52 protein-coding genes and 1 pseudogene (1 of these 53 only partly in view) are annotated in these 55862 nt (G+C 69.8%); 21 read left to right on the top strand and 32 right to left on the bottom strand.

Annotation, left to right across the window (positions count from 1 at the left end; all coding sequences use genetic code 11):
- On the bottom strand, positions 1–1911 hold the 5' portion of the coding sequence (locus tag AB0H88_RS05995; protein ID WP_357641735.1) for a heparinase II/III family protein. 30 nt of this gene lie to the left of the window's left edge; the window shows 1911 of its 1941 coding nt (coding positions 1–1911); the start codon lies at positions 1909–1911; its stop codon lies beyond the left edge, outside the window.
- 105 nt (positions 1912–2016) lie between these two features.
- On the bottom strand, positions 2017–2658 hold the full coding sequence (locus AB0H88_RS05990; protein WP_357641733.1) for a helix-turn-helix domain-containing protein: 642 nt from the start codon (positions 2656–2658) through the stop codon (positions 2017–2019).
- Positions 2659–2730: 72 nt separating this feature from the next.
- On the opposite strand from AB0H88_RS05990, the gene AB0H88_RS05985 reads away from it, so the two are divergent.
- Complete coding sequence (locus AB0H88_RS05985) at positions 2731–3726, top strand: MBL fold metallo-hydrolase (protein ID WP_357641731.1); 996 nt, start codon at positions 2731–2733, stop codon at positions 3724–3726.
- Here the strand turns inward: AB0H88_RS05985 and AB0H88_RS05980 are convergent.
- Positions 3723–3911 carry a hypothetical protein gene (locus AB0H88_RS05980; protein ID WP_357641729.1) on the bottom strand — a complete coding sequence of 63 codons (189 nt, stop codon included), beginning with the start codon at positions 3909–3911 and terminating at the stop codon, positions 3723–3725. The two genes, AB0H88_RS05985 and AB0H88_RS05980, sit on opposite strands and share 4 nt — an antisense overlap.
- Before the next feature lie 112 nt (positions 3912–4023).
- Positions 4024–5301, bottom strand: coding sequence for a Glu/Leu/Phe/Val dehydrogenase (locus AB0H88_RS05975; protein ID WP_357641727.1), 1278 nt, complete (start codon positions 5299–5301; stop codon positions 4024–4026).
- 244 nt (positions 5302–5545) lie between these two features.
- Here AB0H88_RS05975 and AB0H88_RS05970 point away from each other — a divergent pair, with 244 nt between their 5' ends.
- The 4 genes from AB0H88_RS05970 to AB0H88_RS05955 all read left to right on the top strand — a co-directional run bounded on the left by AB0H88_RS05970 (position 5546) and on the right by AB0H88_RS05955 (position 9774).
- A complete protein-coding gene (locus AB0H88_RS05970; protein ID WP_357641725.1) occupies positions 5546–7093 on the top strand; it encodes an alkaline phosphatase D family protein in 1548 nt (515 codons plus the stop codon).
- A gap of 21 nt (positions 7094–7114) precedes the next feature.
- Entirely contained in the window at positions 7115–7843 is a 729-nt protein-coding gene (locus AB0H88_RS05965) for a class I SAM-dependent methyltransferase (RefSeq protein WP_357641723.1), read from the top strand.
- 82 nt (positions 7844–7925) lie between these two features.
- Complete coding sequence (locus tag AB0H88_RS05960; protein WP_357641722.1) at positions 7926–8537, top strand: RNA polymerase sigma factor; 612 nt, start codon at positions 7926–7928, stop codon at positions 8535–8537.
- Positions 8530–9774 carry a CU044_5270 family protein gene (locus tag AB0H88_RS05955; protein WP_357641720.1) on the top strand — a complete coding sequence of 415 codons (1245 nt, stop codon included), beginning with the start codon at positions 8530–8532 and terminating at the stop codon, positions 9772–9774. The genes AB0H88_RS05960 and AB0H88_RS05955 overlap by 8 nt, the downstream gene beginning before the upstream one ends.
- Positions 9775–9835: 61 nt before the next feature.
- On the opposite strand, the gene rocD is transcribed toward AB0H88_RS05955, so the two are convergent.
- The 3 genes and pseudogenes from rocD to AB0H88_RS05940 all read right to left on the bottom strand — a co-directional run.
- The gene (gene rocD / locus AB0H88_RS05950) at positions 9836–11050 is read right to left on the bottom strand and encodes an ornithine--oxo-acid transaminase (protein ID WP_357641718.1); all 1215 of its coding nucleotides are present in this window, start codon (positions 11048–11050) and stop codon (positions 9836–9838) included.
- Between the two features lies 1 nt (position 11051).
- Positions 11052–11849 (bottom strand): dimethylargininase, encoded by a 798-nt coding sequence (gene ddaH / locus AB0H88_RS05945; protein WP_225290805.1) that lies wholly within the window; start codon positions 11847–11849, stop codon positions 11052–11054.
- 228 nt (positions 11850–12077) lie between these two features.
- A pseudogene (locus AB0H88_RS05940) lies at positions 12078–12512 on the bottom strand (Lrp/AsnC family transcriptional regulator); the annotation flags it as partial.
- Between the two features lie 91 nt (positions 12513–12603).
- On the opposite strand from AB0H88_RS05940, the gene AB0H88_RS05935 reads away from it, so the two are divergent.
- Positions 12604–14940, top strand: coding sequence for a GH1 family beta-glucosidase (locus AB0H88_RS05935; RefSeq protein WP_357641716.1), 2337 nt, complete (start codon positions 12604–12606; stop codon positions 14938–14940).
- 114 nt (positions 14941–15054) lie between these two features.
- On the opposite strand, the gene AB0H88_RS05930 is transcribed toward AB0H88_RS05935, so the two are convergent.
- Together AB0H88_RS05930 and AB0H88_RS05925 are read right to left on the bottom strand one after the other, a co-directional pair.
- Complete coding sequence (locus AB0H88_RS05930; RefSeq protein WP_357641714.1) at positions 15055–15414, bottom strand: peptidase inhibitor family I36 protein; 360 nt, start codon at positions 15412–15414, stop codon at positions 15055–15057.
- Between the two features lie 180 nt (positions 15415–15594).
- Positions 15595–16563: a 2-oxoglutarate and iron-dependent oxygenase domain-containing protein gene (locus AB0H88_RS05925; protein ID WP_357641712.1), complete on the bottom strand. Its 969-nt coding sequence runs from the start codon at positions 16561–16563 to the stop codon at positions 15595–15597.
- A gap of 146 nt (positions 16564–16709) precedes the next feature.
- On the opposite strand from AB0H88_RS05925, the gene AB0H88_RS05920 reads away from it, so the two are divergent.
- Entirely contained in the window at positions 16710–16889 is a 180-nt protein-coding gene (locus AB0H88_RS05920) for a hypothetical protein (protein ID WP_357641710.1), read from the top strand.
- Here AB0H88_RS05920 and AB0H88_RS05915 read toward each other — a convergent pair whose 3' ends face one another.
- The 3 genes from AB0H88_RS05915 to AB0H88_RS05905 all read right to left on the bottom strand — a co-directional run bounded on the left by AB0H88_RS05915 (position 16890) and on the right by AB0H88_RS05905 (position 19054).
- Entirely contained in the window at positions 16890–17267 is a 378-nt protein-coding gene (locus tag AB0H88_RS05915) for a VOC family protein (RefSeq protein ID WP_357641708.1), read from the bottom strand.
- Positions 17268–17327: 60 nt separating this feature from the next.
- Positions 17328–18713 carry a glycoside hydrolase family 16 protein gene (locus tag AB0H88_RS05910; RefSeq protein WP_357641706.1) on the bottom strand — a complete coding sequence of 462 codons (1386 nt, stop codon included), beginning with the start codon at positions 18711–18713 and terminating at the stop codon, positions 17328–17330.
- A 194-nt stretch (positions 18714–18907) separates the two neighbouring features.
- Positions 18908–19054 (bottom strand): hypothetical protein, encoded by a 147-nt coding sequence (locus AB0H88_RS05905; protein WP_357641704.1) that lies wholly within the window; start codon positions 19052–19054, stop codon positions 18908–18910.
- Between the two features lie 174 nt (positions 19055–19228).
- Between AB0H88_RS05905 and AB0H88_RS05900 the strand changes: the two genes are divergently transcribed.
- On the top strand, positions 19229–19384 hold the full coding sequence (locus AB0H88_RS05900; RefSeq protein ID WP_357641701.1) for a hypothetical protein: 156 nt from the start codon (positions 19229–19231) through the stop codon (positions 19382–19384).
- Between the two features lie 69 nt (positions 19385–19453).
- A complete protein-coding gene (locus AB0H88_RS05895; RefSeq protein ID WP_357641699.1) occupies positions 19454–20158 on the top strand; it encodes a DUF4097 family beta strand repeat-containing protein in 705 nt (234 codons plus the stop codon).
- Between the two features lie 147 nt (positions 20159–20305).
- On the opposite strand, the gene AB0H88_RS05890 is transcribed toward AB0H88_RS05895, so the two are convergent.
- The 3 genes from AB0H88_RS05890 to AB0H88_RS05880 all read right to left on the bottom strand — a co-directional run bounded on the left by AB0H88_RS05890 (position 20306) and on the right by AB0H88_RS05880 (position 23079).
- Complete coding sequence (locus AB0H88_RS05890; RefSeq protein WP_357641697.1) at positions 20306–20662, bottom strand: hypothetical protein; 357 nt, start codon at positions 20660–20662, stop codon at positions 20306–20308.
- 192 nt (positions 20663–20854) lie between these two features.
- A complete protein-coding gene (locus tag AB0H88_RS05885) occupies positions 20855–21574 on the bottom strand; it encodes a DUF5941 domain-containing protein (RefSeq protein WP_357641695.1) in 720 nt (239 codons plus the stop codon).
- Complete coding sequence (locus AB0H88_RS05880) at positions 21571–23079, bottom strand: CDP-alcohol phosphatidyltransferase family protein (RefSeq protein WP_357641693.1); 1509 nt, start codon at positions 23077–23079, stop codon at positions 21571–21573. The genes AB0H88_RS05885 and AB0H88_RS05880 overlap by 4 nt, the downstream gene beginning before the upstream one ends.
- A 296-nt stretch (positions 23080–23375) precedes the next feature.
- Here AB0H88_RS05880 and recO point away from each other — a divergent pair, with 296 nt between their 5' ends.
- From recO to AB0H88_RS05865, 3 genes are all read left to right on the top strand, one after another.
- Positions 23376–24110 (top strand): DNA repair protein RecO, encoded by a 735-nt coding sequence (gene recO / locus AB0H88_RS05875; protein WP_357641691.1) that lies wholly within the window; start codon positions 23376–23378, stop codon positions 24108–24110.
- A complete protein-coding gene (locus AB0H88_RS05870) occupies positions 24107–24883 on the top strand; it encodes an isoprenyl transferase (protein ID WP_357641689.1) in 777 nt (258 codons plus the stop codon). The genes recO and AB0H88_RS05870 overlap by 4 nt, the downstream gene beginning before the upstream one ends.
- A 142-nt stretch (positions 24884–25025) precedes the next feature.
- Positions 25026–28526 carry a S8 family serine peptidase gene (locus AB0H88_RS05865; protein ID WP_357641687.1) on the top strand — a complete coding sequence of 1167 codons (3501 nt, stop codon included), beginning with the start codon at positions 25026–25028 and terminating at the stop codon, positions 28524–28526.
- Positions 28527–28932: 406 nt separating this feature from the next.
- Here the strand turns inward: AB0H88_RS05865 and AB0H88_RS05860 are convergent, their stop codons facing one another.
- The 3 genes from AB0H88_RS05860 to AB0H88_RS05850 form a co-directional block, all read right to left on the bottom strand.
- Positions 28933–29772, bottom strand: a complete 840-nt coding sequence (locus AB0H88_RS05860; protein ID WP_357641685.1) for an alpha/beta hydrolase — start codon at positions 29770–29772, stop codon at positions 28933–28935.
- A 137-nt stretch (positions 29773–29909) separates the two neighbouring features.
- Positions 29910–30803, bottom strand: a complete 894-nt coding sequence (locus AB0H88_RS05855; RefSeq protein WP_357641683.1) for a halocarboxylic acid dehydrogenase DehI family protein — start codon at positions 30801–30803, stop codon at positions 29910–29912.
- Positions 30804–30939: 136 nt separating this feature from the next.
- On the bottom strand, positions 30940–31788 hold the full coding sequence (locus AB0H88_RS05850; protein WP_357641682.1) for a methyltransferase: 849 nt from the start codon (positions 31786–31788) through the stop codon (positions 30940–30942).
- 47 nt (positions 31789–31835) lie between these two features.
- On the opposite strand from AB0H88_RS05850, the gene AB0H88_RS05845 reads away from it, so the two are divergent.
- On the top strand, positions 31836–32411 hold the full coding sequence (locus tag AB0H88_RS05845) for an XRE family transcriptional regulator (RefSeq protein WP_357641680.1): 576 nt from the start codon (positions 31836–31838) through the stop codon (positions 32409–32411).
- A gap of 15 nt (positions 32412–32426) precedes the next feature.
- Here AB0H88_RS05845 and AB0H88_RS05840 read toward each other — a convergent pair whose 3' ends face one another.
- Entirely contained in the window at positions 32427–33161 is a 735-nt protein-coding gene (locus tag AB0H88_RS05840) for a GntR family transcriptional regulator (protein WP_357641679.1), read from the bottom strand.
- Positions 33162–33400: 239 nt separating this feature from the next.
- Between AB0H88_RS05840 and AB0H88_RS05835 the strand changes: the two genes are divergently transcribed.
- Together AB0H88_RS05835 and AB0H88_RS05830 are read left to right on the top strand one after the other, a co-directional pair.
- On the top strand, positions 33401–33994 hold the full coding sequence (locus AB0H88_RS05835) for a matrixin family metalloprotease (protein ID WP_357641677.1): 594 nt from the start codon (positions 33401–33403) through the stop codon (positions 33992–33994).
- Positions 33995–34004: 10 nt separating this feature from the next.
- The gene (locus AB0H88_RS05830; protein WP_357641675.1) at positions 34005–34799 is read left to right on the top strand and encodes a hypothetical protein; all 795 of its coding nucleotides are present in this window, start codon (positions 34005–34007) and stop codon (positions 34797–34799) included.
- Positions 34800–34861: 62 nt separating this feature from the next.
- Here AB0H88_RS05830 and AB0H88_RS05825 read toward each other — a convergent pair whose 3' ends face one another.
- From AB0H88_RS05825 to AB0H88_RS05805, 5 genes are all read right to left on the bottom strand, one after another.
- Positions 34862–36034: an FAD-dependent monooxygenase gene (locus AB0H88_RS05825; RefSeq protein ID WP_357641674.1), complete on the bottom strand. Its 1173-nt coding sequence runs from the start codon at positions 36032–36034 to the stop codon at positions 34862–34864.
- 61 nt (positions 36035–36095) lie between these two features.
- The gene (locus AB0H88_RS05820) at positions 36096–39254 is read right to left on the bottom strand and encodes a BTAD domain-containing putative transcriptional regulator (RefSeq protein ID WP_357641672.1); all 3159 of its coding nucleotides are present in this window, start codon (positions 39252–39254) and stop codon (positions 36096–36098) included.
- 135 nt (positions 39255–39389) lie between these two features.
- On the bottom strand, positions 39390–41120 hold the full coding sequence (locus tag AB0H88_RS05815; protein WP_357641670.1) for a hypothetical protein: 1731 nt from the start codon (positions 41118–41120) through the stop codon (positions 39390–39392).
- Positions 41105–41866, bottom strand: coding sequence for an ABC transporter ATP-binding protein (locus tag AB0H88_RS05810; RefSeq protein WP_357641668.1), 762 nt, complete (start codon positions 41864–41866; stop codon positions 41105–41107). The genes AB0H88_RS05815 and AB0H88_RS05810 overlap by 16 nt, the downstream gene beginning before the upstream one ends.
- Positions 41863–42468, bottom strand: coding sequence for a TetR/AcrR family transcriptional regulator (locus AB0H88_RS05805; protein WP_357641666.1), 606 nt, complete (start codon positions 42466–42468; stop codon positions 41863–41865). Before AB0H88_RS05805 ends, AB0H88_RS05810 begins: the two co-directional genes overlap by 4 nt.
- 208 nt (positions 42469–42676) lie before the next feature.
- Between AB0H88_RS05805 and AB0H88_RS05800 the strand changes: the two genes are divergently transcribed.
- Positions 42677–43243 carry a Uma2 family endonuclease gene (locus AB0H88_RS05800; protein WP_357641664.1) on the top strand — a complete coding sequence of 189 codons (567 nt, stop codon included), beginning with the start codon at positions 42677–42679 and terminating at the stop codon, positions 43241–43243.
- A gap of 122 nt (positions 43244–43365) precedes the next feature.
- Complete coding sequence (locus tag AB0H88_RS05795) at positions 43366–43668, top strand: hypothetical protein (protein ID WP_357641662.1); 303 nt, start codon at positions 43366–43368, stop codon at positions 43666–43668.
- A gap of 354 nt (positions 43669–44022) precedes the next feature.
- On the opposite strand, the gene AB0H88_RS05790 is transcribed toward AB0H88_RS05795, so the two are convergent.
- Positions 44023–44904 carry a GNAT family N-acetyltransferase gene (locus AB0H88_RS05790; RefSeq protein WP_357641660.1) on the bottom strand — a complete coding sequence of 294 codons (882 nt, stop codon included), beginning with the start codon at positions 44902–44904 and terminating at the stop codon, positions 44023–44025.
- A 362-nt stretch (positions 44905–45266) separates the two neighbouring features.
- Positions 45267–45815, bottom strand: a complete 549-nt coding sequence (locus AB0H88_RS05785) for a CGNR zinc finger domain-containing protein (RefSeq protein WP_357641658.1) — start codon at positions 45813–45815, stop codon at positions 45267–45269.
- A gap of 92 nt (positions 45816–45907) precedes the next feature.
- On the opposite strand from AB0H88_RS05785, the gene AB0H88_RS05780 reads away from it, so the two are divergent.
- Positions 45908–46804, top strand: coding sequence for a DMT family transporter (locus AB0H88_RS05780; RefSeq protein WP_357641656.1), 897 nt, complete (start codon positions 45908–45910; stop codon positions 46802–46804).
- Here the strand turns inward: AB0H88_RS05780 and AB0H88_RS05775 are convergent.
- Genes AB0H88_RS05775 through AB0H88_RS05755 form a run of 5 tightly spaced genes read right to left on the bottom strand, consistent with a single transcriptional unit; the run spans position 46744 to position 50111 of the window.
- On the bottom strand, positions 46744–47133 hold the full coding sequence (locus tag AB0H88_RS05775) for a transcriptional repressor (RefSeq protein ID WP_225291019.1): 390 nt from the start codon (positions 47131–47133) through the stop codon (positions 46744–46746). The genes AB0H88_RS05780 and AB0H88_RS05775 overlap by 61 nt on opposite strands.
- Positions 47133–48005: a metal ABC transporter permease gene (locus AB0H88_RS05770; protein WP_357641654.1), complete on the bottom strand. Its 873-nt coding sequence runs from the start codon at positions 48003–48005 to the stop codon at positions 47133–47135. The genes AB0H88_RS05775 and AB0H88_RS05770 overlap by 1 nt, the downstream gene beginning before the upstream one ends.
- The gene (locus AB0H88_RS05765) at positions 48002–48787 is read right to left on the bottom strand and encodes a metal ABC transporter ATP-binding protein (RefSeq protein WP_357641652.1); all 786 of its coding nucleotides are present in this window, start codon (positions 48785–48787) and stop codon (positions 48002–48004) included. The genes AB0H88_RS05770 and AB0H88_RS05765 overlap by 4 nt, the downstream gene beginning before the upstream one ends.
- Before the next feature lie 22 nt (positions 48788–48809).
- Positions 48810–49700 carry a metal ABC transporter substrate-binding protein gene (locus AB0H88_RS05760; protein WP_357642012.1) on the bottom strand — a complete coding sequence of 297 codons (891 nt, stop codon included), beginning with the start codon at positions 49698–49700 and terminating at the stop codon, positions 48810–48812.
- Between the two features lie 48 nt (positions 49701–49748).
- A complete protein-coding gene (locus AB0H88_RS05755; protein WP_357641650.1) occupies positions 49749–50111 on the bottom strand; it encodes a DUF6703 family protein in 363 nt (120 codons plus the stop codon).
- Between the two features lie 132 nt (positions 50112–50243).
- Here AB0H88_RS05755 and AB0H88_RS05750 point away from each other — a divergent pair, with 132 nt between their 5' ends.
- On the top strand, positions 50244–50531 hold the full coding sequence (locus AB0H88_RS05750) for an antibiotic biosynthesis monooxygenase family protein (protein ID WP_214638288.1): 288 nt from the start codon (positions 50244–50246) through the stop codon (positions 50529–50531).
- A gap of 94 nt (positions 50532–50625) precedes the next feature.
- Positions 50626–52011, top strand: a complete 1386-nt coding sequence (locus AB0H88_RS05745; RefSeq protein WP_357641647.1) for a glycine--tRNA ligase — start codon at positions 50626–50628, stop codon at positions 52009–52011.
- A 215-nt stretch (positions 52012–52226) separates the two neighbouring features.
- On the opposite strand, the gene AB0H88_RS05740 is transcribed toward AB0H88_RS05745, so the two are convergent.
- Complete coding sequence (locus AB0H88_RS05740; RefSeq protein ID WP_357641645.1) at positions 52227–52868, bottom strand: hypothetical protein; 642 nt, start codon at positions 52866–52868, stop codon at positions 52227–52229.
- Positions 52869–53098: 230 nt separating this feature from the next.
- Between AB0H88_RS05740 and ppdK the strand changes: the two genes are divergently transcribed.
- On the top strand, positions 53099–55732 hold the full coding sequence (ppdK, locus tag AB0H88_RS05735) for a pyruvate, phosphate dikinase (protein ID WP_357641643.1): 2634 nt from the start codon (positions 53099–53101) through the stop codon (positions 55730–55732).
- Positions 55733–55862: the final 130 nt, after the last annotated feature.

Below are 55862 nucleotides of genomic sequence, written 5' to 3'. Positions count from 1 at the left end.
AGCACCCCGCGCCGTACCGGGCAGAGGCAGCTCCAGCCTGGTCAGGCGGTCGCCCCACACTGCGGAGAGCATGGGGTCCGCCAGCGTGCGGACGGTGAAAGCGGCCATGGCGAGCCCGGGGTCCCACGCGAGGAGCACGGCCCGCGCGCCGCCCAGTGGCCGGATGACGGCCTGCCCGGCGGACGGCTGCTCCACCTGCCCGTTCAGCAGGAAGTGCAGCACACTCGGGTCGCCGTCGCCGGTGAAGCTCCAGGCCTCCCCGATCGTCACGCTTGAATCGCGCCGGTCGAGCGCCGCCGTCCGCCACCATCGCTCCAGCTCGGGCACGGGATAGGCGGCGGCCAGGTCCAGCCGCGCCTCGAAGCGGCCGGGCTCGTCCACCACCTCGACGTCACGGGCGCGGAACCGGCGCCCCTGCCCCTGCGGCGCACCCCGTATCTCGGGGACGTTGTGCCAGCTGCTCTGCATCGTCCAGATCGCATAGCGGTCCGGCCCGAACGTCTGCGCCGTGTACGTCGGCCGCCCCGCGTCGACCAGTACGGGAACCCCGTCCACGGCGACGACGACGGACCCGACGTCGTTGTGGTTGTGATGCTCCCCGTTGTGCCCGCCCTTGATCGCGAGCGTGAGACCGCGCGCCGTCCCGCCGGCCGCCCGCGCGAGGCCGATCTGCGTCCCCGGCAACCAGACCCCGGCGACCAGGGGCGGCTTGCCGGGCCCGGCGCTCTGCCACTCCACGTCGACCAGCTCGCAGAGCGCCCGCCCGAGTTCGGCGTCGGTGGGAATCGCGGCCGCACGCTGCGACCGCGCGTGCCGGCGGGCGTCGGACACGCTGAGCCGGCGAGCCCAGCGGTACAACACCTGCCACGGATGGTCGGCCGGCGGCCGAGCCCGCGCGTCGGCGAGATTGAGATACCACGGCCCGCCCAGATGCATGCGGTGGGGGAACCTGACCGTCTCCCGCACGACCCGGATCTCCGATGCGTCGAGCCGTCCCGACGTGGCATGCTGCAGAAGGTCGAGCGCCTCGAGCGCGCGGCATGCCCCGTTCCACCAGTATTCATAGCCCTCGTCGACGGAGCCGTCATCCGGCAGTGCCGCCAGGTAATGATCGATGCCCGCCACGGCCAGGGCGACCTGGCGCGCCCGCTCCTGCCCCGGCTCGGCCAGGCGCAGCGCGGCGACGAGCACGTTGCCGCAGATCCACGGGCACCAGTTGCTCGGATCGCCGTCCAGCCCCAGCCAGTGCCAGTCGCGCCGCTGGAGGAACGGGTCGAGCACCCGCGCGCGCACCTCCGCCCGCACGCGTTGCGGCAACCCCGGGAAGCGTTCGGCCAGCCGGTCCCCGAGCACCTGGTCGGCCCAGGCCAGCTGGGCGGCGACATCGGCGGCGCCGAGGTCGAGGCAGGGCGTGGCCACATCGGGCAGGACCGTCCCGCGGGGCCGGCACGTGTCCTCGTGCGCCGGCCAGCACCACGAACTCTGCTCGCACAGCTGGACGATCCCGTCGGCGGCCTCGTCCAGCCACTCGTCCGCGCCGCTCGCCAGTGCCATGAGCACCGTCCGGGTCAGGCGGTCCTGGCGTTCGAACACCTGGCTCTCGTAGCCCGTGCGGTTGCCGTCCCGGAAGTAGCGCGCGTACTGCGATGCCAGCGGCTGCGGCCAGGGCGTGCCCAGCTCCGCCTCCGCCCGCTCACGGACGGCGAGCAGGGCGCCGGACTCCGCGCTCCGATCCCAGACACCGTCCCCGGCGGCCGGGATCGGCAGCGCCTTTTCGGGTGGTAGCAGGCCGCCGACCAGGGCATCCGGCGACATGGCGGCCCCCCAAACGGTGCGCAGGGGACCGGTCGTCAGGCCCATCGGGCCATTCTCCGTCCGTCCGCCCGCAGGCCCGGTCGCAGCGTTCGTCATGATCCTCCTCGCCGACACCCCTCATAGTAGCGATCGAAAGTGATCGAAGTTGAATCAAATGGGCATTCGTCGAGGAACTGATCGAAAGCACGGCTCTGACCTGGGCTAGCGCGTGATCGCGCGGGCGAACAGGGCGGCGTGCGCCGTCATCCGCCGCCGCGCCAGCTCGCGCTGCTCCGGCGTGGCCCCGTCGTGCAGCCACAGCACGCGGGCGTGCGCTATCGGACCCAGCAGCGAGTACGCGAGATCGTCCGGCGATCCCAGATCGTCGCGTACCCGCCCCTCGGCCAGCCAGCGGGCGAACACCCCCGCCAGGCCCGCCAGCGCCCGCTCGATGCCCAGGCCCAGCATCTCGTCGTGGATCAGCCCGTCGCGGGTGACCAGGCTGATGCTCTGCCTGGCCTGAGGCGTGTCCCAGGCGGCCAGCACGCGCTCGGCGAACGCGCGGACGAACTCCGCCGGGTCGTCGCGGGAGCCCTGGTCGCCCTCGCCGCCCAGGGCGAGCAGCGCCACCTGCGGCCCGGCCAGGGACATCGCCGCTTCGTAGATCGCCTGCTTGCCGGGAAAGTGCGCGTACAGGACGCTCTCGCTCAGCCCTACCTCGCGGGCGATCGCCCTGATCGAGGTGCCCGCGTAGCCGTGCCGCGCGAACAGCCGCAACGCGGCGTCGAGCAGCGCCGTCTTGGTGTCTCCCGCCTCGGCCTTGGGCGGGCGGCCCGGGCCGCGCCGGCCTGTCGTCGTGTCCACAAGAGCCATCCAATCACTTGCAAAATAATCGAGTGTTCTATTATTTTAGCAAGCAGGCGAGAGGAGCAGAGGATGTCCAAGTCCAGAATCCCGGCACGTGAGATCGCCGAGCGGCCCGAGGGATACGGCGGGCCCAACCTGTCGCCGGTCGGCCTGGAGCTGGCCCCGCACGCCTTCGCCGACGGTGTGTACGCGCTGATGGCCGGCATCCCGCCCAAGGACAACAACGGCCTCATCGCCGGCCGCGACGCCGCGCTGGTGGTCGACGCGGGCATCACGCCCGAGATCTCCCACCAGATCCAGCGCCTCGCCGCCGAGCTGACATACAGGCCCGTGCGCTACCTGGTCAACACGACCTATCACGGCGACCACACGTTCGGGAACGCGGCGTTCCCCGCCGAGGTGGTCATCGTCTCGTCGCGGCGGAACAAGAGCGAGATGTCCGACCTCGCGTACGAGAAGGAGGTCAGGTCCGCCAACATGTACGGCGACGGCGGGCTCCTCGACGAGGTGAGCCGGTGGCGCACCCCGGATGTGGTGTTCGACTCCTATGCGGAGATCGACCTGGGCGGTCGGCTGGTCCAGCTCCACCACTTCGGCCCGGGCAACGGCCCCGGCGACACCGTCGTGTACGTCCCCGACACCCGTACCGCGTGGACCGGCAACTTCCTCTGCCACGCGGGCACCGCGCACATGCTGTTGCAGGGCGGACCCGAGCCCTACCTGGCCTCGCTGCGCCGGATGCGCGAGGCGCTGCCCGAGCTGGACACGATCGTGCCGGGTCATGGGCCCATGGGTGACGGGCACGCGGCCATCGACGCGCTCGTCGGTTACCTGGAGGTGCTCCATGATGAGGTCGCCGCGAGCGTGGCGGCCGGGCGGAGCCTGGAGGAGACGTTCGCCACCTGCTCGAATCCATGGGCGGAGCGGCTGGACCCGACGCTGTCGGCGGCGCTCACGACCTACGCGGTGCCAGGGGGACCGGCTCAGGCCGGGATGCTCCAGCTCTGCCGCGACCTGCACCGGCTGAACATCCTGGCCACCTACCGCCTCTATGAGGGTCGCTAGGTCTTCTCGCGGCCCTGGTCGCTCCAGATGAGCAGGGCGACGCCGGCTGCCGCGATCGCGAGGTAGAGGGGCGTCGGGATGTCGAACCACCTGCGCAGCAGGCCCCATTCGGTGTCGAAGAAGACCCGCGCCACGAATCCGCCCAACCCCTGGATGACCGCGACCACTCCCAGAAAACCCCTCATGCCTCCACCATGGCGAGTCGGTGGAGGCACGGGCATCGAACCTAGGGATACCTCAGGGCCTACTAAAGTTCAGGCCGTCTCAGGGATCAAGACCGTCTCAGGGATCAAGCTGTCACGGGTAGAGGCCGCGCATCTGGTGCGCCTCAGCCACCCGGCCGACGCCGATGACGTGCGCCGCCTGCCGCAGGGTGAGGTCGCGGGCCGTGGCCAGCGAGCGTACCTCGGCGTAGGCGCCCTCCATCAGGTCGCGCAGCTTCAGTTCCACCTCGCCGCCGCTCCAGGAGTAGGCCTGCATGTTCTGCACCCACTCCAGGTACGACACGATCACGCCGCCCGCGTTGGCCAGGATGTCGGGCACCACGATCGTGCCGCCCGCGGCCAGGATCTCGTCCGCCTCCGGCGTGGTGGGCCCGTTGGCGCCCTCCACGATCAGGCGGGCGCGGACCCGCGGCGCGTTCTCGGCGGTGATCGCCCCCTCCAGGGCCGCGGGCACCAGCACGTCCACGTCCAGCTCGAACAGCTCGGCGTGGTCCAGGGCGTCCGCGTGGCGGTAGCCGGACACGCCGCCCGACTCGGCGGCCCAGGCGCGCAGGCCGGCGATGTCGAGCCCGCCGGGGGCGTACACCGCGCCCGTCGCGTCGGACACGGCGACCACCGTGCAGCCGGCGTCGGAGAGGTACTGCGCGGCCGGGGCGCCCACCTTGCCGAAGCCCTGTACGGCCACCGTCACGCCTTCGGGCGAGCGGCCGAGCGCGCACATGGCGGCGATCTGGACGCCGCGCGAGGTCGAGCCGGACCGGCCGAGTGAGCCGCCCAGCGCCAGCGGCTTGCCGGTGACCACGCCGGGCACCGAGTAGCCGGTGTTGACACTGTAGGTGTCCATGATCCAGGCCATGGTCTGCTCGTCGGTGCCGACGTCGGGGGCCGGGATGTCCTTCTCCGGGCCGATCATCGGCAGGATCTCGTTGACGTAGCGGCGGGTCACGCGCTCCAGCTCGCGCTGGGTGAGCTCGGTCGGGTCCACGGCCACGCCGCCCTTGGCGCCGCCGTACGGGATGCCGACCAGCGCGCACTTCCACGTCATCCACATCGCCAGCGCGGTGACCTCGTGGATGTCGGTGCTCGGGTGGAAGCGGAGGCCGCCCTTGGCGGGCCCGCGTGAGACGTTGTGCTGGACCCGGAAGCCCTGGACGACCTCCATGTGGCCGTCCTCGCGGCGCACGGGGACCGATACGGTCAGCGAGCGGCGCGGCGTGGCGAGCATCGTGCGGAGCCCGGCGTCGAGCCGGAGATGTTCGGCGGCTTGGTCCAGCTGGTGGAGAGCCGAGTCGAGAGCCTGGCGGCCAGGTGTGATCAGGGCCGGCGTCCTTGACGGCACCATGACGGTCATGGAAGGGAGTCCTCCTGTTGTCTACGCCCGGTACGTTGGGCAGGCGCCATTGCCTGCCTTGTTTGGGCGTTCGTGTCACGATCATCCTAGAGCGCGGCGTTTATCGCTGCCTACGGTTTTCGGATTGCCGTATCTAGGCCGATCTGCTGTCATCAATTACATGCGCTGAGCGGGATGCTGCAAACGCGCCACTCTGGCAGGCTTGCCCCGGCAAGTGTGCCGAACTGTCGAATCTGGGGGACTGATGCCCGCACTGGTCGTCGGGCCCATGCTGCGTTACGTCGATTCAGCCAGCGCCTCCATCTGGGTGGAGATCGGCGAACCCGGCGTGGTCACCGTGGAGGCCGCGGGCCGGGCCTTCACCTCGTCCACGTTCACCGTCCACGGACACCACTACGCGATCGTCGATCTGCTCGGCCTGACCGAGAGCGTCGACTCGTACGTGGTCAAGATAGGGGAAGAGCAGGTGTGGCCGCTGGAAGGCTGGCCACCCAGCCGGATCAGGTTGTTCCCGGCGCAGGGGCCGAGCAGGGTGACCTTCGGCTCCTGCCGTACGAGCGTGCCTCATGAGGGCACGTACGTGCTGACCCACGGCGAGGACGTGCTGCGCTCCTACGGCGCGCACCTCAAGGACGCCGACACCGAGGAGTGGCCGGACCTGCTGCTGCTCCTCGGCGACCAGGTCTACGCCGACAGCCCGTCGCCCGAGATGCTGGAGTTCATCGCCGCGCGCAGGGACAGCGAGCCGAAGAAGGAGATCGCCGACTTCGAGGAGTACGCCGAGCTCTATCGCCGGGCGTGGACCGAGCCGGAGATCCGGTGGGTGCTCTCCACCGTGCCCACCGCGATGATCTTCGATGACCACGACCTGCGCGACGACTGGAACACCTCCCAGACGTGGCGCGAGCAGATGGCCGCGACCTCCTGGTGGAAGCGCCGGGTGATCGCCGGGCTCGGCGCCTACTGGGTCTACCAGCACCTCGGCAACCTGTCGCCGGCCGAGCGGGCGGACGACGCGCTGCTGGCCGGCCTGCTGAAGGGCGAGGGCGGCGACGCGCTCGACGCCTTCGCCGAGCGGGCCGACGCCGACCCGAGCAGCAACCGGTGGAGCTACTCCCGCGAACTCGGCGACACCCGCCTGATCATGGTCGACACCCGGTGCGCCAGGCAGCTCACCCCGGGCGACCGGCGGATGCTCGACCCGGTCGAGTGGGCCTGGTTGCAGGAGGAGGTCGCCAAGCCGGCCGAGCGGCTGGTCATCGGCTCGTCGATCCCGTTCCTGCTGCCCGAGGGCGTGCACTTCGTCCAGAACTGGAACGAGGCGCTCTGCGACGGCAAATGGGGCCGCTTAGTCGCGCGGCTCTCAGAGCGGTTCCGGCAGGCGATCGACCTGGAGCACTGGGCGGCCTTCCGCCGCTCGTTCGAGGACCTGGCCCGGCTGCTGGTCGAGGTCGACAAGCCGGTGCTGGTCCTGTCCGGGGACGTGCACTACTCCTACCTGGCCAAGGTCAACGGCCGGCCGATCTACCAGGTCGTCTGCTCGCCGATCCGCAACCCGCTCAGCCCCGTGCTGCGCTGGGCCAACGTGTTCAGCCAGTTCGGCCTGGCCACGCTGGTCGGCGGGCTGCTGGCGCGGCTGGCCCGCATCCCGCGTCCGCCGTTCCGCTGGGAGGTCGTCGCCGGGCCGTGGTTCCAGAACGCCGTGGCCACGCTGACCCTGCCCGGCGAACTGGACTGGTACGAATCATCCGGTGACACGGTCAAGCACATCGATTCTGTACGGATTCCATGAAAACGGTTATCGTTGGCTTTTGTGTACCATGACCAGTACTCAGTCGCCGTGCCGTTCTACGACCTGTGGCACGAGGATGGGCACGTCCCGGAGATACGCCGGCTCCTTCCGCCGCTGATCAGTGGCCTCGGTCGGAGCATCATGGAGATCGGGGCCGGCACCGGCCTGATCACCGAGCTGATCGCGTGGGAGACGCCGGCGGAGATCTATGCCGTCGAACCGTCGCTCGGCATGCGCTCGGTCCTGCTCTCCCGCCTGGCCGAGCGCGCCGACCTGCTGTCCCGCGTGACCGTCCTGCCGTGCGGCGCGCTCGACGTGGAAGTCGACGAGCCGGTCGAGGCCATCGTGATGATCTCGGTACTGCACGGCTTCGACGCCGCCGAGCGGGAGCGGCTCTGGGAGGTCCTGGCCAGGCAGCTCGAACCCGGCGGGCTGCTGGTGTTCAACCACCGCGAACCACCTCCTTCCGTCCCGGGGGAGCTCGAGCGCATGGGGTCGTACCAGGTCGGCAGGCACACCTACGAGATCTGGGGACAGGTGCTGGAGGCGGCGGGCGAGACCGTCAGGTGGCGCTTCCTCTACCAGATCAGGCAGCGTGGGGTGCTGATCAGCGAGGAAGAGGTGGTGAGTGTCAGCCACCGGCCCGGCAGAGGGCGGCTCGACGCCGAGCTTGAGGCGGCGGGCTTCACTGCCCAGCGGGCTTCGGAGGGCCTGCTGGCGTGGCGGCTCAGTGGCGGCTCATCGAAATAGCGTGACAGAAATAGCGTGAAAAGAAATAGCGTGAAATAGGTGGAACCGAGGTCCCGCGTGCGGTCAACAACAGGGTGACCGCATGAGAGAGGACCGGCACGTGGTGGGTGTTCAGGAGAAACCTGAAACGCTGGACGACTCGGCGCTGATCGCGCAGTCGGTGATTGACCCGGAACGTTTCGCGGTGCAGTTCGACCGGCATGCCGACGAGATCCACCGGTACGCGGCCAGGCGGCTCGGTCCCGAGCCGGCCGAAGACGTGACGGGCGAGGTGTTCCTGGTCGCCTTCCGCGTCCGGGCGCGCTATGACCGCACGTGGCCGGACGCCAGGCCCTGGCTGTACGGCATCGCCACCAAGGTCGTCGCCCAGCATCGCAGGGCGGAGCGGCGGCGCATTCACGCGATGTCGAAGGTGAGCGCGGAGCGGCCGGGCTCCTTCGACGACCGCAGCGCGGACCGGGTCACCGCCGAGCAGCTCCAGCCCCGGCTGGCGCGGGCGCTGACCAGGCTCAGCGCGGCCGAGCGCGACCTGCTGCTGCTGGTGGCGTGGGCGGACCTGACGTACGAGGACGCGGCGCTCGCGCTGGGCGTGCCGGTGGGCACGGTCCGGTCCAGGCTGCACCGGCTCCGCGTCAAGGTACGCAGAGCTCTCGGCGGCATCGACCCCTTCGCAGAGGAGCCCCAGCATGGATGACGAGATCCGGACGTTCGCGGACGGGCGGCCGGCCGCTCCGCCGTACCCGGAGGAGGCCCGCGCGAAGGCGCGTGAACGGTTGCTGCGCGAGGCCCGCGAGGGGCGCGGGTTTCGCTTTCCGAAGCTGGGCTGGCAGGCCGCGGCCGCGTTCGGGGTGACGGTCGCTCTCGTCGGGGGCGTGGCCGTGGCCCTGTCGGCGCAGCAGCCGAAGCTGGGGGTGGCCACGTCGGCCGGCACCCAGTCGGCGGCCGTCTCGGAGGGTGAGCTCCAGCCCAGACCGGGCCAGTTCATCATGGTCGCGTCCGACACGATGTACAGCTCGTTCACGCAGCAGACCGGCGGCAAGATGACCCGCTATCTCTACCGGACGCACCGCGAGATCTGGCAGTCGGCTGATGCCAGCGCGGACGGCGCGCTGCTCATCGCGGGGCTCTCGCCCAAGCCGTGGCCGGGCGAGCCACTGCCCGTGGAGGCGAAGAAGTGGAAGGGGGAGAGCTGGATGCAACTCGCCTCCTGCCCGGACCGGCTCGCGGCCTTCCGTACCGACTACGCCTACCTGAGCACGCTGCCGGACGACCCGGCGGCGATGCGGGCATACCTCTACAAGCGGCAGCCCGGCGAGTCCGGTGATAAGGGGGAGGCCGACCGGGAGGCGTTCGTCTCAGTGGGCGACCTGGTCAGGGAGTCCTACCCGCCCAGGGCGCAGCGTGACGCGCTGTTCGAGGCGGCCAAGGCGATCCCGGGGGTGCAGGTGGCCGAGGGGGTCGAGGACTCCGCCGGGCGCCAGGGGGTGGCACTGGGCAGGGAGTCGCGGGGGGTCCTGGAGCAGCTGATCTTCGATCGGGACACGCACGTGCTGCTGGGGGAGCGGCACACGGTCGTGGACGCCAAGGCCGCCGGCGCGCCGGTGGACAGCGTGCTCGCCCTGACGGCCCAGCTGAAGGTGAGTGTCGTGGACCGGCTGCCGGAGCAAGCGAGTAAGGCGGAGAAGGACTCCTCCTGCATGCCTCAACCCGGCGCGACGGCGGATTCCACCGGACAGCCGACCGCCCCGCCCACTGCCGAGGTGACCGTGACCGTCACCGCTAAGCCTCCTGCCGAGACGACCGACTCGGCCACCGCTGAGACGACCGACTCGGCCACCGCTGAGCCGTCGAACGACTCGGCGACCGTTGAGCCGTCGAACGACTCGGCGAGCGTTGAGACGACGGTCCCTGTCCCTACGAAGACCGGCTGAACCAGTAGGGCCCGCGCCCCGGAGTGGATGCGCGGGCCGTACCTGTTTCCAGATGTGGTCTCTAGCTCTGGCGGAAGGAAGCCAGGGCGTCGGCGAGCTGGTCGACCGCCCAGACGAGGTCCTCCTCCGAGATCACGATCGGCGGCGCCAGCCGGATCGTGGAGCCGTGCGTGTCCTTGGCCAGCACGCCGCGCGCCATCAGCGCCTTGGACAGCTCGCGCCCACTGGCCAGCGACGGGTCGATGTCGACGCCCGCCCACAGCCCGCGCCCGCGCACCGTCACCACGCCATTGCCGATCAGCTCGCGCAGCCGCGCGTGCAGCACCTCGCCGAGCTCGGCCGCCCTGGTCTGGAACTCGCCGGTGTTCAGGATCTCGATCACCGCGTTGCCGACCGCGCAGGCCAGCGGGTTGCCGCCGAAGGTGGAGCCGTGCTGGCCCGGCTTGATCACGCCGAGGATGTCCTGGTTCGCGGCGATCGCCGAGACCGGTACGACGCCGCCGCCGAGGGCCTTGCCCAGGACGTACATGTCGGGCACGACGCCCTCGTGGTCACAGGCGAACGTCTTGCCGGTGCGGCCGAGACCCGACTGGATCTCGTCGGCGATCATCAGGATGCCCTCGGTGGTGCACAGCTCCCGCACCTGTGTGAGGTAGCCGTCCGGCGGCACCAGCACCCCGGCCTCGCCCTGGATGGGCTCCAGCAGCACCGCCACCGTGTCGGCGTCGATGGCCTCCCTGATCGCCTCGACCGAGCCGTACTTCACGATCCGGAAGCCCGGGGTGTAGGGACCGAAATTGTCGCGGGCGCCGGGGTCGGTGGAGAAGCTGACGATCGTGGTCGTCCGGCCGTGGAAGTTGTCCTCCATCACGATGATGTTGGCCTGCTCCGGCCGGACGCCCTTGACCTCGTAGCCCCACTTGCGGGCGACCTTGACGGCGGTCTCGACGGCCTCGGCGCCGGTGTTCATCGGCAGGATCATGTCCTTGCCGGTGAGGTCGCCGAGCCCGGCACAGAACGTGGCGAACTGGTCGTGGTAGAACGCGCGGCTGGTCAGCGTCAGGTTCTTCAGCTGCTCCTGGGCCGCCTGGATGATCTTCGGGTTGCTGTGCCCGAAGTTGAGCGAGGAGTAGCCGGACAGGCAGTCCAGATAGCGCTTGCCCTCGACGTCGGTCACCCACGCGCCGTGCGCCTCGTGGATGACCACGGGCAGCGGGTGGTAGTTGTGCGCGCTACGGCGCTCGCTTACGTCGATCAGCTCTTGGGTGGTGCTCATCTCAGTTCTCCCCCCGGATCTCGAGTGTGCAGCACTTGGGACCGCCGCCTGCCTTGCGCAGCTCCGACAGGTCGACGGGGATCGGCTCGTAGCCGCGCCGCTTGAGCTCCAACTGGAGGTCGCCCGCCTCGGCGTTGATCACCACGTGGGTGCCGTCGCTGACCGCGTTCAGCCCGAGGACCTCGGCGTCGGTGTCGGTCGCGAGCACCGCGTCCGGGAACAGCCGGGCCAGCACCGCGCGGCTGCCCTCGGAGAAGGCGGCGGGGTAGTAGGCGACGTTGCGGCCGTCGATCGGGAACAGCGCCGTGTCGAGGTGGTAGAAACGCGGGTCCACCAGCGTCAGCGAGATCACCGGACGGCCGGTGAACTCCTGCGCCTCCTGGTGCGCCGCCAGGTTCGTACGGAAGCCGGTGCCGGCCAGGATGACGTCGTCGAGCGTGAGGAAGTCGCCCTCACCCTCGTTGACGTGGACCGGCTCCTTGACCGGGAAACCGTTCTCGGCGAACCAGCGCAGGTAGGCCGGACCCTCGGCGGCCCGCTCCGGGAAGGCGAACCTGGCGCCGTAGACGCGCCCGCCGACGACCAGGGCGCCGTTCGCGGCGAACACCATGTCGGGCAGCCCCTCGACGGGATCGATGAGGCTGACCTGGTGCCCGAGGCTCTCGTAAGCCGATTTGAGGCCCTCCCACTGCCGGATCGCGAGATCGCGGTCGGTGTCGGCCTCGGGATGCATCCACGGGTTGATCGCGTACTCGACCGTGAAGTATTCCGGGCGGCACATGAGGAAGTGCTTGGGCATGCAGGTCTCCGTCGGGGTCGTCGGGAAGTGTCCCCGGAGGGGACGAAGACAGCCTAGAAATTTATGTTTGCGCAGGCCAAGGGGTTGACATTGCGTGTACGCGCGGGTCTGTTGCGAGTCTCAACCACCGACCTGCGTTCTGTTGCGCTCATCCGGTGCGGCACCCCCGAACGCGTCCGATTCCGGCAGAGCACCGCTGGTCGGAGGCACCTCGGGGATGGCCCCCGGAGGCAGGTCGACGAGCCGCGACAGCACGATCGAGCTCTTGGTCCGCACCACGAACGCCTCGGCGGCCAGCCGCTCGATCACCCGCTCCACGTGCCGCACGTCCGTGGCCCGGATGTGCACCAGGGCGTCGGCCTCCCCGGTGATCGTGGCCGCCGCGACGACCTCCGGGCACTTGGCCACGGCCAGCGCGATGTCGGACGGCTTGGTCTTGCCCTGGCAGAACAGCTCGACGTACGCCTCGGTGGTCCAGCCGAGCGCCTGCGGCGCCACCCTGGCGCTGAACCCGGTGATCGCCCCGGCATCGCGCAGCCGGTCGACCCGGCGCTTCACGGCCGACGCGCTCAGGGCGACCCGCTGCCCGATCTCCGCATAGGTCTGGCGGGCGTCGTCGACGAGCGCCGCGATGATGTCACGATCCAGCCGGTCCAGTTCCACGCGCCCTGTATACAGCCTGGCCCGGCTGGCGCGCGACGAGCGCGCCGGGGGAGACTGGGCGCTCGATCTTTCACCGGAGGATGCTGGACAAGTGAGCAGAGCGGCTTTTCCCGAGAATTTCGTCTGGGGCGTCTCGACGTCCGCCTATCAAATTGAGGGCGCCAATGTCGCCGATGGCCGGGGCCCGTCCATCTGGGACACCTTTTCCGATTCGCAGGCCGCCTGCGACCATTACCACAGATATGTCGAGGACATTGGCCTGCTGAAAGACCTGGGCGTGACCGCCTACCGCTTCTCGGTGAGCTGGCCGCGGGTGGTCCCCGGTGGGTCGGGGCGGACCAACGCCGCCGGGTTGGATTTCTACGAGAAAGTGGTCGACGAATTGCTCGGCGCGGGCATAACGCCGTACGCGACGCTCTACCACTGGGATCTGCCGCAGGCGTTGGAGGACGAAGGCGGCTGGGCCGTTCGCGACACGGCCGCTCATTTCGCCGACTACGCGCGAGTCGTGCACGACCGGCTGGGCGACCGTGTCGACACCTGGTTCACGCTCAACGAACCGTGGGTGGCGGCCTTTCTCGGGTACGGCTCCGGCATTCACGCGCCGGGCCGTACCTCGGCGGGCGACGCCTTCAGGAGCGCGCACCACATGCTGCTGGCGCACGGGCTCGCGACCCAGGCGCTGCGCCCGTCCAAGGTGGGGCTGGCACTGAACTTCGGCCCCGTCATGACGCCGGGCCAGGTCGGTGACCTGGCCATGGAGCTGCCGGAGGAGGACGCGGAGGCGGTGGCCAGGATCGACACGCTGCTGCACCGGCAGTTCCTGGAGCCGGTGCTGCGCGGCGCCTATCCCGCCGAGCTGCTGCCGGTCATCGAGCGGGCCGCAGGCCTCGACCACATCCAGGACGGCGACCTGGCCGTCATCTCCCAGCCGATCGACCTGCTCGGCGTCAATTACTACGCGCCGACCGTCGTACAGGCCCAGCCGAGCCAGCCCGCCGACCCCGCCTATCCGGGAAGCGCGGGAATTCTCTTCTGCACGGTGCCCACGGCGGTGACCGCGATGGGCTGGCCGATCATCCCGAACGCACTCCAGCTGCTGCTCCGCCGCCTTTCCCGGGAATATCCCGACACCCAGTTGATGGTCACCGAGAATGGCGCCGATTTCGTGGACGTGATATCGGGCGACGGCATCCACGACGTCGACAGGATCAATTTCGTCGAGGAGCATCTGCGGGCACTCCGGGTGTCGATCGAGGAGGGCGCGCGGGTCAGCGGATATCTGCTCTGGTCGTTGCTGGACTGCCTGGAATGGGCCGACGGGTACCAGCGCAAGTTCGGCGTCTACCATGTCGACTTCGCCACCCAGCGGCGGCGGCCGAAGGACAGCGCCCACTGGTACCGCGACGTCATCAAGCGCAACGGCCTGGGCGAGAGCCGTCCGAGACGGCCCACGCTGGAGACCGTCGCCGCCCGCGCCTCGGTCTCCAGGGCCACGGCGTCACGCGTCATGAACGGCGAGGTGTCGGTCAGCTCCGAGGCCCGCGCCAGCGTGCTGCGCGCCGTACAGGAGCTGGGCTACGTCCCCAACGCCGCGGCCCGCAGCCTGGTCACGCGCCGCACCGACTCGATCGCGCTGGTCCTGTCCGCGCCCAGGCCCGGCGGCGAGGCGCTGACCGCGGCCGTCGCCCAGTACGTCACGAGCATCCTGGAAGGGGCGGGCAAGCGGATCACGCTCATGCTCGCCGACACGGCGGAGAGCCATCGGCGCATCGTGCAGCACGTCGAGGCCCGGCTGGTGGACGGTGTCGTCCTCGCCATGCCGGACCGGACCGGCCCGCTGACCGAGCGCCTGACCCGCACGGGCCTGCCGCTGGTGCTGCTCGGCAAGCCTCCGGTCGCCTCCCTGGTCCCTTACGTGGACGTGGACAACATCGGCGGCGCGGCGGCGGCGACGAACCACCTCCTGGCCGCCGGCCGCCGCCAGCTGGGCATCATCTGCGGCCCTCTGGATCTCGTCTCGGTCCAGGACCGCCTGAGCGGCCATCGGAACGCGCTCGAACGGGTCGGCGCGCACCCCTTGATCGCCACCGCCGACCCCACCCTGGAGTCGGGCGCGGAGGCGGCGCGGCGCCTGCTCGCGGACAATCCCCGGCTGGACGCCGTCTTCGCCACCTCCGACCACCTGGCGATCGGCGCGCTGCGCGCGGCCCGGCAGGCGGGCCGCCGGGTGCCCGACGACCTGGCGATCGCGGGCTTCGACGACATAGACGCGGCCTCCTGCACCACGCCGTCCCTCACCACGGTCCAGGCCCCGGTCGCGGAGCAGGCCATGGCGCTGGCCAGGCTCCTGCTGTCGAGACTGGAAGGCAGGCACACCACGTCGGTCATCGTCCCGACCCGCCTCGTGGTACGGGAATCCACTTAATGGGTGTGCCGCCGGACCCTTTTCCGATGGGCCCGGCGGCGGGCCCTCATGCGACGGAGACGCTACCGTCCGCGATGCCCGCCTACCGAAGTGGCGGCCGGGCCGACGGGACTACTACCCCCACTGGCAGGGACCCCGCCTGGCGGAGAGTGCGTCGAAGCCGAAGTCCGCCACGGTCTCGTTGCGCGCGACCTCCCGGCGCTCGTCGCCGTGGTAGCCCGGCGCGTTGTAGAAACACCAGGGTTCCGGGGTCTGATTCTGTGCACTGCGCACGGGCGGGACGATGTAGGGCGTATCGTCCCACAGCAGCCTTAGATCGCCCTGGCCGCCCGGCTCGGTCCAGACGCAGACCCCTACGACCCGGGGACACGGGTAGGACCCGGCCGCGTGCGCGGTGGTGGTCGGTAGCGCGAGCCCGGTGGCGGCCGCCAGGGCGGCCACGACCACTGCCGCGTGGCGGGAGAGGTGCTTCATGACTACTCCTTGCTCTCGAGGAGTCTGCGGATGGCAGACACTCAGTAGCTAACAGTGAGTAGTCGATTTGTGACAGAGAGTAAACAAGCTTGTAGCTTCCCAGACACTGCGCATTCCTGAACGCTCCTCCCGCTGACCGGACACGCGAAAACCTGGCCACCGCGCCGGGGTTTTCGCGTATTACTTCGCAAGCGCCTCGGCGAGATGGGGAAAGACCTTGGACACTTTCGCGAGGAGATAGTCCCCATAAGTGCCGCTGAACGCCCGCAAATCCTGCCCGTCCCAGCGCGCGCGGCCGCCAGGTGTGTACGGAAGCGGCGGCACCTCGCAGTCCCACCCGGGATCGAAGAAGAACGGATAGCTGAGGCGCTCGTTGCCGCTCAGGTTGCGCACCCGGTGCGGTGTGGATCGATAGAGACCCCCGGTCAGCTTGTCCAGCATGTCGCCGATGTTGCACACGAACGTGCCCGGCAGCGGCGGCGCGTCGATCCAGCCGCGTGTCGTGTGGACCTGGAGGCCGCCGTTGTCGTCCTGGAGGAGGAGGGTGAGCAGGCCGTAGTCGGTGTGCTCCCCGACGCCCCACGCGTCGGTCTCGTCCGGCTCCGCGGGCGGGTAGTGAAATATCCGGAAAAGAATGGTCGGATCGGCGGTGTAGCCGGCGCGGAAATAGTCCTCGCGCAAACCCAGACTGAGGGCTATCCCCGACATCACCGCCTGGGCGACGCCGGTCATCGTGCCGAGATACTCCAGTACGGCCGCGCGCAGCTCCAGCACCTGCTCGGGGAACAGGTTCGGGCCGCGCAGTGGGAGGTCGCCCTGCGGCTCCTCGGCGCCGATGTAGACGCCTTCCTTCTGGTCCGGCCGGCCCGAGGTCAGCTCGCCGCCGACCGGGAAAAAGCCGCGCCAGGCCCGGCCGCCGCGCTCCATCGAGATCTCGTTCTTCACCTCGACCGGCAGCTCGAAGAACCTCCTGGCCGCCGCGTCGAGGCGGGCGACGAGATCGGGGGAGACTCCGTGGCCCGAGACGTAGAAGAAACCGCTGTCCCGGCAGGCGGCGCCGATCCGCTCCGCCACGGCGTCCCTCTCCCGAAAGTCCGCATTCCCGGTGGAGAGGAGCGGTGAGATGTCGATCACCGGCAATTCGCTCACGACGCCATTGTTCCGCATTCCCGGCGATTAGTATCGAAAGACAGGACCGCGTTGGAGGCCGCATGCGCTTCACTCGCCGGAACGAGCAAGAGCACGGGGACGAATCCGATGAGCCACGACAAGTCGCCCGCATCGCCCCCCCTACGATGGAGACCTCTACCACCTGCCCGACTGGGCGCAGCGCCACCGCGCTGATCGCCGCCGACCTGGGGCGCAGGATGCACAACCCCAACGACCGCCGCCTGCGCGAGCTACGCGCCAAACGCGAGCGCATCGTGGTCAGACGCCGCAGCGCCAACACCCCAGGAGCGTCGCCCGGCCTTTGATCAGCCGGCGCGCTCGGCCTCGCCGCGCTCGACGCAGAACTCGTTGCCCTCAGGGTCGTGCAGCGTCACCCAGCCGCGCCCGTCAGCGGTCCGGTGGTCCTCGTACACCTTCGCCCCAAGGGAGATGATGCGCTCCACCTCCTCGTCGCGGGTCCGGTGGCCGGTCGGTATCCAGTCGAAGTGGATCCGGTTCTTCACCGTCTTGCCCTCCGGCACCCGGATGAACAGCAGGCCGGGCACGGGCGAGGGCGCCACGACGAGCACCTCGGGGTCGCCCGGCTCGTCCTCGTCGGACACCGGCCACCCGGTCACCTGGCTCCAGAAGGTCCCCAGCTCGTACGGTTCGGCACAGTCGATCGTCACATGGCGAAGAATCATGGCGTCAACCCTAGCCAGGTGATCAGAGCGGTCCCGCCTTATCCTCCGAGAGGCGGTCCGTCAGGTGGTGGAGAAGGTGAACCAATTGACGTTGACGAAGTCGGCCGGCTGCCCGCTGCTGAATGTCAGGTAGACCGTGTGCGTACCGGTCACTCCCGAGATGTTCGCCGGTACCGTCCGCCAGTTTTGCCAGCCGCCCGTGTTGGCCAGCGCGAAGTCGCCGATCGGCGTGGCCGTGGGGCTGTCGAGCCGTACCTGCACGAGCCCGCTCACACCCGCCGCCGCCCCCGACGCCACCCTGGCCTTGAACTGCCCGGCGGCCGTGGAGCCGAAGTTCACCCCGTCGAAGCGGAGCCAGTCACCGTTGGCGATGGCGCCGACGTTCTGGCCGCCGCCCGTGTCCGTGGTGGCCTCGACGATGGTGCCCGACTGGGCCTGGTAGCTCTCGGCCTGGATGGTCGATCGGGCGTCCACCCCGCCTGGCGGGTTGGTCGGCCCGGAGCTGCCGCTCTGCCATACCGCCACGTAGTCGACGACCATCGGCCGCCCCGGCACGGTGGCCGCAACCGGCGTCCCGCTGCCGGCCAGCGCGTTCGGGAACGCCCCGCCCATGGCCACGTTGAGCAGCAGGAAGTAGCCGGCGTGACCGGTCATGTCGGCCCAGCTCGTGGCGTCCATCTGCGACTGGCTCACGCTGTGGAACTGCTGGCCGTCCACGTACCAGCGCAACTGATTGGGACTCACGCTGCGGTCCCACTCGAAGCGGTAGGTGTGGAAGGCCTCCTGGCACGTCGAGCCGGGGCAGGCGCGGTTGGCGCCCAGGCCGGTGGTCTCGTTGCACGGCCCGCCGGGGCTCACGCCGCAGTGCAGGACGCCCCAGACGGAGTTGATGCCGTTGACGTTCTCCATGATGTCGAACTCGCCGATGCCCGGCCAGTTCCAGTAGTTACCCCGGTACGGCGATCCGAGCGCCCAGAACGCCGGCCAGTAGCCGAGGGCGGCCTGACCGGTCACGTTCGGCATCTGGATGCGGCCCTCGATACGCAGCACCCGCCCGTCGGCCGGCTTGAAGTCGGCCCGCGTCGTCTCGATGCGCGCCGACGTCCATTCGCCGGAGCTACTGCGCTGGGGCGTTATGCGCAGGTTCCCGGCGCCGTCGAGGCCGAGGTTCGAGGAGGAGCCGGTGTAGTTCTGGATCTCGCCGGTGCCCCAGTTGCCCGGTCCGCCCGGGTACGCGTGCCCGGTGTCCACGATCCAGTTGGCCGACGAGGGCGGCGCGCCCGCAGTGCCGTTGAAGTCGTCCGACCAGACCAGCGACCAGCCGGAAGGGGTCGGGGGCACGGCCGCGGACGCGCTCACGGCCACGTGCACGAGGAGGGCGGCGAGCGCCGCCAGCGCCACGGCCACCGACGCCAAGCGCCTGCGGCTCGGTGATTGTGCTGCCATTCCTTGCTCCTGGGGGGATGCGGAGGCTTGAGCAGAGGTTGGTTGCTAGAGAGCGCTCTCTCACGAGACGTAAACACAGGCGTAAAGCCGTGTCAACACAGCCTTGACGACTCGGAGAAAGACCAGTCGCCGCCTACAGAGAGCGCTCTCGAACACCCTCCGCTACAAGGGGCGGGTCGACAGAACTCTCTCCGCTACAGCAGGTCGACCGGGCTCGCTCCCGCCGCCTCGAACGTCTCCTTCCAGAAGTCCTCCAGCAGCGGAAAGCGGTCAGGGCTCGCCGTCTTCTCCCGCAGGAATCCATGCACGACCACCCCGTAACCCGCCAGATCAGGCGTCAACTGCGACTCCCGCAACTGCTTGGCTTTCTGCTTTCTGGCGGCCTCGCTGAGACAATGCGGAGTTCCTGGACAAGGTGCGCACGCCGACCGGCAAGCTCAAGCAGCTGATGACCGCGCTCGACTCCACCTGCGCCTGGAAGCTGGACGTCCCGCTACGCCTCCACCACGCCAAGGGTGACTCCGACCGTCGCGTACGACAACGCCCTGTACTGCCAGAGCGACCTGCGCTCCCGTGGCGCGACGCAGACCCTCACCGACGCGGGCGACGTGGACCACAACCAGACCGTTCGCAAGGCGCTGTCCTTGGTGATCGCCGGTTTCACTCAGTGATGTTGTCAGGGGGATTTCAGGGATCACCTGGAGGCCAGGTACGGGGCGCGTCCCGCAGAATTGAGCACCATGAAGATGGAGAGAACGGCGGTGATCGCGGGCCTGCTCGGGCTCGCGGCGGTGTTGACCGGATGCGGCGCCGGTATTACGTCCGAGGCGGACACCAGGTCGTACGACCTCACCGACAAGGTGGCAGCGCTGCACATCGAAGCCGACGCCGGCACTGTGGACGTGGTCGAGTCGGATCGGCAGGGCATCCGTGTGGTCGAGCGCCTCAACTGGCGCAAGAACAAGCCGACGACCCGCCGCGAGGTACGGGGTGACACGCTGGAGTTGGCGTTCGATTGTCCGACCTCTTGGGGGTTGGGCGCCTGGGGCGTGACCTGCGACGTGAGCTACCAGGTCGAGGTGCCCAAGGGCCTGCGCGTCAAGGTCCGCTCCGACTCGGGGGACCTGACGCTGAAGGGGCTGTCGGGCGCGCTGGAGGCCACGAGCGACTCCGGGGCCGTCGAGGCCAGCGGCCTGACGGGCAAGTACGTCGTCGCGAAGACCGACTCGGGGGACATGACCCTGACCTTCACCGGGCCGCCGGACAAGGTCACGACCGTCACCGACTCGGGCAAGACCGTGATCCACGTGCCGCAGAGGCCGTACCGGATCGACGCCAGAACCGACTCCGGGAACAAGGTCATCAGGACCGCCAGTGACACCTCGGCCCAGCGTTCGATCGCGCTGTCCAGCGACTCCGGGGACATGGAGGTCGCGACTCCTTGAAGCCCTCCAGGCGAGCCGTCACTGGGGTGGCGTGGCGAGAAATTCAGCCGTGGCGCATGGCTGGTGGCGCTCGACCGCAACGCCATGGTCCTGAGCGGCGACCGGCACGACGCAGAGGACTTGGTGCTATCTAGTGCCTAGAGGCTCCTAATCTCGCCGGGCTCCTTCGGGCCAGATCACTCGGACGGACATCTCCCGCCGCCGGGCCTCGGCCACCACGTCAGCGGTGCCGCCATAGCCTCGGGCGGGCTGTCCGTCCCAGACGGCGAACAACACATCGGCGTCGTCAAGCATGCGTGCGCTGGCCGTCATGTGTGACTCCGAGGTGGACTCCACGAAGTCCAGCCGCTGGGCCCGGACCGCCCGGCCCAGCAACTCGTCGTAGGCCGCATGGCACTCGCCCGGCAGCCCGTCTCGGTACTCCGTGGCCGGAATCACCGCCTCCAGTACTCCACCAAGGTCGAGCACTCCGCGAGCGAAGACCTGATCGGCTCCATCCGCCAAGCAGGACAACCGTACTGCTCGGCCAGGCCTTCGCTGAACCTGTCGATGCGGGAGAAGACGTCCCGGAGTTCGGTGAGGGGCATCGAGTTTCGCGGCGCAGAGAGTGTGCGAGCGGGAGCTGCTAGCTCGTATAGAAAAGAAAACACCACCCCCGCATGACACACGGGGGTGGTGCAAGGAGAGGGAGGGACGTCAGCCCTTCTCGGCCTCTCCCGTGGCCTGTTCCATGGCGTCCTCCGGAGATGCCTCCAGGTCCTGTTCGGCGTCGGCGCCGGCCTGGGCGGACGCCTTGTCGAGGCGGACCCAGCTGGTCACGCTCTCCACCGCGAACAGTACGAACAGGTACGCCGTCAGCACCGCCAGCACCGCAGGCAGCACGCCCAACGCTGCGGCGACGCCGATGATCAGCAGGCGCAGTTCCCAGCCGAGCCCCGCGTGGAAGACCCAGGCGGGCGGCCAGATGCTCTGCCGTGTCCGGTAGACGGTGTCATACGTGTGATAGCCCACGACGTACACGAGCACGAACAGCAGCCACTTCGGTACGTCGGCCGCCAGCCCCACCGCGATGATCGTGAGGAACTCGGCGCCGCGCAGCAGCGGCGGGGTGAGCCAGTCGAGGCGGCCCAGGTGGTTGCGGGGCGCGGTCGGGAGCACCAGCAGGAGCACGATCAGCGGCGGCAGGAGCAGGATCGGGCCCGACTTCAGTACGCCGGTGACCGTCACGGCCACCACCGCCAGCAGGGCGACGAGCGTGGCCGGGACCGGCGGGATGCCCTTGCCGATGCGACCCGCCAGCGCGTGTACGAGAGGGCCGTCGTCGCGGTAGGCGAGGAGGCGGGCGGTCTGGATGCGGCGGCGTTCCTCGTCGGGATCCGGCGTGGGAGTAGCTGCGGCCAGTGGTGCGGTGATCATGCGAGCGACCTCATGAGGCGTCCGGTGAGGGTGTAGGCGGCGGCGACGGAGCCCCAGATCACCAGTGTGAGGAAGGTGATGCGGGCGTCGAAGAGGGCGGCGGTGATCGCGATGGCCGCGAACCGCTCGCCGATGGGGAACACGATCATCTTGCGGGCCCAGTGCACGGCGCGGAAGCGGCCGGCGCGGGTCCACATCTTGAGCACGCCGCGGATGCCCTGACTGCGCTCCACCTTACGACGCTCCAGCGCCTTGCGCAGGGCGCGGTCGTCGGGGGCGTCCAGGGGCAGCGTGGGCAGCTGGGCGGGCGGTTTGCGGCGGTTGGAGACGCCGAAGGAGAAGTCGAGCAGGTGGCGGGTGGACTGCAGGCCCAGCGCAGCCAGCGCGAGAATCCAGATGTCGTCGCCGTTGCCCGACACGACCCAGCCGATGGCCAGGCCGGCGAAGACGACGTACTCCTTGAAGCGGTCGAAGGTGGCGTCGAGCCACGCGCCGAGCACGCCGAACTTGCGGGCGTAGCGGGCGACCTGGCCGTCGACGCAGTCGAAGACGAAGGCGAAGTAGATCAGCACGCCGCCCGCCACCATCCACGGCCGGGCGCCGGTGGCGAAGCAGGCCGCGGCCAGCACGCCGAGCATGATCGAAATCAGCGTCACCTGGTTGGGCGTCAGGCCGCGACGGGCGGCCCAGCGCGCGATGTAGCGGGAGTAGGTGGAGACGAAATAGGTGGTGAAGAAGCCGTCCGCGCCCTTGACCGCGTTGTCGAGTCTGGCCCGGTCCTCGTTGATGCCGGACATCTCGGTGCCGGCCTCGTTGACCTCCTCCTGGGTGGTGACCCGGCGGTAGAAGAGGTCGCGGCGGCCGCGGATGCCGACGGACACGCCCTTGCGGACCAGACCGAAGACGATCAGCTGGATCAGGTCGTCGTCGGCGCCGAACGAGCCGGCCATGTCGGCGAGCTCGCGGCAGGTCTCGGCCAGCATGGGAGCGTTGCGCGCGCTCACGTGCAGGGGGCCGAGTAGCACCGTGTTGGGCCTGGTCACGGCGTGGTTGGCGGTGCCGACGGAGATGATGCGGGACTTGCCGGCGCGGGCGCGGACGGGCAGCCCTTCGAGCTTGTTGAGCCCGATCTCGGGCTCCGCCTCGTCGATCGGGACGATGTCCTCTTGCGCCTGGTCGACCACGTCCGGGCGCGGCTCCTTGGCGACGAGGGCCAGCGCGCCGCGCTTGGCCTTGGTGATCTGGTAGATCAGCTCGTCGTGGACGATCGAGTTGTCCGGGATCAGGAACAGGTTCTCCGTTGCGGACTCGGCTACGTCGGCCAGCGCGCGCAGAGCGGAGGCCACGTCGCCGGGCTCGATCGTGGCCGGCTGCGGATCCAGGGAGAGGATCTGGCTGCGCAGCCGTTCGGCCACGGTGGGATTGCCAGGCAGCGCGGCCAGCCTCAGGCCGGTCGGAGCGGTGTCGGGGCCGGGCGAAGAGCCCAGCAGGACCACGCGGGTCATGACTCCCTTTCGAGGCGGTTGCGGGGGGTTGAACAACGGGTAGAGCGGGGACGGACGTCAAAGTCTAGTGAGAGTTGCGCAAAGTCGCTCCATCCAAGCTCTGCGCAGCCGTTCCACTCGAGCTTCGCGAATCACCTCGAGCTTCGCGAATCCACCCAAACTTCGCGCAGCCGCTCCACTCAACCTTCGCGCAGCCGCTCCCCCCAAACTTCGCGAAGCGTCCCATCCGAGCTCCGTAAAGCCGCTCAACCCGAGCATGGCCCTTGCGCCCAAGAGGAGCCCAATAGGATGGGTGAGTGAGTCTCTATCGTGACGAAGGCGTGGTTCTGCGCACGCAGAAGCTCGGTGAGGCCGACCGCATCGTCACCATCCTGGCCAAGCGCACCGGTAAGGTCCGCGCCGTGGCCAAGGGCGTGCGCCGCACCACCTCGCGCTTCGGGGCCAGGCTGGAGCCGTTCACCCACGTCGACCTGCAGCTGCACACCGGGCGCACGCTCGACGTCGTCACGCAGGCGGAGACCATCAGGCCCTACGGCGAGGCGCTGGCGATCGACTATCCCCGCTACACCGCGGGCACGGCGATGCTGGAGACCGCCGACCGGCTCACGCAGGGCGAGAAGGAGCCGGCGCTGCGGCAGTTCCTGCTGCTGGTGGGCGGGCTGCGCACACTGGCCGACGGCGAGCACGAGGCCAGGCTGGTGCTCGACGCCTACTTCCTGCGCTCCCTGGCGGTCGCCGGCTACGCCCCCGCGCTGGACGCGTGCGCCCGGTGCCAGGCCACGACGACCAGGGCGTTCGCCATCGTGGCCGGCGGTGTGGTGTGCGGGGCGTGCAAACCGTCCGGATCGGTGGTGCCCGCGGGGGAGACGATCGGGCTCATGACCGCGCTGCTGCGCGGCGACTGGGCCACGGCCGACGCGTCACAGTCACGGCATCGCGGCGAGTGCAGCGGCCTCGTCGCCGCATATCTCCAATGGCACCTCGAACACGGAATACGCTCTCTGCGACACGTCGAAAGGGAGCCTGTGTGAACGTCCGACCCCCGACCCCGCATCCGTCCGGCGCGGTTCCGCCGCCGATCCCGCGTGACCTGGTGCCCAAGCATGTGGCGATCATCATGGACGGCAACGGTCGCTGGGCCAAGGCCCGCGGGTTGCCGCGCACCGAAGGACACAAGGCAGGCGAGGCGTCGCTGTTCGACGTCATCGAGGGCGCGCTGGAGCTGGGCATCCCCTACCTGTCCGCGTACGCCTTCTCCACGGAGAACTGGAAGCGCTCGCCCGACGAGGTCCGCTTCCTCATGGGCTTCAACCGCGACGTCATCCGCCGCCGCCGCGACGAGTTGCACGCGATGGGCGTACGGGTGCGCTGGGCGGGCAAGCCGGGCCGCCTGTGGAAGAGCGTGATCTCCGAGCTGCAGACCGCCGAGGAGCTGACCAAGGACAACCGCAAGCTGACGTTGCAGTTCTGCGTCAACTACGGCGGACAGGCCGAGATCGTCGAGGCGGCGCTACGGCTGGCGAACGACATCGCGGCGGGCCGGGTCAAGCCATCGAAGGTCAACGAGAAGGTGTTCGCCCGCTATCTGGACGAGCCGGAGATCCCGGAGGTCGACCTGTTCGTACGGTCGTCGGGGGAGCAGCGCTTCTCCAACTTCCTGCTGTGGCAGTCGGCCTACGCCGAGATGGTGTTCCTCGACCGGCTCTGGCCGGACTTCGACCGCCGCGATCTCTGGGAGGCGTGCGAGACCTTCGCCAAGCGCGACAGGCGCTATGGCGGGGCGATCCCCAACCAGGTGGTCTAGGGCCCTCTCCAGTTACCAGATCACATTTCATGACAAGTCATGTCTTGTTATGGTCGAGCCCTTGCAAAGCTGACACGTTCTCTTCACTCTTCTCCCCATAGGCGTAAAGATCAGCTCTACTCCATGGCGTGAAGGAGAGCGTGTGCCGTCCACCCCCCATTGGCGTGCGATCTTGATCGCGGTCGCCGCCGCTGTCACCCTCATCCTCCCCCAGGGCGTGGCCCAAGCCGCGCCCGACCCGGGAAAGATCAATCAATCCGTCCAGGCCGACCTGGCAGCGGACGGTAAGGCCACCTTCTGGGTACGCCTGAAGGGCACCGCGGACCTCAGCGGTGCCCGCCGGGCCAAGACCAAGGACGACAAGGCCGAGCAGGTCTTCGAGGCCAAGACCGCCAAGGCCGGCAGCTCGCAGGCGGCCCTGCGCAAGCTTCTGGACTCCCACGAGGCCGACTACACCCCGTACTGGATCGTCAACGCCGTCAGAGTGACCGCCGACCCCAAGCTGGCGGCCGAGATCGCCACCCTGCCGGAAGTGGACCGCATCGACCCCGTACGGACCGTGTCGCTGCCGAAGCCGGTGCCCGGCAAGGCCGAGGCGAAGGTCAACGCCGTCGAGTGGAACATCGACCGCATCAACGCCCCGCGCGTCTGGAACGAGCTCGGCGACCGCGGCGAAGGCATCGTGGTCGGCACCATCGACTCCGGCGCCCAGTTCGACCACCCCGAGCTGGCCGCCGCCTACCGCGGCAGGAGCCCTGACGGCTCCGTCGACCACAACTACAACTGGTTCGACCCGGCGCGCATCTGCCCGAGCGCGGCGCCCTGCGACAACCTCGGGCACGGCACGCACGTCATGGGCACCATGGTCGGGGCCAACGGCATCGGGGTGGCGCCCGGCGCCAAGTGGATCGCCGCCAAGGGCTGTGAGGTCAACACCTGCACGGACGCCTCGCTGCTCGCCGCCGGCCAGTGGATGCTCGCGCCCACCGACCTGAACGGCGCCAACCCGCGCCCCGACCTGGCCCCCGACATCATCAACAACTCCTGGGGCGGCGTGGGCTTCGACCCCTGGTACAAGGAGATCGTCGACGCGTGGGTCGCCGCCGGCATCTTCCCGGCCTTCGCCAACGGCAACGAGGGGCCCGCCTGCCGTACCAGCGGCTCGCCCGGCCAGTACGTGAACAGCTACAGCGCGGGCGGCTTCGACGTCAACAACGTCCTGTACGCCCGCTCCAGCAAGGGCGAGGGCGAGAACGGCGAGATCAAGCCGAACCTCGCCGCCCCCGCCGTGGACGTCCGCTCCTCGGTGCCCGGCAACGGCTACGACAGCTACACGGGCACGTCGATGGCCTCGCCGCACCTGGCCGCGACGGTGGCGCTGATCTGGTCGGCGTCGCCGGGGCTCCAGGGTGATGTGGCCGCCACCCGGCCGCTGCTCGACAGCACCGCGATCGACGTCAACGACACCAGCTGCGGCGGCACCGCCGCCGACAACAATGTCTGGGGCGAGGGCCGCCTGGACGCCTTCGCGGCGGTGTCCGCCGCGCCGCGCGAGGGTCTCGGCGACCTCAAGGGCACGGTCACCGCCGCGGGCAGCCCGGTGTCCGGTGCCACGGTCACCCTGTCCGGGCCGCTGAGCCGTACGGTGATCACCGGGGCGGACGGGACGTACGCCGTCCCGCGCCTGCTGCCGGGCGACTATCAGATCGCCGCGGAGAAGTTCGGCTACGACAAGGGCAGCGCGACAGCGACGATCGCGGCCGACCAGAGCACCACCACCGACGTGGTGATGACCCAGAAGGCCACGGGCGTGGTCACCGGTACGGTCACCACGGCAGGCACGCCGGAGCCGGGCGCCACGGTCGAGGCGGTCGGCACGCCTGTCAGCGCGGTCACCGACGCCGCGGGCCGCTACCGGATGTCGCTGCCGAACGGCACCTACGACCTCACGATCACTCCGGTCTCCCGCTGCGCCAGCGGCGCCACGGCGTCCGTCACGGTGGCCGGGGACGTGACCAAGGATGTCGAGCTGCCGTTGCGCGGCGACGACTTCGGCTACACCTGCCGCAGCGCCGCCGCGCCGTACGTCGCGGGCACCGACAAGCTCGCGCTCACGGGCGACGACGAGGCGCAGCAGGTGACGCTGCCGTTCCCGGTCCCGTTCTACGGGGTGGGGAAGAGCAAGGCGTGGATCAGCACCAACGGGTTCGCCACCTTCGCCACCGACAAGGTCGTCACCGGCAGCAACGGCAAGCTGCCCAGCGCCGGTACGCCCAACAACGCCGTCTACCCGTACTGGGATGACCTGGTGCTGGACGCCGACAGCGGCGTCTACACCGGCGTCACGGGGACGGCGCCGCACCGCCAGTTCGTGGTCGAGTGGCGCAACATGAAGTTCTACTCGGCCGCCGATCAGCGCGTCTCGTTCGCCGCCCTGCTGGGCGAGGACGGCACGATGAGCTACCGCTACAAGGACATCGAGAGCGAGCGCGAGAAGGGCACCAGCGCCACGATCGGCATCGAGAACGCGACGGGCACCGACGCGCTCCAGTACGCCAACGAGGAGGCCGCGCTGTCCAACGGGCAGAGCCTGACGTTCATCGCGAGCAGGCACGGCCTGGTGACCGGCACCGTCACCGACGCCAACGACGGCAAGCCGCTCGCGGGCGCGACGGTCAAGGTGGGCGACGTGGCCACCTACACCACGGGCGAGGACGGCGCCTTCTATGGGCAGGTCCTGGCCGGCGACTATGAGGTGGTGGTGTCGAAGGACAACTACGGCACGTTCACCAAGACCGTGACGATCGCGCCGACGACGGTCACCAGGATCGACACCGCGCTGGTCACCGGCCGGGTCAGCCCCTCGGTCAGCGAGCTGACCGTGGTGCTGCCCGCGAACGCCGCCAGGACCCGCACGATGGAGCTGACCAACCTCGGCTCGCCCACGGCCTACACCGTCACCACCGACCCGGCGCAGAGCTGGATCGGCGTCACACCGACGGCGGGCAACCTGGCCAAGGGGCAGGCGGTCACGCTGAAGGTCAGCGTGTCCAGCACCGGCGTCCAGCCGGGCACATACCGCTCGGGCAAGCTGATCGTGAAGTCGGCCAGCGGGCGGCAGCCGATCATCGAGGTCACGGTGACGGTCGTGGTGCCCAAGCTCCAGGTGGCCGTGGAGGTCGGCGGCACCAAGGCCGTGACCGACACCACCGGCGACGCGTGGACAGCCGACAAGAAGTACAGCACGGGCGGTTACGGGTATATCGCCACCTCGACCCGTACGACCACCTCGTCCAAGGCCATCAAGGGCACCGACGACCAGGCGCTGTTCAAGACGGCTCGCGAAGGGATGCTGGAATACCGCTTCGACAACGTGCCGGCCGGGACGTACACCGTCGAGCTGGACTTCGCCGACGTCAAGTCGACGCAGATCGGCCGCCGGGTCTTCGACGTGCTCGTCGAGGGCCAGCTCGCGATCCCGGCGCTGGACCTGGCGCTGGAGGCGGGCACGTACACGGCCGTCAGCAGGCAGTACACGGTGAAGGTCACCGACGGCCAGCTCAACGTCCGCTTCGCCACGCGGCAGGGCATGACGATCGTCAACGCCATCCGCATCTCGGAGCGGCCCGACAAGGCCTCGTGAAACAGCCAGAATGACCCGGGCCCGCCTCTAAGGCGGGCCCGGGAGGCTTTTCAGCGGGCGCTGGGGAGTGTGTAGTATCGCAGGTTCGCCATCATCGTGAACAAGTTCTTGGTCATCGGATCACGAAGGGCGATTGTTTATGGCGGGGGAGGCCAGGGGCAGGGTGACCGCCACCTCGAATCCGCCTGACGGCTTCGGCCCGGCCGTGACCGTTCCTCCGTAGAGCTTGACGCGTTCGCATGCCGATCAGGCCGTGACCGTCTCCGTCCGGGGTGCGCGCCGGCCAGGACGGACAGCAGCCGTCTCATCTAGCTTCCATCCCTGATCGGGCATCGGATAGCCGTCGGGAGTGACCCGGCACCAGAAATCGGCCGCCTCGATCGCCGCGGCGTTCAGCCCAGGAACGTCAGCCCAGGAACTTCGCGGTCGTCGCCACGAACCGGTCAGCGTCGTCGACCCACGGAAAGTGGCCCGCTCGCGGTTGAACCACGAACTCGGCATCGGGGAACAGCTCGGCGTACTCGGCCACGACGCTCGGGGGCGTGTTCAGATCGACCTCTCCGGCCAGCAGCAGCACCGGCGTGTCGAACGCGGCCAGTGCCGCGCGGGTGGCAGCCGGGTCGTAGACGCCCTCGGCGCCGAAGGCCGCGGCGGCTTCGTCGTTGCGATGACCCTGCTGGACGGCGTGGTGGGCCTGTGCGGCCGCATCCCACCGGCCGTAGAAGAAGGGGTCGATGGCCGTCCAGCTGTCGCCGGTGGCTTTGCCGCCCACGATCGCCTCAAGGGCCGCGAAGGCGGCCGCGAACCAGGGCTCGTCCTTGCGCAGCCGCGCGACCTCCATCCGGTCCTCACCGGTGGCCGCGAGGCCGACGGCGAAGGGGCTCGGCGTGATCAGCGCGAGCTTGCCGACGCGTCGCGGATGCCGGGCCGTGTACAGGGCCGCGAGGTTCGCGCCGGCGCAGTGCGCGAGCAGGTCGAACCGGTCAAGGCCAAGATGCTCGCGCAGTGCCTCGACGTCGTCGACCAGCCGGTCACAGCGGTAGGAGGCGGCATCCTCCGGTGTCGCGGAGCGGCCGGTGCCCCGAGGGTCCAGCATGATCAACTGCCGGTGCGCCGACAGGCCGCCGAGTTCGCCGAGGTAGTCGGAGTCCTGCATCGGGCCGCCCGGCAGGCAGATCAGCGGGGTGCCCGCTCCGAACCCGTGGTAGGCCAGGGTGGTTCCGTCATGTGCGGAGAAGGCAGACATGGCGTGGATCCTGTCAGCGGCGTTCCGGCCGGGGCAACCGATTATCCCGAGCCCCGGCCGGCGTCCCTGGCCTGGTCAGCGGCCCGGAGGCCGGTGTTGTCAGCCGAGACGCTTCCTGGAGAGCGCAGGCGGGTGGGTCAGGTGGTGACGATCGCCGCGTTCTCCCCCAGAAGCGCGAGAACGACCGCCGTGTCGAGCAGCAGTGAGGGGATCAGGCGGAGCCGGAACACCGCGAGAACGGCCGCGACCTCGTCCGCGTGAGCCGTGTCGATCACCGGGACGGGCAGGCGGGCGGCAGCGGCGGCGGCGTCGGCCAGCACCTGCTCGCGCGCCGCGGCGTACTCCGCGCTGCGGGCGATCGGTTCCAGCCGCTGCCACACCTGCGGCATGAGGCCGGGCCGGCCGCCGATGGCGCGGTAGTAGCTCAGCACCCGAGGATGACCGTGTACGGCGCGGATCTCCTCGTACACCCGCGCCAGTTCCTCGTCGGGCGGAGTCCCGTCCGGCACGATGTTGACCGCTTCCGGAGCGACGCCACGCGGGCCCGGATCGGCCGGCGCGGGGGAGGTGCCGTCGAGCGCGAGGGCCGCGGGGGCGCCCACGGTCAGCCCTCGGTACCAGCACGAGGCCAGCAGGAGGATCTCGGGCAGCAGCCGGTGGAACGTGATCGTGTAACGGCGGATGTCACCGGCTGCCGACGACTCCTCCGGTGCGGGCAGCAGCCCGGCCGGCACGCCCAGCCCCGCCGCGGCCTGCTTGAACTCGGGTGACCCGATGACCGGCTTGAACCGGTTCCAGGCCGGGGCGAGGTAGTCCGGGTAGTTCGCGAGCGCCTGGAAGATCGGGCTGACGAACGGTACGCCCAGGTAGCCCGGTATCTCCTCGATCACCTGGGCGGTTTCGGGGGTCAGTTCGGGCTTGCCGGGCAGCGACGGCAGGAGCACCGCGCCACGGGCGGCATCGTCGGGCTCCGTCGTGACGATCGCCTCAGTACGCGGGCCGACCGACGAGAAGCTCTTCGAAGATTGCATGCAATGTAGAGTACAAATTTGGATCCAAGTGCTCAAGAGGGTGTTTCATCACCGTTTCGCATCCGTCGCCGATGGCAGTCGAGGGCCCACGAACACGCTCCCGACCTGTGCGGGAGCGTGTGGGGTCAACCGGCGGCTATGGGCGTCGGGCCGCCCAGGCGGTCCTCGTGGTGCGGACGTGGAGGTCGTCCCGCCGCAGGATGCCGTCGGGCCTTTCGTCGTCGAGAAGGGCGTCGAGCGTGGCCAGGTCGTCGGCGCTCAGCCGTCCACCCAGCCCGGTTCGTACGCGTCGCAGGCTCAGCTGGGCGTAGCGGCCGGCGGCGGCGGGCAGAGGGGGCGTCAGGTCGACGGTGAAGACCCGTTCGGTCTCGACGGTGAACCCGGCCCGGGTCAGGAGTGGGCCCCAGTCGGCGCCCATGTGCGGGAGTCGGGCGTTGCGCTCCTCGGCCAGAGCGGCTTGGCAGCGCGCTTCGAGCCCGGGGCGGCCGATGCCGAGGTCGTCGGGCAGAAAGCGCGGGAAGGAGTCGAGCTCGACCGCCACCAGCAGCCCGCCGGGGCGGAGCGCCGTGAGGGCGCCGGTGAGCGTGCGGACGGGGTCCGCCATGTGGTGCAAGGACGAGGCCGCCCACACCAGGTCGACGGGGGCGAGGTCGGGCCATGCCGCGTCCAGATCGGCCTGAACGGTGCGGACACGGTGAGCCACGCCCCGTTCATGGGCCTTGTTCCGGAGGTGATGCAGATAGGGCGCGGACATGTCCAGCGCCGTCACCTCGGCCTTCTCGAAGCGCTCCAGCAGGGCGAACGTGCCGGTGCCGGTCCCGCTGCCGAGGTCGAGGAGGTGGCCGGGGGGCGGGTCGCCGGCGAGCTGGTGGACCCAGGCGGTCACCTCGGACAGGTACGCGTGCAGCACCTCCGCGTCCAGATCCAGGAGTTCGGTCATCCCAGCGTCGGCTCCGGCCGCGGAGTGGTCATGGTGGGTTGTCATGCTTGGAGACTATGTCCGCCTTGCCCCTCTGGCATAAGCTCTTGCGTATGAAGCAAGATGGAGATCTCGACGGCTTGGTCCGCAAGCGGATCAGGGGACTGCGTACGGCCCGTGGCTGGTCACTCGACGATCTGGCGGCCCGCTGCTACCTCAGCCCGTCCACCCTGAGCCGGATCGAGACGGGCCACCGGCGCATCAGTCTCGACCAGCTGACCGCGATCGCCCGCGCTCTGGAGACCACCCTCGACCACCTCGTGGAGTCGGTCACCGACGACGATGTGGTGATCAGGCCCCAGCGCAACGAGGCACGGGGGATGACCATCTGGACGCTGAGCCGGGAACCAGGGCCGCAAGGCATGACCGTGGCCAAGATGCGCCTCACCAAGCCGCCCCCGAAGGACCCCGCCGAGCTGAAGGTCCACCCGGGAAGGGACTGGTTCACCGTTCTGTCGGGAGCCGTCGTACTCCTGCTGGGAGAGCGGACCATCGTGGTCGAGGCCGGTCAGGCGGCGGAGTTCTCGACCATGATCCCCCACGCCTTCGGCGCCCAGGACGGCCCGGCCGAGATCCTGACCATCCTCGAGCACGACGGACAGCGCACCCATCTCCGCACTCCATCGTGACCAGGGCCTATCCCCTCAGGTCAGGTACAGCCCGGCGGACGTCCGCAGGGCGTCGAGCCGGCGGCCGGCCGCGGCCTGGACGTCCTCGACATGGATCCGCGCCTGCCGCTCCGCGCCCTCACGGTCGCGGTTCGTCAGCGCTTCGACGATGCGCTGATGGCCCGCCACGCAGGTGATCACCTCGTCCGGGGTGAACAGGACGGCCATGTTGTAGGTGATGCCGAAGTCGCGGTTGCGCAGCCATTCGTCCAGCAGCCGGCCGTTGCCCGAGGCCCGCACGATGGCCTCGTGGAAATCGCGGTTCATCCGCCCCAGCTCGGCCCGTGGGCGCTGGACGAAGTCCGCCATCGGCCCGTCGTAGAACGCGGCGATCCTGTCCAGTTGCTCCTCGGACGCGCGTACGGCGGCCAGTCCGGTGGCCATCGACTCAAGGGCGCACCGCACCTCGTAGATCTCGCGGATCTCCTCCGGCGTGTGCTCGCGCACCACCCAGCCCTGCCGCTCCCGGACGACCAGCCCCTGATCGACCAGCCGCATCAGCGCGACGCGTACGGGAGTGCGGCTGCTGTTGAGCCGCGCCGCCACCTCGTCTTCCGGAAGCCGCTGGTTGGGCCGGTATCTGCCCTGGAGGATCGCGGCGCGTATGTGCTCGTACGCCTGGTCGCCGAGCGACTCCCCGCTACCCGCACGGGGCCTCCTGCGTTTGACCGCAGGCTCCTCCGCACGCGCGCTGCCGGGTCGTTCGGCCATCAGTCCTCCGGTCCGTCGCCTGTCGGGGAGATTCTTCCAGTATGCGATCAGATCCAGAAGTCCCGGCATGCGTGCCGGATGACGCCGGTCGAACACCCACCGCATGCGCCGTGGCCGGCGACGGCGAGCTCATGACGACGCCGGAGGAGTGGGCGGCGAAGGGGATGACCCGAGTTTGATCCGCTCTTAAGCACCCGGCAGGATATCCGGACATCCTTTACCCTCAATTTACGGATCACATGTCATACCGAAAGCTTCTGCCAGCGATCATCCTCGCGGCCGCGGTCACCACCACCGCCGCGTCTCCGGCCAGCGCCAACGGCTTCGGCAACGCCAACGGCTGCTGCCCCTTCGCCGACAACGGCAAGCACTGGTACAACTACGCGTCCCTGGAGACCCGTACCAGGACCGCCGTGAAAGCCGCTCTGCTCAACCTGGACTCCCAGACCGACATGACCGTGGCCGCCGACACCACCGCGGACCCGAGCACCGACGTCGAGTCCTTCGACCAGTACTACGTCGACCACTGGGACCTCGACTGGGACGGCTCCAGCACGGGCTACAACCTGTTCGCGTACTCGAAGTGCGTCAAGGCCAACGCCCCGGCCAGCAGCGGCCAGCCGTGGACCTGCGACCAGTACGAGGTCCGCTACGATCTGGCCGACATCGACTGGATGACCGCGACCCAGCGGCAGGCCCTGGCGTGTCACGAGGTCGGGCACACGGTCGGGCTGGACCACTCCACCGAGTCGACGTCGTGCCTGAAGACCGGCGCACACAAGATCATCAAATACAGCGCGCACGATGTCGCCCACATCAACGGCCGCTACTAGGAGACCGGCGATGCGAAACCTCAAACTCGTCACGGCCGTCGCCGCCTGCGCCACCGCCGTACTCACCGGATGCGCCCCGCAGGCTGCCCAGCAGGCCGCCCCGCAGGCCGGTCAGCAGCCGCAGCGCTCGTTCTGGTCCCAGCTCCACACGGACGCGGGTGGGACGGGCCAGTACCTCTTCGACTCCCTGGAGGACATCACCCCCGGCGCCCGGCCGTCCGGCGCGTTCCGCCCGGCCGCCGCGCTGGTCGAGGGCACGGTCGTCGGCGTAGAGCCGGGCATCGCGTACGCCTCGGACGACGACTCGCCGAGGCCGCGGGTCGTTCCCTACGAGAGCGAGGAGGCCGCGATCCGCTGGGCCAGCGTCGTGGTCAAGGTGGACAAGGTCCTCGCCGGCAAGCTCGGCCGCGGGTACACCGGGGGACAGATCCGGCTCCGGGTCGAGCAGCCCGCCGGCACGACGCTCGACGGCCTGCGCCAGTCGATCGGCACGGCGGGCCGCGGCCTGTTCTACGTGGACAACGCCCTGGACCGGGTCAAGCGGCGGGCCGTGTCGCCGCAGGCGCAGGCGTACCAGGCGTCCGTGCACCTGCCCATCGGCCAGGGGGTGTTCGTCGAGGAGAAGCCGGGGGCGGCGCTCGTCGCCCCCCTCACGGACGAGGACCGCGCCGCCCAGCTCCTGGGGGCCGACGGCCGGCAGGCACAGCTCAGGTCCGCCGGGGAATCCCCGCTGGCGCAGCTGCGCGGCCGGGCCCAGGAGTCGGCCTGCGAGAAGGGCACGGCGACAGACCGGTCCGCCTGCTGACGGACACCACGGCTGAGGGGCCCCGACGGGACCCTCGGCCGTGCTCTCACCGCGGCGCCCGCTCACCTGGCCAGGTCGCGGACCAGCGACGGGTAGTCCTTGAGGGTGATGTTCTCGGCGAAGTCGTCCGTCATCTTCATCATGAGCTTGAGCGTGAAGCTCGCCTTGAACATCCAGTTGCGCATCCTGATCCGCCCCTTCGACGGAGGCGCCAGCCACGGACCGGCGTTGCCCTTCTCCGAGACCTTGGCGTACTCGCGGAAGCCCTCCTCATAGCGCCGGAACGCCACCCGGTGGTCGCCGTTGGCCACCGCCAGCTCACCCGCCAGCACGTACGCCCCCACCAGCGCAAGCCCTGACCCGAACCCGCCCAGCGTGTTGGCGTAGGCCGCGTCGCCCAGCAGCGCCACCCGCCCCTGGGAGTACCGATCGATCTTCACCCGGCTGATCGAGTCGAGGTAGAAGTCGCCGGTACGGCGCACCGCGTCGAGGACCTCGGGTGTCCGCCACCCCATCCCGGCGTAGGCGTCGAGGACGACCCGCTTCATCGCCTCGGTGTCGTAGCGGTCGTAGTCGAGGCGCGGGGAGGCGAAGACGAAGAAGGCCGACGCCTTGGGCCCGCCGGCGGCGACCATCCTGCCCGGCTCGTTGTAGATCTGCGCGTTCGCGCCGAACCGCTCGGGCACCTCGGCCAGGGCGTAGTAGTGGCCGAGGAACTCGACGTAGTCCGACTCGGGGCCGAAGACCAGGCGCCGGACGTTCGAGTGGATGCCGTCGGCCCCGATCACCAGATCGAACGTGCGGGGCGCGGAGCGCTCGAAGGTGACGTGCACCCCGCCGGGGGTCTCGGTGAGCGAGGTGATCGAGTCACCGAAGACGTACTCGCAGCCGGCCTCGACACTACTGTCGTAGACCAGGCGAGCCAGGTCGCCGCGGGCGATCTCCAGCTCGCCGCCGCTGAACTCGCCGGGCATCACCGCGAGCGCCCGGCCGCGCTTGTCGACGAAGGCCTGGTCGATGCCGCCGGTCTGCAGGCGGCGCACGTCGTCCAGGATGCCCATGCGGCGCAGGACCGTCAGGTGGACATCGCCCTTGAAGTCGACGGCCTGGCCGCCGGGGCGCAGGCCGGGGGCCTTCTCGACGATCGTGACGCGGAAGCCGTAGCGGGCGAGCCAGTAGCCGAGGGCGGGGCCGCCGACGCTGGCACCGGAGATGAGGACGTTGGTGTTCTGCATGTCCACGACTCTCGCGGAGCGCGCTGACACCCTGAGGACAATCGGCTGACAGTACGCCCCGTCAGCCGACGAGGACTGACAGCGCCGCCTCGCCGCTCAGCGCGGCCCCCTTGGCGAAGTGGGCGGCGAACACGTCCGCGCCCAGCCGCTCGGTCGCCCCCGCGGCGACCATGGCGACGTCCCGATCACCCGCGACGGTCGTACCGCGCAGCGCCACCCCCACACCCAGCAGGTACGCCGCCCGCTCAGCCGCCCCTTCGAGCAGCGCCAGCCCCGCCTGGCCCTCGGCGATCTCGGCCGCGTCCGTCGGCACCACCGTGCGCGCCAGCTCCAGCGCCGCACCGTGCCTGCGCCTGGCCTCGGCGAGGTCTCCCTCGGCCGCGGCCAGCCGGCCGAGCGCGGTGTAGGCGAACGGCCTGATGCCCTCGGTCGCGTACGAGCCGGGAACGGCGGCCTCCAGCACCGCGGTGTAGCGGGCCCGCGCCTCGTCGTACTGACCCGACAATCGCGCCAGGTCGCCCCACACCATGTTCAGCAGCGGCAGCCCGCGCGCCATGCCCGTCCGGCGGGCCAGCTCGGTGGCGCGTTCGAGATCGGCGCGGGCTCCGTCCAGGTCGCCTTCCCGCATCAGCCCCGCAGCCCTGCGGCACAGCACGTCCACCAGTTCGTCCGCCGCGCCGAGCTGCTCGTTCAGGTCCACGGCCTGGTCCCAGAGCCGCCTGGCGGCCGCCCAGTCGCCACGCCGGCTCGCGATCATCGCCAGCCATTCGAGGCTCTGCGCCATCCCCCAGCGCTCGCCGACGGCGCGGAAGTGGGTCAGCGTCTCCTCCAGTCGCTGCTCACCCTCGGCCACCCGGCCGCCGAGCAGGTGGATGTGGATCAGCGCTTCTCCCAGCATTGACACGGCCCGGCTCCACGGATCGGAGCCGAGCAGCCGCCCGCGGCGCCGGGTGGCCACCGTGTCGGCCGGGCCCGCCGTCATGCCCCACAGCACGGCCAGGAACGGGTGACGCAGCTCGCCGTCCAGCGTCGTCATGATGTCCACGGCCCGCGCCCACAGCTCGGGGGACACCTCCGGTACGGCCTGCAGCACGCACATGACGTACTCCTCTTCCAGCCCCGCGACCGGCTCGCCGCCGGTCAGATGGAGCAGCCGCAGCGCGGACGAGGCGATCTGTTCACGCCGCCCGCTCAGCCACGAGTACGCCGCCAGGGCCGCGACCAGCCGCGAGGCCGTCTGCGGATCGTCCTCGACGGTGTGCCGGAGCGCCGCCCTCAGGTTGTCGTACTCCGCGGAGAGCCTGGCCAGCCAGTCGAGCTGTTCGGCCCGCCGCAGCCACGGGTCGGCCCGCCGGGCCAGGTCGAGGAACCAGGCGGCGTGCGCGTCGCGGGTCCGCCGCTGCTCTCCCGCCTCGGCCAGCCGCTCGGCGCAGAACAGGCGGATCGTGTCCAGCATCCTGTAGCGCCCGCCGTCGGCCTCGATGAGCGACTTGTCGACCAGGTCGGCCAGCACGTCGCCGTCACCGCAGACGGCCTCGGCCGCCTCCAGCGAGGCGCCCCCCGCGAACACCGAGAACCGCCTGGCCACCTCCTGCTCCTCCGGGGTGAGCAGGCTCCAGCTCCACTCGACCACCGCGTGGAGGGTGCGGTGCCTGGCCGCCGCCGTACGGTCGCCGCGGGAGAGCAGCTTGAAGCGGCCGTGCTCGTTCAGCCGGTCGGCGATCTCCGCCGGGGTGAACGTACGCAGCCGCGCCGTCGCCAGTTCGATGGCCAGCGGCAGGCCGTCCAGCGTGGCGCAGATCCCGGCGCAGACCTCCATGACCTCGGACATGGCCTCCGGATGGGCCGCGAACCCGGGCCGGACGGCGGCGGCCCGCTCGACGAACAGCCGTACGGCAGGGTAGGCGAGGACGTCGGCGGGATCGGTGCCCGGCGGTGGCACGGCGAGCGGCGCGAGGGGGACCAGCATCTCGCCGGTGAGCCCGAGCGGCTCCCGGCTGGTCGCCATGATCACGACGCCGGGGCAGGCGTCCAGCAGCCGCCGGACCAGCTCGGCGGCGGCGGCCACCACGTGCTCGCAGTTGTCGAGCACGAGCAGCGACGGCTGGTCGGCGAGGGCGGCGACGAGGCGGTCGACCGGGTCGGGACGGTCCAGCGCGGCCACCTGCAACCCGGCCTCACGCAGTCCGAGCGCGCCCAGCACGGCCGGGGCCACCTGAAGCCCGTCGTCGACCGACGACAGATCGGCGAACCCCGCCTCCCGGCCCGGCCCCGCCCGGTGGACGGCCTCGACGGCGAGCCGCGTCTTGCCCGTGCCCCCGGGGCCGACGATGGTGATCAGCCGGGCGTCACCGAGCGCGGCGATCCTGGCCAGCTCCTCCTCCCGGCCGATGAGCCGGTTGAGCGGGACGGGCACCCGCCGCCGCGGAGCCTGCTCCCGCCGCTCCTCGCCACGCAGGATCGCCAGATGCAGGCTCGCCAGCTCCGGAGCCGGATCGGCCCCCAGTTCGTCGGCCAGCAACCGCCGCACCTCGTCATAGACCGCCAACGCGGCGGCCTGCTGCCCGGAGGCGTGCAGCGCCCGCATGAGCTGACCGCGCGGCCGCTCGCGCAGCGGATGGGCCGCCACCAGCTCACGCAGCTCGGCGATCGAGGTCCCGCCGGGCAGGGCCAGCTCGGCCTCCGCCAGATCCTCCCTTGCCGCGAGCCGCGCCTCCTCCAGCCGCACCGCCTGCGGCGCGGCGAACGGCGCGTCGGCCACGTCGGCCAGCGCGGGCCCACGCCACAGGGCCAGCGCCTCCCTCAGCACCCGGGCGGCCGGTTCGTGCTGCCCCGCGGCCAGCAGCCGCCGCCCGTCCCGGGCCAGCCGCTCGAACCGGTGCGCGTCGATGTCCTCCGGCTCCACCGCCAACCGGTAACCGGCGCCATGGAACTCCACCAGCCCGGCCGGCAGGTTCCGGCGCAGCCGGGAGACGTGAGCCTGGATGGCGTTGGCCGCCCCGGCGGGCGGGTCGTCGCCGTACTGACCGTCGATGAGCCGCTCCACGCTGACCAGCCGCCCGGCGTCGAGCAGCAGCAACACGAGTAGCGCCCGAGGGCGCGGCCCACCCACGGCGACCGCCTCACCGGCGGCCGTCCGCACCTCAAGCGACCCAAGGATCCCGAACTGCACGGCACCGATTCTGTCCCATTCGCCGGACATGTTCTCACGGAGATCCATGTCGCGGCCCCCATAGGCACCGGATTCGCCGCGGCTCCCTCACGATTGCCAGGCATGCCCGAACGTGCCTGGCCTACGGCGAGTGGCTGCGCAGGCGACGCTGTGTCGGATCACATGCTCCCGGAAACGCTTGCATCAGGAGTGTTTCCGGTGCCGCAGGGGGAGCCACAGGCCCAGCCCGTACATGGTCAGGCCGAGCAGCGCCATGAACACGATCGTCGGCCATTGCAGCCATGGGGGCAGGTAGAGGGCCAGGAACCAGCCGCGTGACTCGACCCCGGTCATCTTGAAGATCCCCGGCACCACCCCCTGCGGGATCAGCGGGATCGCGCCGAAGCCCCAGCAGATGGCGGTGATGATCTGCTCCCGTTTCGGGAGGGTCGTTTTCACGGTCGTGGTCCTGCGTCCGGTCCGCATGACGTTCAGGAGCTCGGGGCCCTGGGCGGTCAGCCGTCGCTGGGCCAGGAGGCCGAAGCCCCAGGCGTACAGGATGCCCGTGACCACGCCCACCGCCACGCCCGGCCAGCCCGCGAACCAGGCCACGAGCCCGGCGGGGACGGCGGTGAGCGTGCACAGGGCCAGCATGGCGTAGACGAGGCCGCTGGCCGCTCCCTCGTCCTCGGTGGAGCGCAACGGGTTGCCCGCCCTGCGGTGCGGGTCGGTGCCGGGGACCAGCGAGTACACCGACACCAGCGGCACCAGCCCGGCGCCGCCGCCCAGCAGGGCCGCCAGGAGGGCGAGCATGAGCGGCCACTCACCCTGCGCCACCGCGGTGAAGGCCAGGGTCAGGGCGATCGCGGGCGGGCCGACGGTCAGCAGCCAGGCGAGCTGCCTGCCGCGTACGTCTCTGGCACCCGGGGTCATGATCGTGAGCCAGAGGGCGGTGCCGTCGCTGCCGTACAGGTTGGCGGACATGCCCGCGGCCATGACGATGAAGATCGGACCGGCCCAGGGAAGCATGCCCGGCCAGCCGAGGATGAGCGGGGCCGCCGCGAACGCCAGCCCGTAGGTCAGGGCCAAGGTGATCTGATGGGTGCGTACGAGGTCGCGCGACCAGGTCTTGAGCTCCTTGCGCACGACCGGCCAGCGGGTGATCCGCCCCCGGTGGGTGCGGCGAGCGGACGGAGTTCTGTTCGCACTCATACGCCTGGTCAGCAGCGCGGCCCACGCGGCCAGCAGCAGTGCGACCAGCAACGCCAGCGCGGCCAGCGCCACGACCGCCCGCACCCAGTCGCCCTGGACCGCCAGCACGCCCCACCCTGACGGCAGGTACCGGACGAACTCCGGCACTCCGCCGTCCACGCCGAACGCCACAGCGAACACCCAGCCCTGCCCGAGCGCCGCCAGGACCGCACCGTTGATCACCCCGGCCAGCACCGCCCCGGCCCGCGACCGCAGCACCAGCCCCAGCATCGCCACGGTCACCTTCGACAGCAGCACGAACGCGGCCAGCTGCAACACCATCGCCGGCACGGCCACCAGCGCCGCTCCCGCGCCGTGCCGTCCTCCCTCGACCACCAGCCCGCCCAGCGCCAGCAGGCTCACCGCAGGCGTCACCCCGACGAACGCCGACGCCAGCAGCCCCTCGGCCAGTCGCCGCGGCGGCAGCCCCAGCAGCGTGAAGTACTCCGGACGCAGCGTCTCGTCCCCACCGCCCGCGAACATCGGCCCCAGCGTCCAGCCGAGCATCCACACGGCGTACGCGGCCGGGAGCAGGGACGGCGCGGAGAGCGCCAGCACGATCGTGCCGCCCGCCAGGGCGACGCCCAGCACGCCGCCCGTCACCACGAGCCCGGCCCGCTGCCCGGTCATCGAGTGACGCAGCACGGCCGCTTTCATCCGCACCATGGTCATCGGGACAGCCATGACAACCCCTTCACGCCACCGTCATTGGTGGCGACGAGCTCCACGAACGTGTCCTCCAGCGACTCGCCATCGCCCCTGACCTCGTTGAGCGTCCCGGCGGCCACGGCCTTGCCCTTGTCGATGATCCCCACGTGGTCGCAGAGCTGTTCGACCAGCGCCATCACGTGACTGGAGAGCACCACGGACCCGCCGCCGGCCACAAACCCCCGGAGAATCTCCTTGATCGTCGCTGCCGACACCGGGTCCACCGCCTCGAACGGCTCATCCAGCACCAGCAGCCTGGGCGCGTGCAGCAGCGCCGTGGCCAGCCCGATCTTCTTGCGCATGCCGGTCGAGTACTCGATCACCAGCGTGGTCTCGGCCTGGTCCAGCTCCAGTACGCTCAGGAGCTCCCCGGCCCGTTCGGCCACCACCCGCTCCGGCAGTCCTCTGAGCAGTCCCAGGTACGTCAGCACCTCCCGGCCGGTCAGCCGCTCCGGCATCGCCATGCCGTCGGGCAGCACGCCGACCAGCTCCTTCGCCTTGTGCGGATCCTGCCAGACGTCCGCGCCGAAGATCCGCGCGCGGCCGCTGTCGGGGCGTAACAGGCCGACGGCCATGGACAGCGCCGTGGTCTTACCCGCGCCGTTCTGCCCGACCAGACCGTAGAACGAGCCCTGGGGAATGGTGAGGCAGAGGTGATCGACGGCGACGTTCGCCCCGTACACCTTGGTGAGCCCGGTGAGCTCCAGCGCCGCCGCCGTCATGGCTGCCTCCGTGTGGCGATCGTGAACAGGGTGGTCAGCTCGGTGGCCAGCAGGCCGAGGTCGAGATCGGGGTTCATGAACAGCTGTGCCGGCACGGCGTCCACCGCACCCCGGATCGCGATCGCCATCGACCGCAGATCGAACTCTCGGAACTCCCCCGTCTTCTGCCCCCAAACCAGCACCTTCTCTATGTCCTTGAGCGCGATCTCGTGCTGCGCCGTATAGGGGCTGGACGTGTCGGTGCCGCCGCGCGCGTGCGTGATGATCTCCACCAGCGCCAGCAGCGGCTTGCGGTGCAGGCGCATGAACGCGAGGTTCGTCTCCAGGTAGACGCGCAGGGCGTCGGTGGCCGTGCTCTGCGCCACAATGGCCGGCTCCATCATCTCGGTGGCCAGCTTGGCCACCTCGGTGACAACGGCCTGGATCAGCTCGTCCTTGCTGCCGAAGTGGTACGAGATCGAGCCGGGGGCAATGCCCGCCCGCTTGGCGATCTGGGCCATCGACGTCTGGGCGTAGCCGAGGGTGGCTATGGCGTCTATGGCGCAGTCGATCATCTGGGCCCTTCGCGCCTCTTCGATGAACGTCCGTGAGGTTGATGGCACGTCAGGATTTTAAACGGACATTCAAAGATTTGGCAATGCACTCAAAGATGACGGTGCCGAGAAGACGTAGGTACGACCAGGCTCGGGAGGGGCGACCGGTCAGGTCAGGTCAGCGAACTCGCCCGGTGAGTCGGCCGCGGAACGGTGGGAGACAGTAGGCTGAATCCGGCGGGAGCGGGCCCGTCGCACAGCATCCGGGAGGTGCGTGATGACCGCCAAGATGGTGGCTCCTTCGTGGATGCATGAGCAGATCACGGCGGAGGAGTACGACTCCTGGTCCGAGGAGCAGTGCTCTGGGATCGAGATCGTGGACGGGATGGTCGTCGTGAGTCCGAGCGCGTCCAAACGGCACCACCGGCTGGCCCGGATTCTGGCAAATGCCCTGGATGGCGCCGCAGGTGCCGACTGGAACGCCGACACGGACTTCGATGTCCGTCTCCAAGACGTGCCGCTCACGAACCGGCGCCCCGATGTCGTCGTCTATCGCGCGGACACGATCGACGTCACGCCCACTCGTCCCGAGCACGTACTGCTGGTCGCGGAGGTGGTCTCGCCGGGTTCGGAGACCACCGACCGGATCGTCAAGGTCGACCAGTACGCCAAGGCCGGCATCGGCTTCTACTGGCGGATCGAGCAGGCCGCGACGGGCGTTCCCCTCGTGTACACCTACATTCTCGATCCTGCGACGAAGACCTACCGGGAGGGCGACATGTTCACCGGTGTGGTCAAGGCTGTGGCTCCCTTCTCAGTGGAGATCGACCTCGGCCAGATCTGATCGCCGTAGCCGCCCAACGCCCCGGCACCCGAATGGGAAGCAGGCGGATGCCCTCGGGGGCGGGCCAAGCTCCATGACAATGGCTCAGGGCCGGGGCCCGGGGCGGCCTGATCCACGGAGCCGTGGACCTGACCGCGGGCGAGAACACGCCCCATGGCTGCCTGTGCGTCAACAGCGTGCACGCCCGCGGACCCGACGCGCACACCGTACGCCAGGACGCCATCGCGGTGCGCAAAGCCGGTGAGGCAGCACTGCGCAGGCGGCTGGAGCAGGCCGCCGATCTGCCCTCCCGCTACGAACCGGCCGCCCTGGCCGCACTCGTCCACACGATCTCCGACGGCATCGCCGTCCAAGCGGCAGCCGGCCGCAGCCACGATGAGCTGCGGCAGGTCGTCGACTTGGCGCTCCGCGCCCTGCTGGACTGAAAGCCCGCAGAGGGCCGTGCGGCGCCAACCGCTCGGCCCCGAGCCCGGCGAACATCGCCGTCGTCTCCCGCTGATGCCTGCCTTCCGGTGAGTGAATTCGAACGGCATCCGGCGCGAGCCGCGTTCGGCAGGGGGCAGAGCGGCGGCTCGCTGATCAGCGGGTACCTCGTTAACGCCGGATTCCGGTCCAGTACCCCGACACCACCGACCCGCCACCCCGACGATTGCCCGACGCGATGCTCGCCATCGTCACGTCCGGAGCACACCCTCATCACCGTGCCCCACGGTGGCCGTGGATCGGATCGCTCAGGTCAGAGGCACGACTGTCCCTTTCTCCCGTACTTGGTCTGCCCCCTACAGAGCGAGTTGGAGTGTCACCTTCTGATGGGTCGGCAGGTAGCCGAGCGTGTCATTGATGGCGCGCATCGGGCGGTTGCTGTCGGCCGTGTCGGTCAGCAGGCCATCGAGGTACGGGTAGCGCTCGCGGGCCTGCCGGATGGCCTCGGCCTTCATCCAGCGGGCCAGGCCGTGCCCGCGATGTTCCGGCAGCACACCGGTGCCGTAGTGCTGGGCATCGCCCTTGCCGTCCCCCGGGACGACCAATTCGGTGAAGCCGACGATGGAACCGTCCGACTCGGCGATGGCAGCCACGGTGTGGAGCAGGTCGCCTCGGCTCTCGACCGTCCGCACCGCCTCCCGTACGCGGTCGACGTCCCAATGCACGCTGCCGTAGTCGGTGTGGTCCATCGGCATGTCGTCCAGGGCGCGGTGGGCCACGGCGAACGTCTCGGCCAGTTCATCGGGCACCATCCCGTCCCACGCGACCAGCCGGTACCCGAGATGCGTGCTGCTGACGATCTCCCGAAGACCGGCGAGGTCGGTCTGCCCCAGTGGCAGCCGCGTGTAGGTCAGGGTCAGCACTGTGCGGAAGCCGTGTACTGACAGGAAGGCCTCTCCCGGCGAGCCGGGCTCCGCTTCAGCGATGACGGAGCGTCGGCCCTCATCGCGGGCCGCGGCCAGCACGGCCGTCAGCAGGAGAGAACCAACGCCGGCGCGCTGTTCGGCCGGGTGGACGTGGAGATCGAGCTCGGCCAGATGCTCCTGGCCCGCCCTGGTGAACAGGCGAAGAAAAGCCGACCCGACGGGAGTGCCGGTGGACCGGGTGGCCAGCCAGGCGAGGCGCCGGCTGGATGAGGTGAGCTTGGGGTCAATCAGAGGGGTGATGCGAATCGACACGATGTCTCCGGCTTGAGGGGAGGTGGCTGATAGCAGAGCTGCGGCCTGGCCCCTGAACGGTCCTGCGCATCTGCTGCACACCTCCTTCAAGTACGGCCTCGACATCCGACGCGATCGGCAAACTATAGCGGGCGCGATCATCGCGCAGTAGACGTCGGCCGGATCGTGTTACTTCGGCTCACGTCCGGGGGCGCGGGAGCCGGCAGGCCACCGCCCGGGGTTCGGGGCGGAGCCCGATGGGCGCAGCCCGAGCGACAGCGAGGACCATGCCTTTAGGGGGTCGAAGGGGGCGGAGCCCCCTGGGAAGCACGCCTGAGCGCCATTCGCGCGTAGCGCGCCCCGATCGCGATGACCGAGCTTTGTCAGGCCCGTCGCCGAGCCCGATAGGCGGCCACATGCATCCGGTTTCCGCACGTACGGCTGTCGCAGTAGACCCGGGACCGGTTGCGCGACTCGTCCACGAACACCCGGTCGCAGTCAGGGGCTGAGCAAGTCCGCAGCCGCTCCCACTCCCCTTCCACCAGCAGATGCGCCAGCGCCACCCCGCAGTCCGCCGCCAGGTGCTCGGAAAGCGTCGCGTCCGGCGCGAAGTAGTGCATGTGCAGCGGATGCCCGTCGTGCTCCGTCAGCCGGGGCGTGATGCGGGTCTCCGACAGGAGCGCGTTGAGCAGCCGTACGGCCGTCGGCTGGTCCGGCGCGATGAAGACGCGGTGGAACGCCTCCCGCACCAGTCGCACCTGCCCCAGGTCGCGGGCCGTGAGCGCGCCGATGCCGCTGACCTCTCGCGACTCGACGAACGCGTGCAGGTCGGCCGGCTCGGCCAGACCGTCGTCTCCGCCGGTCGACGGGGACGTGTTGACCAGCTCTACAACCGTGGCCAGCGAATGCACCATGTCATGGCCAAACGGCATGTTGACTCCTGTCGACGACCGGCTCTAGCGTGGACGCAGCGTATCTCGCTCCAAGGGCCTCGGGGGTTTCTGTGGGTGCACATCGTCGTATCGTGCTGATCGCGATCGCGGGTGCGCTGATCATCTCCACCTCCGCGCCGCTGGTCCGGTTGTCGGGGGTCTCGCCGGCGACTTCGGCGTTCTTCCGGTGCGCGTACGCGCTGCCGCCGATGCTGGTGCTGGCCTGGCTCGAACGGCGGAGGCTGGGGCCCCTGCCGGCCCGCAGCCGCAACCTGGCGTGGCTGGCGGGCGTGCTGTTCGCGTTCGACCTGCTGTTCTGGCACCAGGCTATCAAGTACGTGGGCGCGGGACTGGCGACCGTACTGGGCAATCTGCAGGTCTTCATCGTGGCGTTCGCGGCATGGGCGCTGTTCCGTGAGCGGCCGTCGAACCGGCTGATGTCGGCCACCCCGGTGGTGTTCGCCGGGGTGGTGCTGATCTCGGGGGTGTTCGACAGCGCGGCCTATGGGGCGAATCCGGTGCTCGGGGTCGTGACGGGTGTGGCCACCTCGATCTCGTACGCGGCGTTCCTGCTGGTGCTGAAGGGCGGCTCGGGGCGGACGGTCGGGCCGTTGACGCACGCCACCGCCGTGGCCACGGTCGCGATGGCCGCGCTGAGCCCGGTGTTCGGGGGCGCCGACTTCGTCCCGAGCTGGCCGGCGCACGGCTGGCTGCTGCTGCTCGCGCTCGGGCCGCAGGTGGTCGGCTGGACGCTGATCGCGTACTCGCTGCCCAGGCAGCCCGCCGCGCTGACCGCGCTGCTCCTGCTCGTCCAGCCGATGACGACGGTCGCGCTGTCGGCCGTGCTGCTCGGCGAGCACCCGTCGCCGCTCCAGCTCGCCGGGTGCGGAGTGATCGTCTTGGGCGTACTGTACGGCTCGCGGCGCGCTCAGCCCGCCCGCACCGAGGCCGAGCAGCCGGAGCAGGTGCCGAACACCTCGACCGTGTGAGTGATCTCGGTGAAGCCGTGCTCGGAGCCGACCGTCTCCGCCCAGCGTTCGACGGCGGGGCCGGCCACCTCGACGGTCCGGCCGCAGCGGCGGCACACCAGGTGGTGATGGTGGTCGCCGCTGGCGCACGCGCGGTAGACGGACTCGCCGTCGTCGGTGCGCAGCACGTCGACGAGACCGCCGTCGGCCAGCGCCTGCAGCGCCCGGTAGACCGTGGTCAGGCCGATCTTGGCGCCGTGGGCGCGCATCTCGGCGTAGACGTCCTGGGCGCTGCGGAAGCCCTCGCTCTGACGGAGGGTGTCGTGCACGGCGTCACGTCTCGTGGACATCATGTGACCTCCTCGACGCGCATGCCGGATCGCTCGCTCACTGTGGACTCCTGGGGTCTGCCTCGCCGTACGAACTTACCGACACCGAGGGCCAGGACGAAGCCGCAGAGGGCGAGAAGCACGATCGCGGCGCCCGGCGGCACCCTGGCGGACAGCGTCGAGGCGAGCAGCCCGCCCACCGCCGCGACGACGCCGAACAGCATGGCCAGCGTCATCGTCGAGCGGAACCCCCTGGTCAGCTGTTGACCGGTCGCTACCGGGATCACCATCAGCGCGCTGACCAGCAGCAATCCGACCACGCGCATGGCGATGACGACGGTCAGCGCGGCCGTGACGGCGATCAGCAGGCTGAGGAAGCGTACCGGCAGGCCGCTGGCCCTGGCCATCTCCTCGTCCTGGCAGAGCACGAACAGCTCCCTGCCGAAGATCACGACCACCGCTATCACCGCGACGGCCAGCCCGCCGATGATCCAGATGTCCTCGGTGGTGACGCTGGCGATGGCACCGAACAGGTACGAGTTCAGCTTGGCGTTGCTGCCACCCGGCGCGATGCCCATGAGCATGACGCCGCCCGCGATGCCGCCGTAGAACAGCAGCGCCAGCGCCACGTCGCCACTGGTGCGCCCGCGCGCCCTGACCAGCTCGATGGCCACGGCGCCGATGACGGCCACGGCCACGGCGGTGAGCACGGGCGCGGTGCCCGTCAGGAAGCCCAGCGCGACGCCGGTCAGCGCCACGTGCCCGATGCCGTCGCCGAGCAGCGCGAGCCTGCGCTGGACGATGAAGGTGCCGACGGCGGGCGCGCAGAGTCCCACCAGCAGCGCCGCGATCAGCGCCAGCTGGAAGAACTGCTTGCCCAACAGCTCGATCATGGCTCTCCCCGCCATCCGGAAAGGGGTCCCGCGCTCGCCTCGGCGGCGTGCGGGTGCACGTGCTCGTGTCCCGGCCGCGCGCAGTCGCCCTCGGGCCGTGGTGGTCTGCCGTCGTGCGCGATCCGGCCCTCGCGGATCACCACGCCGCGGGTGATGAGCGGCTCGAGCGGGCCGAGCTCGTGGGCGACGAGCACGATGGTCTTGCCGTTCAGCACCAGCGTGGCCAGCGTATCGGCGAGCAACTGCTGAGTGTCGGCATCGACACCCGCGGTGGGCTCGTCCATGACGTACGTGTCGGGTTCGCCGGCCAGCGCGCGGGCGATGAGCACCCGCTGCTGCTGGCCGCCGGACAGCGACTGCACCGGGTCACCCGCCCGGTCCGCCAGCCCGACGGCCTCGAGCGCGCTCGCCGCCGCCGCCTTGTCCGCGGGGCTGGTACGGCGCAGCCGGCTCTGCCTGGCGACGCGCCCGGAGGTCACGACCTCGCGGACCGTGGCGGGCACCCCGCCGCCGACGGCCAGGCGCTGCGGTACGTAGCCGATGCGCCACCACTCGCGGAATTTCGCGGGCGGTGAGCCGTACACCAGGGTCTGGCCGCCCGAGAGCGGAGTGAGGCCCAGCAGGGCGCGTACCAGCGTGGACTTGCCGGAGCCGTTGGCGCCCATGAGGGCGACGACCTCGCCGGGGCAGACCGTGAGGTCGATGCCGCGCAGGATGTCGCGCCGGTCCAGGCTCACCCGGCCACCGGTCATGGCGAAGGCGGTCTCAGCCTTGCCGCTCATGCTGTACACCCCGATGCGCCGGTCATGCCGTACACCCCAATGCGGTCTGCAAGGTCTTCAGGTTGCCCCGCATTCCCGACAGGTAGTCGCCCGACGGCTTGCTCTCCAGCGGGTCGAGCACCGCCGTCCGCGCGCCGACCTCCTTGGCGAGCACCTCGGAGACCTTGGGGCTGACCAGGGCCTCGGTGAAGATCGTGGTCACCTTCTCGTCCTTGGCCAGCTTGGCGACCTCGGCGATGCGGGCGGGGGAGGGCTCGGTCTCCGGGTCCAGGGTGATGCCGATCTGCTTGAGGTGATAGCGGTCGGCCAGGTAGCCGAACGCCTCATGGGCGGTGACCAGCGTCTTGCTCGCGCAGGTGGTCAGGCCCTTGGCGTACTCCTGGTCGAGGGTCCCCAGGGCGCCGGCCGTCTTGACCGCGCGGTCCCGGTAGCCCTGTGCGTGCGCGGGGTCGGCGGCGGCCAGGCGCTCGCCGAGCTTGGCGGCGACGGTGGCCAGGCGGGACGGGTCCAGCCAGAGGTGCGGGTCGTAGCCGATGTCGTGGCCCTCCGCGTGCTCGCCGGCGGGCAGCGTCTTGACGGCGGTCGCCGCGTCGAAGCTCTTGTCCTCGGCGACCGCGTCGTCCACGGCGGGCTGGACGCCCTTGATGTAGACGGTCAGGGTCGCGTCCTCGAGCTGGGCCACCTGGTGCGCGCCCAGCTCCAGGTCATGCGGTTCGACGCCGGGGGCGGTCAGGACCGACACGCTCACGTCGGGGCCGCCGACCTGCTCGGTGAGCCACTGGAGTGGGTAGAAGGCGGCGATCACAGCGGGTTTGCCGGGCGTCGCCGTCTCCGCGGCGCCGGAGTTGGAGCACGCGGCGGCCGTCAGGGCGGTCGCGAGGATGGCAGCACCGATTCGGGGCGTTCGGGACATCACGCCCTCGATTATGGGGAAAATGAAAATGATTGTCAAAATCTACGGCTAAAACACTCCGAAGCGGTCGGCCGCGAGGACCAGCAGGAAGGCCAGCATCACGACCCGCAGCAGCCGCCCGCCGAGCCCCAGCGACGGCCAGGACAGGTACGCCAGCCAGCCCACGAACCCCAGCACCGGCAGCACCGCCACGCCGCCCAGCCAGCTGTCCACGGCGAACCCGGTCAGCAGCAGCACCACCAGCACGGCGGGCGCCGCCCACTTGGGCACCTGCGTGAACAGGAACGTCATCGGGGTCGCGCTGCGCTCCTCGACGGCCTTGCGCAGGCCGGTCGCGCCGGGGGTGAAGAACCGCTCGCCGGCGGGAAGCGGCCGCCGGGGATTCCCGCGGCGGTTGTCGTTGGTGGCCACGGCCCGAGCCTAGCCCCGTACCCATCCGGCGGCAGGTAGGGCGGTCGGAGCGGCCGAATCGGACACCGGGTGCGGGCAGGTCAGGGGCTGGAATCGCCCAGCGGTACGTAATCGTCTGACATCCTGGTGTGCGTGCTCGCCGTCATCCGTTACACCGTCCCAGAGTCCCAGTCCCAAGACTTCGTCAAGCAAGGCCATGTCATCCTCCAGACGCTGGCCGACCAGCCCGGATTCCTGCGCGGCCGGTTGGCCCGCTCGGTCGATGAGCCCAACCTGTGGGCGCTGGTCAGTGAGTGGGAGGGCGCCGGCTTCTACCGCAGGGCCCTGTCCGCGGCGCGGATGGCGATGTATCCCCTGATGATCCTCATGGTCAACGAACCAAGCGCGTTCGAGGACGTCTACCTTCAAGACGGCGAGTAGAAATACTCGCGCGCGAGGGCTCTTGAGCGTCCCCTAAGCTGGGAGCTCACCCATTCCCTTCGCCGACCTCCAGCCGGAAAGAGACGCAACCAAAATGGCACGACGCACAGACGTCATGGACACGATCGTCAGCCTCGCCAAGCGCCGCGGGCTCGTTTACCCGTCGAGCGAGATCTACGGCGGACTGCGCGCGTCGTGGGACTACGGTCCCCTGGGCGTCGAGCTGAAGAACAACGTCAAGCGGCAGTGGTGGCTGTCGATGGTCCAGTCGCGCGACGACGTGGTGGGTCTCGACTCCTGCGTCATCCTGGCCCGCGAGGTCTGGCAGGCCAGCGGTCACGTGGAGACCTTCACCGACCCGCTGACCGAGTGCCAGTCGTGCCACAAGCGCTACCGCGCCGACCACCTCCTCGAAGCGTACGAGGAGAAGAACGGCAAGGCGCCCGAGAACGGCCTGGCCGACATCACCTGCCCCAACTGCGGCAACAAGGGCGCCTTCACCGACCCGAGGCAGTTCAGCGGCCTGCTCAAGACCTACCTCGGCCCGGTCGAGGACGAGTCGGGTCTGGCCTACCTGCGCCCGGAGACCGCGCAGGGCATCTTCATCAACTACCTCAACGTGCAGCAGTCGGCGCGTAAGAAGATCCCGTTCGGCATCGGCCAGGTCGGCAAGTCCTTCCGCAACGAGATCACCCCGGGCAACTTCATCTTCCGCACCCGCGAGTTCGAGCAGATGGAGATGGAGTTCTTCGTCAAGCCGGGCAGCGACGAGGAGTGGCACCAATACTGGATCGACGAGCGCTTCCGCTGGTACTCCGACCTGGGCATCAACAAGGACAACCTCCGGCTCTACGAGCACCCCAAGGAGAAGCTGTCCCACTACAGCAAGCGCACGGTCGACGTCGAATACCGCTTCAACTTCGCGGGCGGTGAGTGGGGCGAGCTCGAGGGCATCGCCAACCGCACCGACTTCGACCTGACCGCCCACTCCAAGGCGTCGGGCGTCGACCTGAGCTTCTTCGAGCAGGACACGGGCGAGCGCTACGTGCCCTACGTCATCGAGCCGGCGGCGGGTGTCGACCGGGCCACGCTGACGTTCCTGCTCGACGCCTACAGCGAGGACGAGGCGCCCAACGCCAAGGGGGTCATGGAGAAGCGCACGGTCATGCGGCTCGACCACCGGCTCGCCCCGGTCAAGGCCGCGGTGCTGCCGCTGTCGCGCAACGCCGACCTGTCGCCGAAGGCCCGCGACCTGGCCGCGCAGCTGCGCCGTCGGTGGAACGTCGAGTTCGACGACGCGGGCGCGATCGGCCGGCGTTACCGGCGCCAGGATGAGATCGGCACGCCGTTCTGCATCACGGTCGACTTCGACACCCTTGAGGACCAGGCGGTCACGATCCGCGAGCGCGACTCGATGGCGCAGCAGCGCATCTCGCTCGACGCCGTCGACTCCTACCTCCGCCAGCACCTGAACGACTGATTTTTTGTTACGGCCGGCAGTGGCCAGCCCCACCCTTGCGCGGGGCCGGCGTCTGTCCAGGGACACGCTCCTGCGGTTTACGGGGCTGGCCGCCGTGACGTGCGCATTGTTGACCCCGTTCGCGGTCTTTCGAGACCGTGGGCGGGGTCGACGTCGTTGGGGCAGGTGGGCAAAGAAGCAACAGTCGGCAAGAGAGTCAGCAGCGTGCGGGAGCATCAGCGGCGGGCGCGGCTCCGGCATACCGCCAGGGTGATGGCGTACGCGATCGGAGGCAGGACGAAGAGCGCGGCGCGCAGGCCGTACACGATCCAGAGGTAGGTCTCGTGCGGTGCCGTGAGAAGCGGCATCGGCGCCCTCGGGTCCGGTGGGAGCTCCGAGACCCACGTCCCGGCCCACAGCACCGTGAAGAACGTGATCACCGCCACGCCGAGCGCGGTGCGGACGGGCGCGTGCGAGGGGCGGTCCAGGAGGTTGTGCACGCGGCGGTCCCCGGTGAAGCGGCGCTCCAGGAACGGATAGAAGAGCAAGATCATCGCCGCCCAGTGGTGCATCTGGCGCACCAGCAGGCCGCCCCTGATGTCCAGGCTGAGCTCGCGTACCGAGGCGAAGGCCACGTCGGGGTTGGGCTTGTAGAAGAAGACCAGGAACGTGCCCGTCAGCACGAGCAGGACGAACGAGTACAGGGCGAACTCGCCGAGCAGGAACGACCAGTGGCTCGGGAAGAGCTTGCGCAGGTTCGGGCCGAGCCAGCCGGCCAGCCCGAGGCGCTCGTCCAGGTAGCGCGCGGAGCCCTGCGCGGCCTTGGCCGATCCGGCGACCAGGCGGGCCGAACGCTGGGGCTTGGTAGGAGTGGCCATCGGGCGCCTCCTGCTAGGGGGTGCTCCGATTGTGCATCTAACATCTGGATCTTTCAAGAAATTGGTTTATACCAATTGGTATAAACCAATTCTTGGTCAAACAGAACATTAATTGGATTAGACCGGTTATAGCCCCTTCACCAGCTGAAACGTTGACTTAACCGGTGAGTGCAGTTTCATCATGATTATCGCCGGTAGAGTCCGAACCAGAGGCGTTGATTGGAGCTGTGGTGGCCAAGTATGTTTACGACTTCACCGAGGGCAACAAGGATCTCAAGGATCTTCTCGGCGGCAAGGGAGCAAACCTCGCCGAAATGACCAATCTCGGGCTGCCCGTCCCTCCCGGGTTCACGATCACCTCCGAGGCCTGCCGCCACTACCTGGCCGAGGGCTCGGTCCCCGACGGCCTGGAGCGGGAGGTGGCCGAGCACCTGAGCGCGATGGAGAAGCGGATGGGCAAGACGCTCGGCCAGGCCGACGACCCGCTGCTCGTCAGCGTCCGCTCCGGCGCGAAGTTCTCGATGCCCGGCATGATGGAGACCGTCCTCAACATCGGGCTGAACGACGAGTCCGTGCACGGCCTGGCCAAGCAGGCAGGCGGCAACGACCGCTTCGCCTGGGACTCCTACCGCAGGCTCATCCAGATGTTCGGCAAGACCGTGCTCGACATCGACGGCGAGCTGTTCGAGCAGGCGCTCGAATCGCTGAAGGGTGACCGGCAGGACACCGACCTCGGGGCGGCCGAGCTGCAGGGCCTGGTCGAGACGTTCAAGGGCATCGTGCGCGATCAGACGGGCAAGGACTTCCCCGCCGACCCGCGCGAGCAGATGCGCCTGGCCGTCATGGCCGTCTTCGACTCCTGGAACGCCCCGCGCGCCATCCTCTACCGCCGCCAGGAACGCATCCCCGCCGACCTCGGCACCGCGGTCAACATCGTGGCCATGGTCTTCGGCAACGTCGGCAACGACTCGGGCACCGGCGTCGCCTTCACCCGCGACCCCGGCTCCGGCCAGCAGGGCATCTACGGCGACTATCTGCAGAACGCCCAGGGCGAGGACGTCGTCGCCGGCATCCGCAACACGATCCCGCTCCAGGAGCTGGAACGCCTCGACAAGAGCGCGTACGACGAGCTTCTGCAGATCATGGAGACGCTGGAGAACCACTACCGCGACCTGTGCGACATCGAGTTCACGATCGAGCGCGGCAAGCTCTGGATGCTGCAGACCAGGGTCGGCAAGCGCACCGCGGCCGCCGCGTTCTGCATCGCCACCCAGCTCGTGGACCAGGGCCTCATCACGCTCGACGAGGCCGTCACGCGGGTGACGGGCGACCAGCTGGCCCAGCTGATGTTCCCGCGCTTCGACTCGGGCGCCGAGAAGAAGAAGATCGCCAAGGGCATGAACGCCTCGCCGGGCGCCGCCGTCGGCAAGGCCGTGTTCTCCTCCGAGCGCGCCGTCGAGCTGGCCGGCCAGGGCGAGGACGTCATCCTGGTGCGCCGCGAGACCAACCCCGACGACCTGTCCGGGATGATCGCCGCGCGCGGCATCCTGACCAGCCGCGGCGGCAAGACCTCACACGCCGCCGTGGTCGCCCGCGGCATGGGCAAGACCTGCGTCTGCGGCGCCGAGGAGCTGGAGGTGTCGATCGGCGAGGGCAGGTTCACCGCGCCGGGCGACGTCGTGGTGAACGAGGGCGACCTCATCTCCATCGACGGCACGACCGGTGAGATCTTCCTCGGCGAGGTGCCCGTGGTGGACTCGGCCGTGGTCGAGTACTTCGAGGGCGGGGAACCCGACGACGACCTGGTCCGGGCCGTGGACCGGATCATGCGGCGGGCCGACGAGGTACGCCGGCTGGGCGTGCGGGCCAACGCCGACACCCCGGACGACGCGGCCAGGGCGCGCCGCTTCGGCGGCGAGGGGATCGGGTTGTGCCGTACGGAGCACATGTTCCTGGGCGAGCGCAGGCAGCTCGTCGAGGACCTGGTGCTGGCCTCGGGCGACAAGGAGCGCCAGGCGGCGCTGGACGCGCTGGAGCCCCTCCAGAAAGCCGACTTCATCGGGATATTTCGGGCTATGGAGGGGCAGCCGGTCACGGTCCGGCTCATCGACCCGCCGTTGCACGAATTCCTGCCGGACCTCACCGACCTGTCGGTCAAGGTGGCCATCGGGGACGCCACGGACAAGGACCGCAAGCTGCTGTGTGCCGTCAAGAGGCTGCACGAGCAGAACCCCATGCTCGGGCTGCGCGGTGTGCGGCTCGGCCTGGTCATCCCCGGCCTGTTCGCCATGCAGGTACGCGCCATCGCCCAGGCGGCCAAGGAGGTGCCGGGAGCCGAACCGGAGATCATGATTCCGCTCGTGGCCGCCGTACAGGAGCTGGAGGCCGTCCGCGAGGAGGCCGCCGGGATCCTCGCGGACCTCGGCGTCGAGGCCCTGATCGGCACCATGATCGAGACGCCCAGGGCGGCGCTCACCGCGGGCCAGGTCGCCGAGGCCGCCCAGTTCTTCTCCTTCGGCACCAACGACCTGACCCAGATGACCTGGGGCTTCTCGCGGGACGACGTCGAGGCCGCGTTCTTCTCCCGCTACCTGGAGCTCGGCATGTTCGGGGTCTCCCCGTTCGAGACCCTCGACCGCGACGGCGTCGGCCGCCTGGTCACGATCGCCGTCGAGGAGGGCCGCGCGGCCCGCCCCGACCTCAAGCTCGGCATCTGCGGCGAGCACGGGGGCGATCCCGACTCGGTGCACTTCTGCCACCAGGCCGGGCTCGACTACGTCTCCTGTTCACCGTTCCGCATCCCGGTCGCCCGCCTGGAGGCCGGCCGCGCGGCCCTCGCCGAATGCGACTCCGACACCCGGTAGACACCCGGCCCCACGCCGGGCATCCGTCCTTCCGAAGGGAGTTCACACGACCGCCTCGATCGCTGTGACGGCCCGTCGTGGTGGGGGTCCCTTTGGGGGGATACCCCCTTCGGGGAGGGGATGGAGACCG

The organism is Nonomuraea sp. NPDC050680, from assembly GCF_040654555.1.
GTDB lineage: Bacteria > Actinomycetota > Actinomycetes > Streptosporangiales > Streptosporangiaceae > Nonomuraea.
Note: the sequence above shows the minus strand (reverse complement) of the source record. Positions and strands in the feature narration are given on the sequence as shown.

Excerpts from the sequence above, each read along its gene's own strand:
- AB0H88_RS05970 (WP_357641725.1), top strand. The coding sequence starts at position 5,546 with ATGCCCGCACTGGTCGTCGGGCCCATGCTGCGTTACGTCGATTCAGCC.
- AB0H88_RS05840 (WP_357641679.1), bottom strand. The coding sequence starts at position 33,161 with ATGGCCGAACGACCCGGCAGCGCGCGTGCGGAGGAGCCTGCGGTCAAA.
- AB0H88_RS05810 (WP_357641668.1), bottom strand. The coding sequence starts at position 41,866 with ATGACGGCGGCGGCGCTGGAGCTCACCGGGCTCACCAAGGTGTACGGG.
- AB0H88_RS05855 (WP_357641683.1), bottom strand. The coding sequence starts at position 30,803 with ATGCAATCTTCGAAGAGCTTCTCGTCGGTCGGCCCGCGTACTGAGGCG.
- AB0H88_RS05910 (WP_357641706.1), bottom strand. The coding sequence starts at position 18,713 with ATGGCAGCACAATCACCGAGCCGCAGGCGCTTGGCGTCGGTGGCCGTG.
- AB0H88_RS05960 (WP_357641722.1), top strand. The coding sequence starts at position 7,926 with ATGAGAGAGGACCGGCACGTGGTGGGTGTTCAGGAGAAACCTGAAACG.
- rocD (WP_357641718.1), bottom strand. The coding sequence starts at position 11,050 with ATGAGCACCACCCAAGAGCTGATCGACGTAAGCGAGCGCCGTAGCGCG.
- AB0H88_RS05845 (WP_357641680.1), top strand. The coding sequence starts at position 31,836 with ATGAAGCAAGATGGAGATCTCGACGGCTTGGTCCGCAAGCGGATCAGG.
- AB0H88_RS05800 (WP_357641664.1), top strand. The coding sequence starts at position 42,677 with ATGACCGCCAAGATGGTGGCTCCTTCGTGGATGCATGAGCAGATCACG.
- AB0H88_RS05825 (WP_357641674.1), bottom strand. The coding sequence starts at position 36,034 with ATGCAGAACACCAACGTCCTCATCTCCGGTGCCAGCGTCGGCGGCCCC.
- AB0H88_RS05985 (WP_357641731.1), top strand. The coding sequence starts at position 2,731 with ATGTCCAAGTCCAGAATCCCGGCACGTGAGATCGCCGAGCGGCCCGAG.
- AB0H88_RS05785 (WP_357641658.1), bottom strand. The coding sequence starts at position 45,815 with ATGCCGTTTGGCCATGACATGGTGCATTCGCTGGCCACGGTTGTAGAG.
- AB0H88_RS05975 (WP_357641727.1), bottom strand. The coding sequence starts at position 5,301 with ATGACCGTCATGGTGCCGTCAAGGACGCCGGCCCTGATCACACCTGGC.
- AB0H88_RS05815 (WP_357641670.1), bottom strand. The coding sequence starts at position 41,120 with ATGGCTGTCCCGATGACCATGGTGCGGATGAAAGCGGCCGTGCTGCGT.
- AB0H88_RS05880 (WP_357641693.1), bottom strand. The coding sequence starts at position 23,079 with ATGACCCGCGTGGTCCTGCTGGGCTCTTCGCCCGGCCCCGACACCGCT.
- AB0H88_RS05740 (WP_357641645.1), bottom strand. The coding sequence starts at position 52,868 with ATGGCCACTCCTACCAAGCCCCAGCGTTCGGCCCGCCTGGTCGCCGGA.
- AB0H88_RS05850 (WP_357641682.1), bottom strand. The coding sequence starts at position 31,788 with ATGACAACCCACCATGACCACTCCGCGGCCGGAGCCGACGCTGGGATG.
- AB0H88_RS05820 (WP_357641672.1), bottom strand. The coding sequence starts at position 39,254 with ATGGATCTCCGTGAGAACATGTCCGGCGAATGGGACAGAATCGGTGCC.
- AB0H88_RS05895 (WP_357641699.1), top strand. The coding sequence starts at position 19,454 with ATGAAGATGGAGAGAACGGCGGTGATCGCGGGCCTGCTCGGGCTCGCG.
- AB0H88_RS05980 (WP_357641729.1), bottom strand. The coding sequence starts at position 3,911 with ATGAGGGGTTTTCTGGGAGTGGTCGCGGTCATCCAGGGGTTGGGCGGA.
- AB0H88_RS05765 (WP_357641652.1), bottom strand. The coding sequence starts at position 48,787 with ATGAGCGGCAAGGCTGAGACCGCCTTCGCCATGACCGGTGGCCGGGTG.
- AB0H88_RS05770 (WP_357641654.1), bottom strand. The coding sequence starts at position 48,005 with ATGATCGAGCTGTTGGGCAAGCAGTTCTTCCAGCTGGCGCTGATCGCG.
- AB0H88_RS05775 (WP_225291019.1), bottom strand. The coding sequence starts at position 47,133 with ATGTCCACGAGACGTGACGCCGTGCACGACACCCTCCGTCAGAGCGAG.
- AB0H88_RS05930 (WP_357641714.1), bottom strand. The coding sequence starts at position 15,414 with ATGAAGCACCTCTCCCGCCACGCGGCAGTGGTCGTGGCCGCCCTGGCG.
- AB0H88_RS05830 (WP_357641675.1), top strand. The coding sequence starts at position 34,005 with ATGCGAAACCTCAAACTCGTCACGGCCGTCGCCGCCTGCGCCACCGCC.
- AB0H88_RS05745 (WP_357641647.1), top strand. The coding sequence starts at position 50,626 with ATGGCACGACGCACAGACGTCATGGACACGATCGTCAGCCTCGCCAAG.
- AB0H88_RS05955 (WP_357641720.1), top strand. The coding sequence starts at position 8,530 with ATGGATGACGAGATCCGGACGTTCGCGGACGGGCGGCCGGCCGCTCCG.
- AB0H88_RS05915 (WP_357641708.1), bottom strand. The coding sequence starts at position 17,267 with ATGATTCTTCGCCATGTGACGATCGACTGTGCCGAACCGTACGAGCTG.
- AB0H88_RS05920 (WP_357641710.1), top strand. The coding sequence starts at position 16,710 with ATGGAGACCTCTACCACCTGCCCGACTGGGCGCAGCGCCACCGCGCTG.
- AB0H88_RS05885 (WP_357641695.1), bottom strand. The coding sequence starts at position 21,574 with ATGATCACCGCACCACTGGCCGCAGCTACTCCCACGCCGGATCCCGAC.
- AB0H88_RS05760 (WP_357642012.1), bottom strand. The coding sequence starts at position 49,700 with ATGTCCCGAACGCCCCGAATCGGTGCTGCCATCCTCGCGACCGCCCTG.
- ddaH (WP_225290805.1), bottom strand. The coding sequence starts at position 11,849 with ATGCCCAAGCACTTCCTCATGTGCCGCCCGGAATACTTCACGGTCGAG.
- AB0H88_RS05835 (WP_357641677.1), top strand. The coding sequence starts at position 33,401 with ATGTCATACCGAAAGCTTCTGCCAGCGATCATCCTCGCGGCCGCGGTC.
- AB0H88_RS05860 (WP_357641685.1), bottom strand. The coding sequence starts at position 29,772 with ATGTCTGCCTTCTCCGCACATGACGGAACCACCCTGGCCTACCACGGG.